A 57,671-nucleotide genomic window follows, 5' to 3' on the forward strand; every position below is an offset into this window, starting at 1 on the left:
ACAGCAAACTATAACACTACAATTGCAATGCCATCTTTCCCAACAAAAACAGGTTATACATTTATTGGTTGGTATAAAGATGCTGCAGGTCAAGTGGCGTGGAATTTTGCAACTGATAAAGTGACAGAAGATACAGTTTTATATGCGAAATGGAGCATAAATAAGTACTCTGTTAAATTTGATAGCCAAGGTGGCAGTACAGTAGCTGATCTTACAGCAAACTATAACACTACAATTGCAATGCCATCTTTCCCAACAAAAACAGGTTATACATTTATTGGTTGGTATAAAGATGCTGCAGGTCAAGTAGCTTGGAATTTTGCAACTGATAAAGTGACAGAAGATACAGTTTTATATGCGAAATGGAGCATAAATAAGTACTCTGTTAAATTTGATAGCCAAGGTGGTAGTACAGTAGCTGATCTTACAGCAAACTATAACACTACAATTGCAATGCCATCATTCCCAGCAAAAACAGGTTATACATTTATTGGTTGGTATAAAGATGCAGCAGGTCAAGTAGCATGGAATTTTGAAACAGATAAGGTGACAAGTAATGTAACACTTTACGCAAAATGGATACTAAATGCACCAGTTATTAATCTCATAGATGAAAATGATACAAAGATTACAGGAACGACGTTAGCAAATGCAACGATTACTGTAAAAATCAATGATGTTGTAATTGCAACTGGAAAAGCTGATTCTAAAGGAATATTTAGTATCAAAATTAAACAACAAAAAGTAGGTACAGAATTATCTGTCTATGCAAAGGATTCAACTGGAAATGAAAGTTCTGCAACAAAGGTTAAAGTTGTAAAGAAATAACAAGCAGTACAAATTACTCTCAAGCAAAAAAGTCAAAAAGGGTGCTTATGACATTACGAAGATTGATTAACACCCTTTATGAAAGTGCAACGATTAGATCGGTTTTTTTCAAATTAAAAACTTTCCCTTAGAAATAATAAAAGACAAGAATACAGAACTTCGTATTCTTGTCTCTTTTTTTATTCTTGAAAAAATCAAAAACTGGTACTCGAAATGAGAACCAGCGTATTTATCTGCAAATAATCATACTATTAAAATATATAAGTCCTAAGCATTTACGATTAATTGTGCAATCTCCATTGCTTGTTCATTTAAATTCATCTTTTTATAATAATTAAATAATTCCTTTTTAGAACGCTCCACTAAAAAAGTAAAACCATATTTAATAAACATTGGTAACGCTTTATTATTTAAATAATTATGGTACTCTTTTTCTTTGGCTTTTAATAAATAAAGTAAAAGTTTAAATAAATGGATATATAAAATATAATTATTCTTTTTCGCAATGAAAAGACCTTCTTCTGCTTCATGCACAAGCTCTTCTAAGTTAAAAAAACCACCATCAAAGGAACTACGAATATATCCTTCTAATGATATTAAATACGGTGTGCTTTCTGAATCTTTTAACATCATTGATTGTTTATAATATTTACTAGCTTCCTTATAATTTTTACCTCTATAAAATTCATAAGCTAGATTATGCAAAGCTTTTGCTTTTCGATCAGGAGCATTACACAACTCACAGCTTCTAATCAAATTTTTGAAACGATTAATAATTTCTTCTTCTAAAGTATCACCTTGAACTTGAATAATCATTAACATTTCAGCATCAATAACTCTGAGATAGTTATTAATTTGCTTAAAAAATTGATGAGATTTTTCAGCATAATAATAGGCTAACACAGGAGCATTTAAAGTATGGTAAGCCGATGCTAGATGGTAAAAATATTCAGGATTTTTATACACTGTATTATCAATCGACTTTAAAATCTGGATCACTTTACCGTAATCTTGCTTTGCTAAAGAATAAATTCCTAAAATATGCTTTAATAAATTTCTTTCATATGGTGCTAATTTATCTTCTTTCTTCTGAAGCTTTTTAATGATTTTAAAAGCTTCATTGCATTTACTATGTGCAAGAAAATATTTCGCTCTAAGCAACTGATACATATCATTATATTCAGAGATTTGGATTAGTTCTTCCATTTCAAATTCATAGTAGATCTGATCCATCTCTTTAAATAACTGCATAACAATAACGTCATGCCAGTGAAGTAAGCGTTGTTTAATATTCATAAAATTAGCTACTTCTAATTCCATATTAATTCCAAGTCTATTTGATAATAAATTAATAATTTCAGGGGCGTACTTTGTTTGTGCACATTCTATTTTACTGATATGGGTAACGGAGCAAATGTTTTTCCCTAATTGTTCTTGTGTTAGTTTGTATTTTTCTCTATAAAATTTGATAATTTTTCCTTCATACATAACTAAGTCCTCCTCCCATCCATGATTTTAGAAATAGTACCTAATACTAAAATTCTACATTTAACAACAAAATTAGTATATTTAGAAAACCCGTGTAGCATGTGAAGTAATACTTAAAGATATGTTAAGCAAAAGTAAAATTACGGTAAAATGTTAATAGTCGAAGAAGATTGAAATAATGCCAATTTATCAATATTTTACATATTTACCAAATGATTACATGTGAGGAAAGAACTTTATCTTTAATGAAAAGTATATTGCTTTTTTCTAAAAGATTTTTTAAATAATAAAAGTAATTTGTCGATTTTTTTTTATAGAGAAGGCTAAAAAACTGTAAGCAAATTCGCTTACAGTTTTTATGCGTAGTTTGGTTACTCTAAATTATTCTATCTTATTACCAATTCGAAATAGTAGGGATAGTTGTTTAGCAAGATACTGAGGGGTATAAGGCATATCATATCTTAACCAAGATACAATTGTACCAATCAGTGCTGATGACCCGTACCAGATAATAATATCCTTTTGAATATCTGTCTTAATGTGTAAAGAATCAACTTCTCTTCGTTTCGTTATTGTTTCAGTAATGATTTTTAATAATTGCTCAGTAAAGATTGGGGTTTTAGTAGAAGCAAGAACTACCTTATAAAACTTTGCATTCTCAGCTATATGTTCAAGCAAGTTTAAAAGCTTCACCGAGTCAGTTTCTTCTATAGACTTGTAAGGTGTTGAATCCCTCATAATTTGTCCAAGCTTCTCACCCATTTCCAAAGCCATGTTCTCCATCATATCTTGTATGTCACGATAATGTAGATAAAATGTTACTCGGTTAACTGTTGCGCGTTCAGCTATACGGTTAACCGTAATTTTATTTATGTCCATCTCCTGAAGCAAATCGATAAATGCGTCTTTAATTAATTGGCGCGTACGAATGATCCTAGGATCTACTTTTGTTTTATCCTTCAAATCAAATCACCTTTTCCATGAAATTTACATTTTTTTTAGATGTGTTTATTATTTTTAGTTTTAACGACAGAACTAAAAAGAGTGATAACTACAATACATTTCTTCTAATATTGTTGGTTGTAAGATTGGTCTATCTAACTATAATGTAATTTATATCATGTTTATTATTAAACACTTTGTAAATTATGTCCATGATAAAGAGAGAAAGGAATGATGGGGGATTGAGTAAAACTTCAGGAATTGACACAAATTTGATAAAAAAGGGACCTATTATGTTTATTTTGATTTTAGGTGCCTTTCTAGCAACATTAAATCAAACGCTTATGAGTGTTGCTATACCTGAGCTAATGGTTGATTTTCATATCAAGGCAGCAACAGCACAGTGGTTAACAACAGGCTATATGCTAGTAAATGGTGTATTAATTCCAATTACAGCCTATTTAATGCTACGTTTCACCACACGTCAACTATTTCAAGCTTCAATGATTATCTTTTTAGCAGGAACAATTGTATCGGCAATTGCGACCGATTTTCCTGTTCTGTTAACAGGTCGCTTGATTCAGGCAGCAGGGGCAGGAATTATTATGCCACTATTAACGAATGTTATTTTGACACTTTTTCCGCCAGAAAAGCGCGGAGGAGCGATGGGGATGGTTGGGCTAGCGATTATCTTTGCCCCAGCAATTGGTCCTACACTTGCAGGTTATATAATGGAGAATTACAAATGGGAAACGATGTTTTACGGAATGATTCCATTTGCTGTTCTTGTAATCGTGCTTGGTTACATTTATTTACGAAATGTATCGGATCGTATCAAAACAAAATTTGATTTTCTTAGCGTTACATTGTCTACAGTTGGTTTTGGTGCAATGCTTTATGGTTTCAGCCGAGCTGGAAGTTTAGGTTGGTCGAATTCAGAAGTAATTAGTACGATTGTTGTCGGGGTATTGGCCCTTGTACTATTCGCATGGAGACAAATGGTTTCGCAAGATCCTTTACTTGATTTGCGTGCATTCAAGTTTAGTATGTTCTCATTAACGACAGTTATTAATATCGCAGTAACGATGGTAATGTATGCAGATATGATGCTACTGCCACTTTACTTACAAAATATCCGTGGCTATACACCTGTCGAGTCAGGTCTTCTATTACTTCCTGGTGCATTGGTAATGGGTTTCCTTATGCCGGTTACAGGTAGATTATTCGATCGCGTTGGTGCAAAATGGCTAGCTATTTTCGGAATGATTATTACAATTGCAACAACACTTGGCTTCACAAACTTGACGGACTCGACGAGTTACACATACTTGATACTAATGTCCACTGGACGTCGAATCGGTATGGCATTAATGATGATGCCAATACAGACAGCTGGTTTAAATCAACTTCCAAAGCAATTAAATGCACACGGTACAGCTATTACGAATACAATTCGTCAAGTGGCTGGAGCAGTTGGTACATCGCTTCTAGTTACAGTTATGACAGATCGTACAAAAACACATATTACGGAATTAATTCCTACAGCAGCTACTAAAGGGTTAACAAAGGCCCAAATTATTAAAGAAGCTTCAATAAATGGAATTAACGATGCGTATCTAGTGATTGTTGGAATAGGGATCCTTGGATTACTACTTTCATTCTTTATCAAGAAAGTTAAACAAGCGGCATCTGAAGAGGCAACAGTTAAATTGAAAAAGGTAACAGTTAAAGCATAATACACCATAATTAATTGGAGGAATAAATCATGAGACTTCAAAACAAAGTAGCTGTAGTAACTGGTGCTGGTTCAGGAATGGGGAAAGCAATTGCTGTCCTTTATGCCAAGGAAGGTGCAAAAGTGGTAGTATCTGATATTAATGTAGATGCTGCAAATGTTACCGTTGAAGAAATAAAATCAAACGGTGGAGATGCAATAGCTGTTATGGCTAATGTTGCTCTCGAAAATGATATTCAAAACGTAATTGATTCTGCCGTTCATACTTTTGATACAGTAGATATTCTAGTTAATAATGCAGGAATTATGGATAACTTCGAACCTGCTGGTGATATTGAAGATGATAAGTGGGAAAGAGTTTTTGCTGTCAATACAACGAGTGTAATGCGCTCAACACGCAAAGTCTTGCCGATCTTTTTAGAAAAAGAGCAGGGGGTTATTATTAATGTAGCTTCTGCAGGTGGACTTCAAGGGGCTAGAGCAGGAGCGGCTTATACAGCGTCAAAGCATGCAGTTGTTGGATTCACGAAGAATACTGGATTTATGTACGCAACAAATGGCATCCGATGCAACGCAATTGCCCCAGGTGGGGTCGAAACAAATATCGGTTCTTCTATGACAAATATCAACCATTTTGGAATGGGACGTATACAAGCAGGATTAGGAGTTAATCCACGAGTAGGTAAACCAGAAGAAATTGCAGAAATAGCTTTATTCCTTGCATCAGATGAATCGAGCTTTGTAAACGGTACTGTAATTACTGGTGATGCTGGTTGGACTGCTTATTGAGGTAGGGAATTTTATATTGAAAGAAGAAAGACCGTCTGAAATTTTTCAGATGGTTTTTTAGTTTTTGACTTTGTAGAATGTTTAAGTCATACATATTTTGTATTGCAAATTGGTAATTATAGGGGATTTTATCTGTAGAAAAATCGTTTATATAAATTGAAATTCATATTCTTTGCTCAATACATAAAGAGCAAAATTTTGTAGAATGACAGGAAAAGATAGTAAAGGTGGGTGTTTCAGTGATAAAACAAGTCTATATGAATAAAAATCTAAATACCTTATTTACAATAGTGTTTTCAACAATTATCGTACTCATATTAATGAGAGCATTTTTGGGAGATCTACTTTCAAGGATTTTTCCATATGCTAATCTGACATTTGGATATAGTATATTTGTGCTCTTAGTCTTACTAGTTAATACTTTGATAAATATAGTTCAATCCTGTATAAAAGGTAGGGAAATGTATATTAGTAAATTAGGTTTTGGAGTATTTACACTATCGTACATAGTAGTAATCTATTCTATTCTATTTTCAAGAAACTCATTAGGAAACCATTACACAAGCAACTATCTTCCATTTAAGACTATATTGAGTTATTTAAAAAGTGAAGCTGATTATATCTATATCTTATCTAACTTAATAGGTAATATTGTTATTTTTATACCATTAGGATACATCGTTTACTTTTATTTTAATAGAAAAATAAAAGGTGCAAATTGTCTTTTATTGTCTTTAGTATTGATAATAATTTTAGAGTATCTTCAAAAAATCTTTGTAGTAGGCAGCCTCGATGTAGATGATTTAATATTAAATTTTATTGGTGTATTAATAGGGATTAGACTATTAGTAAAAATTATTTCCATTAAAACATCAATTAGCAGATAAAACTTGAAAAAACCATCATTCATTTCAGAATGATGGTTTTAATATATTATCCAACGTGATTCTTAACGTCCTTCTCATCAACCCAAGCCTCTAACTGATCACGACCTGGTAAGTTATCGATTTTATTAGCAGAGAATACTGGATCCAAACCTTGTTTCTTTTGAGAAACATAATCTTTTAATAAAGCTTTTACAACTTTAGCTAAACGCGTAATTGCGTAAAGATTAACTAATACCATTAATCCCATGAAAATATCTGCTAAAGACCAAATTAAATCAGCACTATATAATGCTCCGAATAATACCATTCCAATTACAGCAAAACGGTATAGGTAAATTGATTTTTTCGAATGCTTCATGAAGCTAATATTTGATTCACCGTAGTAATAGTTACCCATAATTGTACTTAATGCAAATAAGAATACTGAAATTGAAACGAATGTTGCAGCAAAATCACCTAGACTTACACGTAAAGATTCCTGTGTTAAAGGAATACCTGATAGTTCAGATGTTTTATAAACGCCTGAAACTAATACGATCATAGCTGTAGATGAACAGATGATAAATGTATCGACAATTACACCTAATGCTTGAATTAAACCTTGTTTTATAGGGTGAGTAACGTCAGCTGTTGCAGCTGCGTTTGGAGCTGAACCCATACCAGCTTCGTTTGAGAATAATCCACGACGAATTCCATGAAGAACTGCAGCACCCATGACACCGCCAAACATTTGTTTAAACGAAAAAATTCCTTCAGAGAAAATTGCACCAAATACATCTGGTAAAATATCGAAATTTGAAAACATTACCCATAAAGCTAGAATAATGTATACACCAGCCTTGATCGGCACTAAAACAGTTGAGAATTTTGCAACTGAATGGACACCACCAAAAATTATTAATGCCGTAATAATAGCAAGTACAATCGCAGTTGTTTTTGTATTTACGCCAAATTCATTATTAATAGAAGCAGCAATCGTGTTTGCTTGTACTGCGTTAAAAATAAGACCAAAAGATAAAGTAATTAAAATACTAAAAATAACACCAAGCTTTCGATTACCTAAGGCTTTTTCCATATAATAAGCAGGTCCACCACGCCATGAAGAACCATCTTTCACTTTATAAAGCTGAGCCAAAGTACTTTCTACAAATGCTGAAGCTGAACCAATTAATGCCATTAACCACATCCAAAAAACTGCACCTGGTCCACCTAATGCCACTGCTGTTGCAACACCGGCAATATTCCCGGTACCAATACGAGCAGCCATTCCGATCATAAATGCTTGTAATGAAGAAACAGTCTTTTTGTCTTTGTCTTTATCTCTGTTTCGTCCATCAACTAATAATCGAATCATTTCAGGTAAGAATTTAAACTGAATAAATCCTAAATAAACCGTTAAAAATAGGCCAATTGCAACTAATAAAATAACAATTAATTTAGCCCATAAATAGTCGTTGAGTACTGTAACCAAATCTGTCATGAATCCCTCTCCTTTGTAAGAATATTCGTAAAATTATTAGATAACTTTGACTTCAAAGTGTAATAATAAATTATTCTGTCGACGAAGGCAACGTTTTTTTTTAAATGTTTAATCAATTAAAAAAAAAGGCAACATTAAAAAAAGATTAAAAAAGTAAGTATTCACTTACTTTTTGTTGACTAATTCTATTTCGGTTAATATACTAGAAAAGTAAATAAACACTTACTTTTGGGCAGCAAGCTAAATACTAAGATTTAATGCCTTTTTAACAACGTTTTAAAGGAGGTAAAAAGTGAATAAGGGAGAAAGAACAAAGCATCACATCCTAGAGAAGTCGATCCAACTATTTGCGAAAAATGGTTATGATGGTACGACAATTAATCAAATTGCAAAGGAAAGTAAAATTTCCGAAGCGACGATTTATAAGTATTTTAAAAGCAAGCTTGATGTATTGATTACCTGTGTAAAACCAGATATTCAGGACGTTTGGATGGAAGAGGATTTTAGTAAATTTTCAATAGAAGAATTGCTAAGATTATATGTTGAGAAAAGGATTAAATGGGTAGAAAAGAATCGAAATCAAATTGAGATCTTGATCAGTGAAACTTTACGACACCCTGAGTTATCAGAAATTTTCTTTCAACAGATCTATCGGAAAACACCAATCGAAGAAGAAATAGAATCAAGAATGCTGGCAAAAGAAACCAATTTCCATTTAGAAATTCCTATACTAAGTTTAAGTATGATTACGACGATTATCTCGATTCTTAATCTACAAAAGAGTGTTCTGGATAAAGATCCAATGCATATTACAGATGACGCTATAAAAAAAATGGTGCAATTAATTTTATTTGGATTAATAGGAAATAAAATTCCTGAATAAACATGAAAATGAGTTTAACGGGAGAATGGTTTAGTATTACCTTTTATTTTTTTATTAAAGGGAGTATTAAACTATTTAAATGTAATAAATTGACCGAAATACACATTTGGTCAATTGGTCTAACAAGGGGAGTGAGAATGTGTTTAAACAAGAATGGAAAAATATTTTAAAGAAACCAATGACAATTGCAACAATCATTGCGATTGGTCTTGTACCAATGCTTTACTCATTAATTTTCTTATCTGCATATTGGAATCCTTATAATAAAACAGAGAAACTATCTGTCGCAATTGTTAACAATGACAAGGGTACTGAGTTTAATGATAAAAAGCTTAATGTTGGGAAAGATTTTGTAGAAGGTTTGAATGATAATAAGTCATTCAAATGGAAAGTTACAAATAAAAAACAGGCAATGGAAGGATTAAACGATGAAAAATATTATTTAGTCATCGAATTACCTTCTAACTTCTCCAAAAATGCAGCTACGTTATTAGACGAAAAACCGCAGAAAATGAAATTAAATTATTACACAAATGCGGGTAAAAACTATGTAGGCGCACAAATTGGTACAAATGCAATGAAAGAAGTAAATGCTACTATCTCAAAAGAAATTACAGAACAATATGCTAAAACAGTTTTTGATAATTTCAAGGATATTGGAAAAGGCATGACAAAAGCATCTGATGGTGCAGGTAAAATCAATGATGGTGCTGCAAAAATTACAGATGGAACAGATGTATTAAATAAAAATTTAAAAAAATTAAATGACAGCATGATCACATTTGAAAATGGTAGTACAAAACTGAAAAGTGGAGCGACACAATTATCAGATGGTATTAAACAATCAAATGATGGTGCTAATAAATTAAATTCTGGTTTAAATACTCTTCTAGAAGGTACGGGTACGTTAAAAGCTGGTTCTGGTGATTTAAATAATGGACTTTCGCAACTTGCTGAAGGCGGTAGTAAAATTGAAACTGGGTCTTCTAAGCTAGAAACAGGAAGTAACCAATTAAATGCTGGACTAAAACAATCTTATGCTGGCGCAACCCAATTGCAAAAAAATGAAGCAGGATTTAATCAGAATCTTGGTGCTACTAATGATGCTCTTAAATCAATCGTTAATGGATTGCAAGATGGTTCATTAAGTAAAGAAGATTTACAGAAATTAAAAACAATCTCAAACAGTTTAGATCAACTATCAAAAGGAAGTAATCAAATTAAAAATGGTGTTGATCAAATTGCTGCAGCACAAGGTCAATTATATGAAGGTTCAAATAATCTACTTGCTGGACAAAAAGAATTAAATACAAATTTAAGTTTATTTAATAGTAAATTGAAAGAAGCGTCTAATGGAGCAAATCAATTAGCTCAAGGAAGTAATGATTTATACAATGGTACAAAGGCATTAAGTGAAGGAAGTTCGTTACTTTCAATTGGCCTAGGTAAATTAAATACAGGTGGGGATCAATTAGTCCAAGGGATCAATCAGTTAAATGATGGTTCTAAACAACTATCTGATGGAACGAATCAGTTATATAGTGGGTCTGGAGACTTATTAAAAGGAGCAACTGATTTAACAAAAGGAACAACTGAACTTCATAAATCCCTAAAAGATGGTGGAGATGAAGTAAACAAAGTTAAAACAAGTGATGCAACTGATAAATTCTTTGCAGAACCAACAAAGCTAGTTTCTCATAAAATAAATAATGTAAAAGAATATGGTGTAGGATTAACACCGTATATATTATCTATTGGACTATTTGCTGGTGGATTAATGTTCACTTCAGTTTATCCAATGAGAAACAACTCTATTGCTCCGACTACTGGTTTAGCTTGGTTCTTTAGTAAATATAGCGTTCTTATTTTCGTGGGGATCATGCAATCAATCGTAGCAGATATGGTTTTAATTTATGGTATGGGTCTTGATGTGAAAAACGTGTGGTTATTCGTAGTGTTTACAATTATCACTAGCTTGACCTTCTATTCATTAATACAATTCTTAACTGTTACATTAGGAAATATAGGGCAATATTTAGTGTTTGTTATGATGTTATTACAAATTGGTGGAACTTCAGGTACTTTCCCAATTTCATTAACACCAACATTTTTCCAAACGATTCATCCATATTTACCTATGACATATGCAATTAAAGGATTCAGAGAATTAATCTCTAGTTCTGTTAGCAAAGGGTTTGTTTGGGATCAAGCCTACTATTTATGTGGATTTGCAGCGTTATTTATTATCCTAACAAACGTAACTTTTGCAGTTCGTGTTAAATTATCTAAGAAAAATCAATTAAGTGAAATCGAGGCTTAATACGTTAAAATAATAAAAAGGATTGAAGTCTAAAAAGATTTCAATCCTTTTTTACTATTAGTGAAATAAAAATCCAGTATCTTTAGGACAATCTTTTTTAAAAGATTAATTCTGAAGTTGAAAATGAGTGTTCTAAGTGTTAATAGAGGAGAAGGTTATTAAGTTAATTTGGTGTGTTATTTTTGGGTTTTATTTCTAATTTGAAATATGAATTCTCATTTATGACGCTGAGGATAGGGAATGTATGAATTAAACTATAAATATAACAAATGGGTTAATAAATAAAATGTTTTGTGGAGGTGTAAATGTATGTCACATACTGGATATCTAAATTCAAGCTTAACTATTTCTTTGTTTGAAAAACAGAAAGTTTATTTACCTTTTGCTTCCAGATCAATTTTTGCTAATCAAGGAAATGTTAAGAGTGCACCGGGATCTATAGAATCGAATGAATATGATAAACCAATAGTTTCAACCAATAGAAATAAAGACGGGGTTTCAGGTTACTTTACAATTAGTTGGCATCCAGATTCCAGGGCAATTATGCACCTAATTGCTATATTTAATGGAATTTACTATCAATATTTGTTTGTAGATGGAAATCAGAATAGTTGGAGTACAAAAGGTAAGGGGATCTATCCTAAAAAACAGCACTTTAAAAAAGAAGATATAGCTTTTCGAGCAGATGGCAGTGGCACGGATTTTGCTATTGATCCATTTTTATTGTATTCAAAATCAAGTAAGCTTTATGGCGGAAACGAAATTCAATCACTTGGTTTTGAAGATACTCAAAAGTATTTTGTTCGTATTTATTCTGTTAATACATATGGAGAAATTAATTTATTATCTAATGAATTGAAAATTACTTTGTAGGAACAAATGATTTTTATTTTTCAAGATGATTGAAAAATTATACAAGAAACCCCAAAAAGTAATATTAATTTTTAAGAAAAACGCAGGCATTGCTAAAGTTGTAACGATAATGATTGCGTTTTTTGTTTATAAAACATAATCCAATAATTTTAAATAATGTAAACATTAATTCGTTAGTTCTATCTTATTAGTATTAAAATCAGTCGATAATAATAGTGAACTCAAACATTATTAAAGGGTGGAAATTGATGTGATTCGCTAGGTAAAACGCTAACTAGTATCTAAAATGATTATATATATTTCAAAAATGAAATATTATATTTGCTGATAAATGAGTAAATTAAATAGATTCCAAATATATAAGTCTATTTTGTATAGAAGAAAATATGAGGGAGTATCGGAAAGTTTAATGCAATAATTCCCTAAAGTTTGTGATTTCTTAGTATTTCCCACTTGTTATAACAATTTGTTGAAATGGTAATGCTATCTTAAATATATATTTATAAAAGAACATTAGGTGATATTATGAACAGATTTAACGAACGCCATGCAGGTTTAATTTATTTTCTTTTTGAAAAAAATGATTGGTGTAGTTTAGCTGATTTATCCGAGAAGACAGGTTATTCTCGAAGTACGATTTGGCGAGACATTACTTTTTTAAATTCAGCTTTACCTAAAGGGTGGTTCATTGAAAAAAGTGAAACAGAGGGAGCACGTTTAATTAAATCTCCGAACGGTACCCTTGAGGGCATATGGTCTTATATAAAAAATGAGAATCCATATTTTCAAATCTTAGAGTATATTATTCTTAATAACGGTGTGACGATTAATGAAATTTCAAAAGCTTTTCATATAAGTAGATCAACTGTATATAGACAGTTGGATCAAATAAAAGAAGTTGTAGAGGAAGCAGGCATTACTCTTAATACTAGCCCTCTTAAATTAAGTGGTGACGAGAAAAAGGTACGTCGATTTATGATGCAATACTTGGAATATAAGGGGCTAGATTATCTAAACGATTTAAACAATATAGATCTCAAAAATTTTCGAGATGCAATCATCAACTATACTACTGATCTTTCGATTACTCTTCATCTCGGAGCTATTCAACGTTTATCTTTTATTTTAGAAATTATTAATATTAGAATTTCTATGGAGTGTTATGTTTCTTTTTCTAAAGATATTTATGATAAATATAAAAATACTCCATATTTCGATATTGCAAAGAAAATGTTTCCATTTATGGAAAAGTGCCCAACTAGAGAACAACAAACACAAGAAATTTTATACTTTTGTCTCTGTCTTTCAAGTGAAGTTATGCCAAATAATATGACAGAGGAGCTTTTTAAAATACGTATTAAAATGAAAGAGAATAAAGAAGGTTCTCGTGTACAGTTTTTAAATGCATTATCAGATTACTTGCACTTTGATTTAGCACAGGATGATGATTTCCTTTATAAATATTATTCAACAATTAAACGTACCAAGTATGATACTCAGTTTTATACGGATACTCGCATGAATACTGCGCTTCCATTCTTACCTTACGTGGAGGAACATCCATTATTTATTGGAATTGGAAATTTAGTAAAAAAGCATCTTGAGAATGAAACTATGTCATATGGAAAACTAGAAATTTTAGAATTGTATTTGTTAGTAGAAGCTTTTTTAATTCGCAAAAAGAATGGTATGAAGATCAATACTGTATTGATTTGTCGTACCTATATAGAAATGGGTTATCTTTATGAACTTCTTGATTATCACTTTGGAAAACACCTTGTTATAAAAATTTATGATTTATCAGATATAGATGTAATTAAGAGGCACAATCATTTAGATTTAGTGATATCAACATTAAAAGGCCAATTTTTGAAGGAACATTTACCAGTTTTAAAAATATCTACGTTTCCAACAGAAGCTGAATTAAATGGAATTAGAAAGTTTATTGATCAATACTTTACTAAACGACTATATTTACATGAAATATTGCCGGATTAATTCTTATGAAAAAACTCTTAGTCATTATTAGACCAAGAGTTTTTAATATTTTATCAGGTTGTCGTATGGAAAGTAACTTATTAATAATGGATAAACAAATGAAATACTTTTTTTAAAATTAAGATTGACTGAAAAATTCTATAGAATGTACTTAGTTAAAAGAAATACTTTAAATTTTTTAGATTCAAAATAGTATTATTTAAATAATGAAGAGGTTTATAAATACGAACAAAAAGCATCATCAAGAACGATGATGCTTTTGTTTATTTAACTAAATTTATTGAGAAATAAACATTTGTGTCCATGCATTAGAACGCGAGTCATAACCTACACCAATTTGATCTAATTTAGAGTTCAAAATATTTGCTCGGTGTCCTGCACTATTCATCCATGCTTTTACTACCTCTTCTGGAGTTTTTTGTCCTTTTGCAATATTTTCAGCTGCATGATTATAAGAAATTCCAAACTTTTTCATCATATCAAATGGTGAACCGTAAGTTGGACTATTATGATCAAAATAATTTTTAACAGTCATGTCTTTTGACTTAATACGAGAAACTTTAGATAATTCATTATTAGCTTTAAAAGGTTTTAAATCAGCTTTTGTTCTCTCTATATTTGTTAATTCTATAACTTTTGATTCATATGCAGATAAAGAAGCAGGCACTTCGATTTTAGAAGGATTTTCAGGTACTGGATCGATTGGTTTTGATGGAGTATTTGGTATTACTGGTGGAGCAGGATTTGATGGAACGTTTGGTATTACTGGCTTAGCAGGATTTGATGGAATGTTTGGTACTACTGGCTTAGCAGGATTTGATGGAATGTTTGGTACTACTGGCTTAGCAGGATTTGATGGAACGTTAGGTGTAACTGGTTGAACAGGTATTAGTGGAGTATTAGGTGTAATTGGTTGTGAAAGTTTAAATGGTATATTTGGTATTTCTATTGTTGTATTTTGTTGGTGATTATTGTTGTTACTCGTCTCTTTAAAACTTTTAATAGTTTGGCCAAGATTGCTTACTATATTAGATTTAAACAATTCACTAAGTTGTATGGAACTATCTGAAGGTAATTTATTAGAAAATGTATTCTCTATTGATAATTTAGGTAAGATAAAATATTGGTATAAAGTATTATTAAATAAATGATTGTGTTGAATAGATAGTTTTGTATCAGCATGTGTATGTGTATTAAAAATTAGAGATCCAATTAAAACAGTCAATGTAATTGTTTTTTTCATTTGAAAATCCTCCAATTAAAATTATTGTGTTGTGTTCCTACTGAGAAGAACAATTTAAGTCTAACAAATATCTATACAAAGAATCGTTTCATTATTGAATTGAGTAATTTCTTAAATAAAACGACGGAGTTTGGTAATTGTTTTTACTAACTTTTCAAAACATATTATTATTCTGATCAAATACAAAAAAGAGCCGTTCTTTCCGATTTAGTGAAAGAACGGCTCTTTTTCGTGTGAATTGGTGAATTTAGTCTTTAATACATACTATAGAAATTTTTTCTTTTCTCTTAAAATAACTGCTAAGAAAGTAAATACTATTGAGTAACAAAATATAATAAAACTTGGGATTTTTAATTGATAACTTCTTGAAATAGAATAAGATATCTTATAATAACCTTGCTTTATCATATAAATGGACATTAAAAAGTAAATTACAAAAATTATTAATAACAATTGCTTACTTAATAGTAGATAATCATATTTTCGGAATAAAAATATTAGTAAGGCTATATAAGAAATACCAATTAATATAAGCAAATAGATAACATAAGTTTGATCATCATATATAGTAATTATTTTAATTCACTCCTAAATTAAATCTTAAGTAAAATGTACTATACATTTTTGGTAGTAGGAGTTTCTAAAATGAAATAAACGGGTTCTAATATACAATTAGCAAGAGCTTACTTTAAAAAAGAATATATGCAGAAAATGTTTGATTTACTTTGCAATTGCACCGCGATTCAGTACTTGACTACAGTTTGTTCTAAAGTAAATTCTAACTTTTGTTGCTCCTTGCGGTATTGTTCCACCAATAGTAGTTAACCCTGCTGAGAATTTATTAACTGTAGAAGGAGTTATTTTATCTGAGGATACTCTAATAGTGGGATCGCCTATATCACAAGTAGCATCTGTTCCAATATACAATCTTAATTTCATCACCTGATTTTAAATTTAAGTCTCCAATAAGAAAAAAGGAGTAATTATTTTATCATAAAAAAGTAATTTTAACTTAGAATGTGAATTGTGTCACAAAATAGACAATTTATAGACACGATTTAGACAAATAAGATTAAGTCAAAACCCCTTTAGAAAAGTAAACTATAAGTAACATGAGTACCATTAAGTGGTTCTCTAAAAATTACTTAATGAATTATTTGTGAAAAAATGTTCAAAGTATGCTCAGGTTTATTGAAAATTTTTTTGAAATGATTTTTATCCTAAGGGGGATGTACTGTGAGTGTGTTAGAGCTTGCAAGAATACAATTTGGTTCCACTACAATTTTCCATTTTTTATTTGTACCACTTTCAATAGGTTTAGTATTTATGGTAGCAATCATGGAAACATTGTATGTTTTTCGAAATAAAGAAGAATATAAAAAGTTAACAAAATTTTTTGGGCACTTATTTTTAATTAATTTCGCAGTTGGTGTTGTGACAGGTATTATTCAAGAGTTTCAATTCGGTATGAACTGGTCTGAATATTCCCGTTTTGTTGGGGATGTTTTTGGAGCACCACTGGCAATTGAGGCACTTTTAGCATTTTTTATGGAGTCTACATTTTTAGGGATTTGGATATTTGGTTGGGAAAAACTTAATAAAAAAATTCATTTAATGTGTATTTGGTTAGTTGCTTTCGGAACGTTAATGTCTGCGTTTTGGATTTTAGCAGCCAATTCTTTCATGCAGGAGCCAGTAGGCTTTGCGATTAAAAATGGTCGTGCAGAAATGACCGACTTCTTAGCAATCATTACAAATCCACAACTTAAAGTTGAGTTTCCTCACACAATTGCTGGAGCATTAGCAACTGGAGCGTTATTTGTTGCGGGTGTAAGTGCGTATAAAATCTTAAAAAAACAGGAAACAGAATTATTTAAAAAAGCATTTAATCTTGCAATGGTGTTCGCGCTAATTGCAGGAATTGGTGTTGCATTTAGCGGACATTCTCAAGCGAAGCATTTAATGAAAACTCAGCCGATGAAAATGGCTGCAAGTGAAGGTTTATGGAAAGACAGCGGTGACCCTGCAAGCTGGATGGTCTTTGGTCTGATTGATTCGAAAAAGAAAGAAAATAAATACGAGGTAGAAGTACCATATTTATTAAGTTATCTAGCTTATGAGAAATTTGAAGGTAAAGTACCTGGTATGAATACTTTACAAAAACAATATGAGAAAATATATGGTCCTGGAAATTATATTCCACCAGTTAATACGACTTTTTGGAGCTTTAGAATTATGGCAGGAGCAGGAATGGTCATGATTTTAATGTCGATGCTAGGTTTATATTTTAGTTATCGTAAAAAATTAGAATCAAAAAATCTATTCTTAAAGGCATCAATTTTACTAATTTCTTTACCATTTATTGCAAATACAGCTGGATGGGTTATGACAGAAATAGGTCGCCAACCATGGACAGTATTCGGTTTAATGACTACTGCTGCATCTGTATCACCAAATGTTTCAAAAGGATCACTGATTTTTTCAATCACAACATTTACAACAATGTATGCAATTTTAGCAGCTGTTTTAGTTTACTTGTTTGTAAAAGAAATTAAAAAAGGAACACATCATGTTGAAACTGAAAAAGTTCCTACGGTCGATCCGTTTGAAAGGGAGGCGACAATTGTATGATTGCGTTAAATGAATTATGGTTTTTACTCGTAGCAGTATTATTTATAGGATTCTTCTTCTTAGAAGGCTTCGATTTTGGGGTAGGTATATCTACAAAGCTACTAGCCAAAAATAATACTGAAAGAAGAATCTTAATAAACACAATTGGACCGTTTTGGGATGCAAATGAAGTGTGGTTATTAACGGCAGGTGGAGCAATTTTTGCAGCATTCCCGAATTGGTATGCAACGATGTTTAGTGGATACTATATTCCGTTTGTATTTGTATTAATAGCATTAATCGGACGTGGTGTTGCTTTTGAATTTAGAGGCAAAGTTGAAAACTCTAAATGGACAAAGGCTTGGGATTGGGTCATATTCTTCGGAAGTTTATTACCACCATTTTTATTCGGTGTATTATTCTCAAGTATTCTAAGGGGAATGCCAATCGATCAAAATATGAATATCTCTGCTGGGTTTACAGATTACGTAAATTTATTCACAGTAGTCGGTGGTGTAACTGTGACATTACTATGCCTATTACATGGATTAATGTTTTTAACATTAAAAACGGTAGGAGAATTAAGAGACCGTGCACGTTCCCTAGCGCGTATGGTAATCATGCCAGTGTTCTTATTCTTAGTTGCCTTTACTGGTATGGCATATTTTGAAACGGATATGTTTAAAGTAAAAGCATATATAACAGTTCCACTTATTTTATTAATCGTAGTATCTTATATTCTTGCTACAATATTCATCTTAAAAAAACGCGATGGTTGGTCATTTGCTATGTCTGGACTTGGAATTATCCTAACAGTAGGAACACTATTTACTTCTCTGTTCCCAAGAGTCATGATTAGCTCGATCAAAACTACTTATGATTTAACTGTTTATAATGCTTCATCTGGTCCTTATTCATTAAAGGTAATGACAATAGTTGCATGTACATTATTACCATTCGTACTAGGTTACCAAATTTGGAGTTATTATGTATTTAGAAAAAGAGTGGATGAGAAGGATTTGACTTATTAATGGGAAAAGATCTTATTAAATATAAAGGGATTAATCGATTATTAATAATCCTATCTTTTTTAACAATTATACAAGTTACGGCAATTATTATTCAGGCATATATGCTTTCACAAGCTATTGTCAGATTGTTCAATGGAAAAAATAGTAGCGATATTTTATACGCTACTATTTTCTTCATTAGCGCATTTGTCTGTCGATATATTATTTCGACGATCAAACAAAAATGTTCAGAGCATTTTGCGGACATTGCTTCAACCGAAATGAAAATGAAAGTTTTGGAGAAGATTTTTAAACTTGGACCTAGATTTGCAAGAAAATCAGGAACAGGTAATATTGTAACGCTTATTATGGAAGGAACTACACAACTAAGAAATTACCTAGAAATCGTTCCATTGAAAATGATTAACTTAGCAATTGTCTCACCAGTAATCGTGATCTATATTTTCTTTGTTGATAAAGTTTCTGCAATTATACTAATCGTGACATTTCCAATCATTATTATTTTTATGATCTTACTCGGTTTGGCAGCTAAAAAGAAATCAAATAAACAATGGAAGGTTTACCGTATTTTATCGAACCATTTTACTGATTCATTACGAGGTCTGGAAACATTAAAATTTCTAGGATTAAGTAGAAAACATATTAAAAAGATCGAAAATGTAAGTGAAAGATACAGAGAAGCAACTATGGGCACATTAAAAGTAGCCTTTTTATCATCATTTGCTCTAGATTTATTCACAATGCTGTCAATCGCTACAGTTGCCGTCTTTTTAGGACTTCGTTTGATTGACGGTGTAATTTTATTAGGCCCAGCATTAACAATTTTAATTTTAGCTCCTGAATACTTTTTACCAGTTCGTGAAGTTGGAGCTGATTATCATGCAACTTTAAATGGTCAAGAAGCTGGGAAAGCAATGCAAGATATTTTAGATGAGCAAGAGTTCAAGTCTCAAGATATCACTCCGCTAACAGGTTGGAATCGTGCTAGTAAAATTAATTTAAAAGATGTATCGGTAAAACCCGAAAAAGATGGTCAAACGATTTTATCAAATATAAATTTGAATATAACAGGGTTTCAAAAAATTGGGATTGTTGGAGAAAGTGGTTCTGGTAAATCAACGCTTATTGATTTAATAGGTGGTTTTTTAGAGCCAGCAAACGGGACTATTCAAATTTCTGGTGAAGAGGTATCCCATCTGCAAATAGAAGATTGGCATAAACAGTTAATCTACATTCCACAAAGTCCTTATATTTTCTCAAAAACATTAAACGATAATATAAGCTTTTATAAACCTAACGCTACTAAAGAAGAAATTGAAAATGCAGCAGTTCAAGCTGGGTTAACTTCTTTAATAGAAGAATTACCAAAAGGATTAGAAGAAAAAATTGGTGAAGGTGGAAGAGCTTTAAGTGGCGGGCAAAGTCAACGAGTTGCGCTTGCTAGAGCTTATTTGGAAAATCGTCCGATTCTTTTGTTAGACGAACCTACTAGTCACCTTGATATTGAAACTGAGTTTGAATTAAAACAAACAATGCTTCAGTTATTCTCTGGTAAATTAGTGTTTTTGGCTACACATCGCTTACATTGGATGAAAGAAATGGATCAAATTATTGTGATGAATGAAGGTAGCATCATTGAAGTTGGTACCCATGATGAACTATTAATGAAAAAGGGTCATTATTATCGATTAATTCATAGTTAGAAGGTAGGTATATGTTAAATAAAAATGGATGGATTTTACCATATATAAAAGAAAATCGTCGTTTATTTATAGTTGTGATTTTCTTAAGTTCACTGACTATATTTGCAGCGGCTTCTCTTATGTATACTTCCGGCTATTTAATCTCTAAAGCAGCAACTAGACCTGAAAATATTTTAATGATTTATGTACCAATCGTTGCTGTACGTACTTTTGGTATTTTAAGGTCGGCTTCTAAGTATGTTGAAAGATTAGTCGGACACAATACAATTTTAAAAATCTTATCTAGAATGAGAACAAGATTATTTAGTAATCTAGAACCGTATGCACTTAATATTAATTCCAAGTTTAAAACAGGAGATATTTTAGGTCTTTTAGCAAATGACATTGAATATTTACAAGATATTTATTTAAAAACTATTTTCCCTGGAATTGCCGCATTGTTTATCTATTTTATATCGGTAGTAGCACTTGGATTCTTCTCCGTACCATTTGCAATATTAACAGCAGTCATTTCCTTTGTTTTAGTAGGTGTCCTACCGTATTTTTCATTATTAGTTGAAAAAGCGCGAACTTACCGAATAAAAAAGGAAAAAAGCCATTTATATGAAAATTTAACTGATGCAGTTATGGGTATTAGTGATTGGTTATTTAGTGGTAAACAAAATAGCTTTATTAAAAATTATAGAGAAATGGATGAATCGTTAAGAAACATCCAAAACAAGGAAAAAAGATTTAGAAGACGTCGCGATCTGGTTGCTCAATGTATTGTAGCAGTCTTAGTTTTGATGATGCTATATTGGGCTGGGAATGAAAGTTTAGCTGGAGAAATTCCAAGAACTTTTATCGCCGCATTTGTTTTAGTTTTATTTCCTTTAACAGAAGCTTTTATTCCACTATCAAATTCTCTTGGAAGTGTCCCTTTATATACAGATTCAATCAATCGCCTAGAAGGGATTAAAGAAGTGAGTCGTGATCAGGAATCACCCAGTATTGAAGGGAATATTGAAGATTATCGAAAAATCGAGTTTAAAGATGTAGCCTTTCATTACGCGGAAAACGAAACTATCTTAAATAATGTTTCTTTTACAATTGAGGAAAACAAAAAAACTGCATTATTAGGTCCGAGTGGTTCAGGAAAATCAACTATTCTTAAACTAATTGAAGGAGTAGAGAACCCTACTGAAGGAAGCGTTAAAATAAATGAGGTCGAAAGTATAGCTTTAGAAGACCAAATTTCGAAAGTTGTGTCTGTACTTAATCAAAAGCCATATTTATTTGATACTACCGTTATAAATAATATTCGATTAGGAAATCCAACAGCAAGTGACGAAGAGGTAATCGAAGTCACTAAAATGGTTGAACTACATGATTATATATCAACCCTTCCAGAAGGCTATAATACCCCTATGCAAGAAACCGGTGTAAGATTCTCTGGTGGAGAACGACAAAGAATTGCCTTGGCCAGAATACTTCTTCAAAATACACCAATTGTTATTTTAGATGAACCAACTGTTGGATTAGATTCAATAACAGAACGAAAACTACTTCAAACGATCTTTAAAGTATTAGAAGGAAAGACAGTACTATGGATCACACACCATTTAATCGGTGCAGAAATGGCTGATCATATTCTTTTCTTAGATAAAGGTAAAATTGCAATGAAAGGCTCACATGAAGAACTTTTCAAAACCGAGGACCGATATCGCAAACTTTTTGAATTAGATCGACCATTTAGAGTAATTGAATAGATGTTAATCTGAAGACTCTGGCAAATTTGCTGGAGTCTTTTTTATATGTAAAATACAGTTTGACGGAAAATGATTTACATGATATATTTATCTCGAATTCGAGATATATTGAATTCAAAATAAAATTTTTACTAACTCTTTACTAATTTTTAGTATTCTTCAGCAATAGAATCACAAAATAAAAAAGCTAATATATAAATAACTATTTTAAATGGAGGAATTCGTATGAACGGTTTAAAAGGGATCCATCATGTAACAGCAATAACTAGCAGTGCAGAAAAAAACTATGAATTTTTTACTTATGTTTTAGGAATGCGTTTAGTAAAGAAAACGGTCAATCAAGATGATATTCAAACGTACCATTTATTCTTTGCAGACGATAAGGGAAGTGCTGGAACGGACATGACATTTTTTGATTTCCCTGGTATTCAAAAAGGAGTACATGGAACAAATGAAATTTCAAAAACATCCTTCCGAGTACCAACTGATGCAGCATTAGATTATTGGGTGAAGCGTTTTGACCGATTAGAAGTAAAACACTCAGGAATAAAAACACTGTTCGGTAAGAAAACATTATCTTTTGTTGATTTCGACGACCAACAATATCAATTAATCTCAGATGAACATAATAAAGGAATTGCTTCAGGCACACCATGGCAAAAAGGACCAATCCCATTAGAATACGCAATTACAGGACTAGGACCAATATTTATTCGTGTAGCTAATTTCGAATTCTTTAAAGAAGTAATTGAAAAAGTACTTTTATTTAAAGAAATTGATAAAGAAGGTTCATTCCATTTATTCGAAGTCGGTGAAGGTGGAAATGGAGCACAAATTATTGCGGAGCATAATGAAATATTACCACAAGCTTACCAAGGATTTGGTACAGTTCATCATGTTGCTTTCCGTGTAGAAGATTCTAGTGTATTAAAAGAATGGATTAAACGTTTAGATTCATTTAGATTACCAAACTCTGGCTACGTAGATCGTCATTTCTTTGAATCTTTATATGCAAGAGTTGCTCCACAAATTTTATTTGAGTTTGCAACAGATGGCCCTGGATTTATGGGGGATGAACCTTACGAGACACTTGGTGAAAAGTTGTCTTTACCACCTTTCTTAGAACCAAAACGTGAAGAAATTGAAGGAATGGTTCGTCAGATTGATACTGTAAGAAGTACGAAGGAATTTGTGAAAGAATGACGTCAGAAAGCACTCACTTTTGAAAGTGAGTGCTTTTATTAGTTTCTCCTAACTAATTGTTAAAAATTACCTAAAAAATTAATGCATAAATCGGTTTGTTATTCTAATGAAATATTTCACTGAATAAAAATCTTATGAACTAAAATAATTTTTTAGGAGAGGGAACATGAATAGTACATCTGGTAGGCGTTTATCGAAGGATGAAATGGTTACTTTAATACAAAATGGACTAGAGCGGACAACTAATCCGAAAAAGATTGTTATAGTAGGAGCGGGAATTTCTGGTTTAGTAGCAGCTTCTTTATTAAAGGAAGCAGGACATGAGGTGACAATTTTAGAAGCAAATGGTCGAGTAGGTGGTCGGATTTATACGAAAAGAGCACCTTTTATTAATGATCAATACTTAGAATTGGGTGCAATGCGTATTGCTTCTGATCACAAACTTGTACTTGAATATATAAATAAATTTAACTTAAAAGTAAATGAATTTATAAATGGGAAGTCAGAGGATATTATCTTCGTTAACGGGGTCAAAACAACTCAGAAGCAATATGAACAAAATCCTGATATTTTAGGTTATCGTGTAGCGACCAATGAAAAAGGGATAAATGTTGATCAGTTTATTGAAAGATCACTAAAATCGGTAATGGATTTTATTCATCAAAACCCTGATGAGAATTGGAAAAACATTATTGAAAATTATGACCATCATTCAATGGAATCTTTTTTAAGATATAACCCAATCGGAACGCCTTTATCGCCTGGTGCTTTAGAAAAAGTAAAAGTACTTCAAGGGATGGAAGGATTTCCAGAACTTGCCTTTACTGCTATTTTAAGAGAGTTCATTGTGTTATTTTCAAAGGAAATTAAGTTTTATGAGATTTCGGGTGGAAATGATCAACTACCTAAAAAGTTTTTAATACAATTGAAGGATAATCTATTCTTTGGACAAAAAATGAATAAAATCGTGCAAGAAAATAATCAAGTAACGATTCACTCAGAGCATTATACAAGCCATCTGCCTTATCAAACTACTGCTGACTATACCATTATTACTATCCCCTTTTCGTTATTAAACTTCATCGAAGTGGTTCCAAGAAATTCATTTTCTTATGATAAATGGAAGGCAATACGAGAATTACACTATGTTCCGTCTACTAAAATTGGCCTTCAATTTAAAAGTAGATTTTGGGAGAAAGATGGGACATTAGGTGGGAAATTAACGACAGATTTACCAATCCGTTTTGCATATTATCCAAGTAATCATAATGGTAAAAATGGATCGGGAATTGTTTTAGCTAGTTATACTTGGGAAGATGATGCACTGATTTGGGATAGTATGTCTGAAAATGATCGGATAATGAATGCTTTAAGTAATTTGGCCACTATCCATGGTAATCAAGTTTATACAGAATTTATTACCGGTTACACTCATAGTTGGGCTCTATATCCATACTCTGGAGGAGCGTTTTCTATGTTCAAGCCAGAGCAAAATAGAGAGCTGACACCTTATATTTCAACTCCTGAGGGGCGAGTACATTTTGCTGGTGAACATACATCTTCTGCGCCTGCGTGGATTGAAGGTGCAGTTGAATCTGGCATTCGTTCTGCTTTTGAAGTAAATAATAGGTCTATTTATGAATGATAAAATTCATTTTTTATATTCGCTTCGAATATAGTGACATTAGTGGATGTCTTTTTATTTGAGGGAGTGATCAGTATGAACGAAAATAATCAAGGACTTCAATTTACCCCTGTGAAATCTTGGAATGTTTTTCATGGCCCAAATGACCCTTGCCCACCAATTGGTACAAAATATTATTCTACACCTCCACACTTATATTTAGGATTTCAGCCACCAGGACTAGAGCAATTTTCTTATAAAGAAGCATTAAAAAAAGGTACGTTATGGAAAGTGTTTTATGACTACTACGAAAATCCATATAAAGCTAGGAGGGATTAAATATGACTGAGCAACTTCCTCCAGAGTATTATCAGGATTTAGAGGAACTGCAAGCTGTTGATTTCGTACTTGTAGAATTAACTTTATATTTAGATACTCACCCAGATGATCAAAATACAATTAACCAATTTAATCAATATGTTCAATACAAAAAACAAATTGAAGCTAATTTCGAGTCAAAATATGGACCATTATATCAATTTGGTGGCAGTTATTCAGATCAAAACTGGAACTGGCATAAAGGCCCATGGCCATGGCAGGTTTAGAAGGAGGGAGTATTCATGTGGGTTTATCAAAAAAAATTACAATATCCAGTTAAAGTAAGCACTTGTAACCCGATGCTTGCCAAATTTTTAGTTGAACAATATGGTGGAGCAGACGGAGAGTTAGCTGCTGCCTTAAGATACTTAAACCAGCGATATTCTATTCCAGACAAAGTTATTGGACTTTTAACAGATATCGGAACAGAGGAATTTGCTCATTTAGAAATGATTGCTACGATGATTTATAAGTTAACAAAAGACGCAACACCAGACCAAATGAAAGCTGCTGGATTAGATACGCATTATGCATCTCATGATAGCGCATTATTCTACCATAATTCAGATGGTGTACCGTTCACTACTGCTTATATTCAAGCAAAAGGTGATCCAATTGCAGATTTATATGAAGATATTGCAGCTGAAGAAAAGGCTAGGGCAACGTATCAATGGATCATTGATCTTTCTGATGACCCTGATTTAAATGATAGTTTAAGATTTTTAAGAGAACGTGAAATTGTTCATTCACAGAGATTTAGAGAAGCTGTGGAAATATTGAAGGATGATCGACAACAGCGGAAGATTTTTTAGTTAAATGATAGTATTTTGAACCTGTTCCTTGGATTTTATAGGGAACAGGTTTTATTTTTTTGCATGTTTGGAATGATTAGGCTCTTTCATCAGTCAGTTTAAAGGACAAAGAGGAGAGGTATTTAAACAATGCCTCTTATTTTAGGCTGATAAAATTGCTCTTTTTTAAAGAGAATTAGCCGATTTTTTTCAAGATTTTATTCTTTAAAGCATATTTGCTAGTTTTCCATTTGAAATGAACTTCTTTTGTAGTGTATTCAAGGTCATAATACCTCTACTAGTATAGGTAATTATTAAGTTTATTTGCGATTCTCTGAAGTTTAATTGAAGTTCTGCCAAATTTATTTGCGATTCTCTAAATTTAATTGCTGTTACGTCAATTTTAATTGCGATTTTCAGATTTTAATTGCAGAACACTGTTTAATTGCAGCATATCTTCACTTATTTGCTATTCTAACAGACTTAATTGCAGCTGAGCCTCAACTCACAACGTCATTCCCATAAAAAAATGAGGGGTCTCCAAGACTCCCTCATTTTATCTTATTTCTTCCTAAGAATCGCAACCAATAAAGCAATCACCGAAAGAACAGCCGCCACAATCGACATAACCAAAGAAGTATTACTTGAACTTGATTTCTCTGTATCCTTCTTAACAGTTGTATCTTCCGTTGCTTTAACAGTTTCACCTTTTACAGTTGTGTCTTTTACGATATTTGTAATCGAGTGTGGTGCTTCTGATTTTTCGTCACCAGTCCACTCAACAATACTGCCGTCTTTATAATATTGATATGCATCCCAAGCTCCATTTACTTCAGCGTCTGGATTTTTGGCCATAAATACGAATTGTTGAAATTGTCCCGCTTGAATACCATCATTTTCTGCACTCCAAGTAACAGATGTAACAACACCGTTTGCGTCTTTTGTTTCGGTAAATTTCCACCCTGGGACAGGTTGATATGAAACAAATTCAAATTTTGAAGGAATTTTAAGTGTAACTTTTGTTGTAGCAATTTCTTTTTCAGATGGTACTTTCATTGTGTATGTTTCCCAAGCACCAGGGGTTGAAATTTTAGGATTAACTACAACATGCGCGCTAGCAATCCCAGTAAAGATCATTGTCATCGCAAATGCTGAAGCAATAATTTTAGACGTTTTTAAAATAAATTTTTTCATTTTTTGTTAGTCTCCTTTTAATGTAATAATCATTTACTACCTACGATATATTTAAAATCTACATCTACAGAATCGAGAGAGTTCGTTAAAATGTGGACTTTTACATTCCAATGTCCTGCCATATCTGTATAAAATCCTTTTGTTTCATAAACACCTGCCGAAGTTTTCTTAACTTGAGTAGTGTTATTTCCCATATTCATGTTAGTGTTTTTAAAGGTAAGCGTAACTTGTTGAATAGTAGACAACGGCTTATTATTTTTATCTCGTATATTAATTTTAAATTCGTTTTTACCGACTATGTTCGGAGTAGCGTGTAATGTAACTGAATAACCATTATTTTGCTTTGTGTTATTAAAAGGACCAGGTGATTCCATTGCAGTTGGCAGGTTTGTTAATAAGGATGATAGGATTAGAACGATTACTCCTATACTTATTTCAAACCAAACAGACTTTCCTAATTTGTTTTTTCTGCGTTTTCCTTTGATAAAATGAATCAATCCTAAAAGTAGCATGACTAGAAATAAGATAACTTTTCCGCATAAAACCTTACCATAGGTTGTATGTAATAATGAGTAAAAGTTAGGAATATACTTTAAGCTTGCGTAAATACCCGTTGCCATTAGTAAAACGACCGATAATGTTGCCCAACTAGAATATCGTTGGATCGTTTTCCAGTAAACGTCATTTGCGTCATGTTTCTTATGCGTTTTAGGAAGTATATAGCTTATGCCTATTAATCCTCCTAGCCAAATTGAAACAGAAAGTAAATGAATAAAATCAAAGAAAACTGGTAAAAATTCATTTTGCATAGAAGCATGCCCAATAAAAGCTTTTGAGATTAGTAAGAAAATGCCGATTAATAAAGCACTTAACCACCAATAGAAAGAACTTTTTTGATTACTTCTCCAAGCCATATACAGTGAATTAGCTAGAACAATAAGTAGAAGAATTTGGATTACCCATACACTTCCGAATTTAGTACTGTTTATTGTTTCCAATAGCAAATCTTTGTGAAAAATACTTTGCCATGAACCATTTGTATAGTTTTTTGTTTCAACTAAAAGGCTTAAAAGAACACTAAATAAAATTCCAAAATAGAAGATTAACAATAAAGCTTTAGAATTTTTAAAAGCAATCGTTCGATTTTTCTGATCGCTTTTGTAAATAAATAAACAAAAAAATAAAAGTCCAACAAATAAAAGTAAACTCATATATTCAATCCAGTAGGTTCCCATTACGTCTGTGTTGGGTAAGGATTGGCTTGCTTTATTTGAGATTGTTGATGGCCCATCAACTTTTCCTACTCTGAATGGAATGACACCATTTACTGAATGACCATCACTAGAAATTACCTTCCAAACAATATGATAATTTCCATCTGGTAAATTAGGTTTTAAGCTTCCTTCTAAAATTGATTGATTTTGCTTATTTATACTGCCATTTCGCAAATCAACTCGATTGCCTAGCTCATCTAAAACTTGTAAAGAATGAAATGCAGACTGTACTGATTCATCAAATTGTATTTGAATATGTTGAGGAGATTTTAGAAAAACTTCATTCTCATTAGGTGTAGATTTGATGATATAAGCATGTGCTGAAGCTAAGGACGGAAAAAAAGCGGCAGCAATCAATAATATTAAGAAAGAAAACCCCATAATTCGGATTTTCATTTTTTTTTACGTCACCTCATATCTATTTGAGTAAATAAGAAAATAAAACAACTTCTAAATTCTAAAGTAAAATTGTGATAGAAATGTGATAAACTTTAAAATTTTATTAGGATTATGGATTAGATAGTAAGATTATTCAATGGTGCATGACTCTTTATACAAAAATAATCCACAAGTAAAACCAATTACTTGTGGATTTCAGTGTGTAAACATAGTTCAAAAATTTATTTAACAAGCAACTTACCAACAGATTTAGATGGCTCCAAAGAGATATTATATTCTCCTTTTAATGGATTATTTAATAAGAGAATATTTTTTCCAGTTTTTAATGGAATGTTAATACCTAAGTCAGTAGAGGCCAATCTTGCATTGCCCCCGGCATCTGGATCAACATCAACAATTATTTTAGTCATTGTTGCAGGTTTGAATACTGTATTTTTTGGACTAAAACCTGATGGTGTTACGTGTATTGTTGCGTATTAAGGTCATTTTGATCGCCTTGTTTTGCAGCTTGCTTTTGTGGTTGCCCAATGACACAACTTTTACTTTATCCATATTAACGGTAAATATGATGACGAATATAACTAGGATGGAAGTTAATATGACAGTACTGTTTGATGTTTTGGCATGATTTCTCTTATTCTTATTTTTTTGATTTGAATTTGAAACTAGCTTCGATCAACGAAAAATAACAATAAAAAAATAAAAATAATAAACAGAATATCCACAATAACGACGCTTATGCTTGAAATAAATGTCATATATGCGATGACAGTCCCTACATATGCACCGAGCAAGGACGCTAACATTCCAGTAATGCCATTATTAAATAGTTTCTTCGATAAAACCAAAAATAATATGACTAGTAATAGATTGAAAATGATCGATAATAGTACATTATAATTTGTAGTTAACATGATTAAGAAACTAATTGTAGCTGAGGATACACCGACCAATAAAGAGAATGTTAATTTAAAAGTACTATTACATCACTTGCGTTTCTCGGTAAAAGCAGCACCCTCAATTGAACTTGCATTATATCAAGTTAGACGACGATCTACAGGGTACTCATGACAAGTTCACCAATTGTTTTCATGACAAGAAATTGTAACATATTCCACAAATCACCAAGTTGTTAATAGTATTTCCAAAGTTTATATGATAATATGAAACTATAAATCACGCAAGCGTGATTAATACATGATAAGGAGTGTTAATAGCATATGGCAATTTCTTTACAAAAAGGTCAAAAAGTCGACCTTACAAAAGGAAGAGCGGGACTTTCCTCTTTAATTGTAGGTTTAGGTTGGGATCCGGTGAAAAAAAGTGGTGGTTTCTTCGGATTTGGTAAACAAGAAAACATTGACTGTGACGCTTCTGTTTTAATGTTAGATGAGAATGACAAGTTAAGAAGTGCAAGTGATGTAATCTATTTTGGAAACAAAAAAAGCTTATGCGGTAGCGTAGTTCATTCTGGAGATAATCTAACAGGTGATGGCAACGGTGACGATGAGCAAGTATTTGTTAATTTAAATAAGGTTCCATCTTATGTACATAAACTTGTATTTGTTGTAAATATCTATGCTTGTGTACAACGTAAGCAAGATTTCGGTATGATTAAAAACGCATTTATTCGAGTAGTAGACAAGTCAGCAAACGCTGAGTTAGTACACTACAATATTACTGATAATTATTCAGGTTTAACTGCGTTGTTCCCTGGTGAGATTTATCGCCATAATGGAGAGTGGAAGTTCTCTGCAGTAGGAGAGGGAACAAAGGATATAGCGATCGATAAAATTGTTCAACGTTTTCAATAAATAAAAAACATAATTGAAAAGGAGTGCATTTAAAATGACAGTAAATTTATTAAAAGGACAAAAGGTAGATTTAACGAAAACAAATCCTGGTTTAACGAACATTGTTGTTGGATTAGGTTGGGACACTAATAAGTACAGTGGCGGCAATGACTTTGACTTAGACTCATCAGTATTTTTATTAAATGGTGCAAGCAAATGTGCATCTGAAAAAGACTTTGTATTTTACAACAATACAGTAGGTGGAAATGGATCAGTTGAACATCATGGCGATAACAGAACTGGCGCTGGTGATGGTGACGATGAGCAAGTTACAGTTAATCTAACAAACGTTCCTGCTTCAGTGGAAAAGATCGCATTTGCGATTACGATTCATGAAGCTGATGCACGTAACCAAAATTTTGGACAAGTAAGCAACTCTTATGTTCGTATTTTAAATGAAACGAATGGTGAAGAATTAATTCGTTATGATCTAGGTGAAGATTTCTCAATTGAAACTTCAGTAGTAGTTGGAGAATTATATCGTCATAACGGCGAATGGAAATTCAATGCGATTGGTAGCGGCTACCAAGGCGGTTTAATTTCACTAGTTAGAGATTACGGCTTAGACGCTTAAGTTTACCTAGCAAAAAAAGTATTTTGATAGTAAAAAGGGGAAAGTGTGTTTATTTCCCCTTTATTATCGTTTAGTACATCTTTAGAAAATGATTTCTAAAGATGTACTAGATTGTAATTTAAGTTTAAAATGTTTTCCTAATGTAATGTTGCATTATTTGGAAGTTCGGGGTGGGATTTTGAATAAACAAAGTAATACGATAAATTTAAATGATCCAAGTTTACTTAGTTCACGTCAAGCGTGTCAAGAATGGGGGATCAATGACTCAACATTACGGAAACGAATAAATGATTTTCCAGACGGTACGATACGTAAATTTGGTTCCTCTTGGGTAGTAACTCGTGAAGGTATGTTAGCAGTTTTCGGACAACCAAAAATGAAATAATGACATCGGAAAGGAGTATCTATATGTCTGCGATTAACCCAAAAGCAATGGATATTAATCAACATGAGTGGTTGAGTATCTTGAAACAACCTTCAACATTAAGACAATCTTATCAAGTAGAAGGTGAAACCATACAGTTTAATCAAATTGCATGGCGAATTTTAGGAACAAACATTGATGAAGATGAGTATTTTGAAAATTTATATGAACTAGTACATGACGAGTCTTTAAATGTCATTCTATTAAGCGAAGAATTAAACAAGACTATTTCGAATGAAATGTTACAAGCAGTTCAAAGAATAGTAACAATAAACAGTGCTGAAAATGGATTGTCAGTGAACAGACTAATTGCATTCCTTGAAGGTGAGCGATTAATTCCGAAGCACGAAAATGAGAACATACATAGACATATTCGAGAGCAAATTAAATCTGTATTATCTAGCTTTAAAGATTCACATAAAAATGGATTCCTTGATAGTAATTTTAGAAGGATCATAGTTGATCTCATAAAATGGTTACATAACCATGTAAGTAAATGGATTGAGAGTTTTCCTGCTAGTTCTCCACTGATCTTATGGTATGGTGATACAACGCTAAGTGAATGTTATTTCCTTTACTTGCTAATCCTTTTAGGTTTTGATGTTGCTATATTTCATCCTGAAGGAAAAGATTCATTATCTCATTTATTAGGTACCAAGAACGAAGGAATTAAAATACTACCTTCAACGACATCTTTCGTACCTTTTCCTAAAGAAAAGCCAGTTAGGAAGAGTACAGTTGCCCATAGAGCAACAAAGGAAATTGAGAAATTATTGCATACTGAGGATTCTTTATTATATAAACCATGGCAATTTAGAAACTATGCTCCAAGATCAATTACGTTAAAAACAACATTTGATGAACTATTCATTTTACATAAAGAAAGAGCAATGTTACGTCCTAATTTTCAAGTAAAAGACAATAGTGTTGAAATACCGGTTTTCTTTATGAAGATTTTAGGTGTGACGAAAAACCATCGTGAATATTGGGAAAAGATTGGCCAACTAACTGAATCTAATTTAGCACTTAAAATAGATAAATTTCCATTTACCCAATTAGTTAAAGGAAACCAACAATATCATTACCAAAATGCTTTAGGGCGTGACGGGATGCTTGACCCCGAAAAGATGTTGGCTAGTAACTGGTGGAGATATAAAGAACTTCCGAGCGGATTACAGTTTGGTCTAGCTTCTGCTATATCCAGATATGTTGACAGAGCAAATATAAAGTCACTACCAAATGAAACAAAGGCTCAGACACAACTATTTTTATTTAGCCAATCTATGAATATACCAAATGAAATATTAAGATTACTGCAACAGTTTGATTATACACAACAAGTTCCAAAATTAATTATTTACAATACAGAAAGAGATGGTGAACTAAATAGAAACGACGCAGCACTACTTCTATTATTAAATGAGTTTGGAGTGGATCTAGTTTTACTTAATCCGACGGGTCAGAATGATATCGAACTATTCGTAGATGACAAATTATTCGATTCCCATTGGCTAGATGAAGTTACTTTTGATACTGAATTTCAAGTGTTGCGAGAATCAGGACATTCACTAATTAAAAATCTATTTAGAAAAATAGTTAAATAAAAGGGGAACTTAAAATGTCTATAAATACACTTACTAGTTTAGAAAAGCAAGAAGAAATTTTACAAACGAATGCAAATGATATGAAATTGCAATTAAGAAATGAACCTGAAGTACACCGTCTAGCAAGTTCAATAGACCATAAAAATCAAATAGCTTTATTGGAGTACGGGAAAGAACCAGCAACTGAAATTTCAACCTTCTCAGGTAAAATATTAAATACAATTAAGGCTTCAAGTATGGAAGAATCTAGTGTTCTATTAAAACAATTAGGAAAAATTATGGACCGCTTTGATGCGAAAGATTTTGCAGAAGAAAAAGGGTTTCTTTCAAAAATTTTTAATCGTGGTCAAAAGTTAATTGATAAATTATTTGATAAATATCAATCAATGGGTACTGAAATTGATAAAGTCTATGTAGAAATTACAAAGTATGAACACGAAATGAAAACATCCACAAATACATTAGAACAACTTTATGAGCAAAACGTTGCATATTATATGGATTTAGAAAAATATATTGTAGCTGCAGAAATGAAAGCAGAAGAGTTAAAAACACAGCTTCCTGCTTTAACTGAACGAGCTGGATCAGGTAATCAGCTTGCTATGATGGAGTTAGATTCCTTGAAAAATGCGATCGAGTTACTTGAACAACGTACTTATGATTTAGAAATGGCAAAACAAGTTGCTTATCAATCAGCTCCGCAAATTCGTTTATTACAACGAGGTAATACTAAACTGATTGGTAAAATTAACTCAGCCTTTGTAACAACAATTCCAATTTTTAAAACTGCATTAATTAATGCAATAGCAGCTAAGAGACAAAATTTAGTAGCTCAATCAATGAATGAATTAGATAAGAGAACAAACGAATTATTATTGCGTAATGCCAATACAATTTCACAGCAAAGCGTGGATATTGCTAGATTATCAGGATCTCCTAGCATTAAGATTGAGACGATGGAAGAAACTTGGAATATCATTATGAAGGGTATGCAAGAAACGAAAGCGATTGAAGAAGAAAATAAAATTCAACGTGAACAAGGTAAATTGCGTTTAGAGCAACTGCAAGAAAACTTCATTAAACTTAAGCAAGGAAAGTAATGATCTTAAGGGTTATTCAATCGTTTTTAAAAAGTCAGTGGCCGACAAGCTACTGACTTTTGCTTTTTATTGTACTTAACGCTTCTTAACGATCTAGTAATACTAAATTATATAATGCTTCTGATTTAGATTATCGGGGAGCCTTTTTAGCAATTATTCATTCTTTTATTTTAAAAAAATGTTATTATAATATAATGAGATGAAATGAAAAGTTAATGCTAAAGTACATAGTGTTGTAAATAAATGGAAGATTAGAATAGTGACTCTTAATTAAATGATTAAAGTTGATAAGTGAATAATTCTGAAAGTTCTGTAACAATAATGGAAATATATTGACAATAAAAGCCTCTTTAGTATAATTAATGATTGAAAATGATTATCAACTTCAATGTTAATTAAGGAGAGAACGAAATGATTAGCAATATCAAAATGCCCAAATTAATTGGGATTATCATGTCTTTATTTTTATTGATTGGTCTAGTTGGCTGTTCATCAGATTCAAGTAAAAAGTCAGATAAAAAGTCTTCAAATGAATCCGGTGTCACTGTTGATACAAAATTCGGTAAAGTGGAAATCAAAGGGCATCCGAAACGTGTTGTTGCTCTAGGTTGGGGAGATGCAGAGACGGCATTAAGTCTTGGAGTTGAACCTATTGGTGCAAGTGACTGGCTTGCTTTTGGTGGTGACGGTGTAGGACCTTGGTTAAAAGGTGCATATAAAAAATCACCAACTATTCTTGGAACAATGGAACTTGATTATGAGAAAATTGCTTCTCTTAAACCAGATTTAATTCTTGATGTAAAATCTTCGGGTGATGAAGAACGATACAAACGCCTTTCAGAGATCGCTCCAACGGTTGGGGTTCCTAAGGGTGGAGATAATTATTTAACGACTACTACAGACCAGGTGCGAATGATTGCACAAGCCCTTGGTAAAGTAGATAAAGGTGAAGAACTACTTAAGAATGTAGATGTGGCATTTGATAAAGCGGCTAAAGCAAATCCTGAATTTGCAGGTAAAACGGTTGCAGTTGGTGCTTACGATTCTTCAGGTTTTGGTGCATACGTAAAAGGCGATTCTCGTGTTGATTTTGTAACGCGACTTGGATTCAAAAACAAAGAAGAGATTGAAAAATTAGCTAAAGGTAATTTCTTTATTAAAGTGGCTGACGAAAAGTTAGATCTATTAAATGCTGATCTTACGATTGTTTTACCTATTTTTGTTGATCCAAAAGAGATCACAAATAATAAACTTTATCAAAAGATCCCTTCTGTAGCTGATGGAAGATCAATTATTCTTGATACAAATTCTTCAAACGCATTTTCAACAGGAACGGTTCCTGCATTATTATGGGCAATCGATAATTTACCACAACAGTTTAAAAAAGCATTAGAAGGCGGGGAGTAAAACAGTGACAGCGATGAAGCAACCAAAAAACAAAACGACTCAAGTAGTTGGGGAAAATAAAAAGACAATTACTTCAATGCGGTTGCAACGATTTTTGGGCTTCATCGTAGCACTATTACTTTTGGTAGGCGTAGTGTTCTTGAGTTTAATGTTCGGTGCTAAATCAATTCCTTTTGGGGTAGTATGGGATGCATTGTTTTCACCAAACAATAGCTATGACCACACGATCATTCATAATACTAGGATACCAAGAACAGTTATTGCACTGATCGTAGGTCCCGCATTTGGACTAGCTGGAGCATTAATCCAGGTGCTGACTAGAAATCCTCTAGCAGACCCTGGTATTCTTGGTGTAAATGCTGGGGCGGCTTTCGCAGTAGCGATAGGGATTGGTGTTTTTTCTGTTACATCGATGTCTGCCTATATGTGGTTTGCACTTGCCGGTGCATTAATAGCGACAATTGCTGTGTATGTTATAAGTGGAGGAGCTGGTAAAAAAGCTCCTACACCTGTACAAATTACACTTGCTGGGGTCGCACTTGGTGCCACTTTGAGTGGGATTACTACATCATTAACATTAATAAATAGTAAAGCATTTGCACGAATGTTGAACTGGAGTGTTGGAACATTAGCTAGGAGAAGTCTTGATGACCTTTGGCTTGTTCTACCCATTTTAATCGTTGGTGCATTATTAGCTTTTGTCATTACGCCTTCCTTAAACGCAATTGCATTCGGAGATGATCGTGCATCATCTTTAGGAGTAAATGTTGGTGTGACTCGTGCAATCGGTTTGATTGCAATTACACTATTAGCTGGCGGGGCGACTGCGATAGCTGGACCAATTGGTTTTATAGGATTAATGGTGCCACATTGTGTACGATGGTTTGTCGGTCCAGACCAATTCTGGATTTTTCTATACTCAATAGTAGCAGCACCGATCATACTTATCCTTTCAGATATTATTGGTAGAGTTGTATTGTTACCTTCAGAAGTTCCAGTAGGTATCATTACGGGACTAGTTGGTGCACCGATTCTATTGATTCTTGTTCGTAGACGTAAAGCGAGTGGATTATAAAATGAAGTTGATTTGTGGCAAAGGTTTGAATGTAAGAAGGAGTGAATATTATGCGCCCCATTAATTATGGCAGGCACTATCTACAACTGAAATGGCCTGTAAAGGCGCGAATTGATGTGAGGAGCATGATTGTTACGGCAATCCTTCTTATAGCCACGATTGCAATTGCAATGTTTGCATTAATGGTAGGCACACTGAAATTGAGTGTTCACGAAGTTTTTTCTGCTTTAATTGGCCAAGCGACAGGGATGACGAGAACTGTTGTGGTCGAATGGCGTTTACCACGGGTGGTGGCTGCGATTGTTTTTGGAGCAGGTTTAGCAATAAGTGGCATGATTTTTCAATCAATCACTCGGAATCCTTTAGGGTCTCCTGATATCATTGGTTTTACCTCAGGCTCTTATACTGGAGCACTTATTGTGCTTCTTGTCTCTAAGTCGACTTCTAACATTAGTGTAGCTTGTGGGGCTTTGATTGGTGGATTCGCAACGGCTCTCCTTATCTATTTGCTTGCTTTTCGAAAAGGAACGCAGAACTTTCGTCTTATTATCGTCGGAATTGCAGTTTCGGCAATCCTAGGAAGTATCAATTCGATGCTCCTTATTAAAAGTGATGCAGAGGTTGCGTTAACTGCAGCGGCTTGGGGAGTTGGATCGTTAAATGGGATTGATTGGAAACAAGTAGTTCCTCCAGCAATTGCGGTTATTATTCTCATTATTTATGCAGGGATTATGAACAGACCATTGCGTGAAATGGAGTTCGGCATGGATGCTGCGAAATCTCATGGTGTTCGAATTGAACGATCCCAACTATTACTGATTCTTATTGCAGTTGCATTGACGGCTGCTCCAACAGCGGTTATTGGACCAGTTAGTTTTGTGGCACTTGTTGCACCACAAATCGCTAAACGTATCACCAAATCAGAGGAGAGTATTTTACCAGCAGCAATGATGGGAGCGTTTCTTTTACTTGGTGCGGATGTTCTCGCGCAAAGAGTAATTCCAGGAACAATTTTTCCGGTAGGTGTGGTAACTTTATCATTAGGTGGAATATACTTAGTTTGGCTGTTATTTCGTCAAGCACGATCAGCTTAAACGAAATAAAAATGTACAAGGTTTAGTAGGTCCTTTCTCGCACAGGGTTTCATGTATTACGATATTCTGATTGAAAGAAGTTGAAAATGAATTATGAAGTTAACAGCGGCAGAAATTCAAAGCCAAAAGACGATTCAAACAGAGTCTAGGCTTTGGACAGAAAACATTACAATCAAATACGATAATCGGGTAATATCCAGAAACCTTTCAGTAGAAATTCCAGACGGATCATTTACAGTAATTGTTGGTCCGAATGGATGTGGGAAATCAACCTTACTTCGAACACTTTCAAATTTGTTAAAGCCATCTGAAGGGCAAATTTTATTAGATGGAAAAGCTATTACATCTTATAAGTCAAAAGAAGTAGCCCGTAAACTAGGTCTATTACCTCAATCTTCAACTGCTCCAGATGGAATAACGGTAGCAAATTTGATCGCTCATGGCCGATATCCATATCAGAGTCTTATAAGACAATGGACTGATGAAGACGAAGCAGCAGTAATGTCTGCGATGGAGCTAACAAATACGAGCGATTTGTCACATCGATACGTAGACGAGCTATCCGGAGGACAAAGACAAAGAGTTTGGGTCGCGATGGTACTTGCCCAACGAACACCAATGCTCCTACTTGATGAACCAACGACTTACCTTGATATTGCTCATCAAATTGAGTTGTTAGAGTTATTTAAAGATCTAAATCAACAAGGGAATACATTAGTTGCTGTTTTACATGATTTGAACCATGCTGCGAGATATGCAGATAATATTATCGCTATGAAGGATGGCCAGGTGATTGCACAAGGAGATCCTCGGGAGATTATCACAGCAAAACTAGTCGAAGAAGTCTTCGGTTTAAAGTGCTTAATAATAGATGATCCAGTTGCCAATACACCACTAGTCGTTCCATTAGGTAAAGATAGTTAACTTGTGATTTAGTTTAATATCACTAATAAAAAAATAAGTGAAAATAAATACATTACACTTATTTTTTTATTAGTGATTTTTTGTTAAGTTAATTTTTATAGCTAACTTACTCCTATTTAAAAATCAATTTATCGTCATTAGTTCAACTATTTTTTTATCCTGTTTTTTATTAAGAAATTTTAATTTGAACTAATTGTATTTGTTTGAAATAATCATAGTGGGATAAAAAAGTATTTAATACAATTGTTCTAGTAAATGACAAAGCGGAGAATTCATATGAATAAAGAAATGGAAGTAGTCGATCATCTTGAGGAACTGCGTAAAAGAATTATCATTACAGCAGTTACTTTTATTGTTCTATTTATAATTGGGCTCGTGTATGTAGAACCAATTTATAAATTCTTAACCAAGGATTTAACATATAAACTAGTCGTTTTAAGTCCTGGGGATATATTATGGGTCTATTTTTCGATATCTGCAGTTTTTGCGGCCGTTTTTACGATACCGGTTGCAACTTGGCAAACTTGGTTATTTGTTAAACCGGGTTTACATCCTTCTGAACAAAAAGGGATCGGATTTTATATACCCGCACTATTTTTTCTGTTTGTTTTTGGATTAGTTATTGGCTTTTATTTTGTTTTTCCTAATATCCTTAGATTCCTAACGATAATGGGACAAGGTATGCTTGAACAAAACTACACTGTTGATAAGTATTTCTCTTTTCTTTTTAATCTAGTCGTTCCATTTGCTGCATTTTTTGATATGCCAGTCGTGATTATGTTCTTAACAAAAATCGGCATTGTGAAGCCTAGTTATTTACAGAAAGTAAGAAAATATGCATATTTTATCTTAGTAATCGTGGCGTGTTGTATATCACCACCAGACTTTATTTCACATATTTCCGTCTCGATTCCATTAATATTATTATATGAACTAAGTATATTAACATCTAAATCGGTATATAGAAAAAAAGAGGTAAATGAGTAAAAGCTCATTTACCTCTTTTTGTTTCAAAGCATTTTTATTAGATTTATTAAAAAGTCTATACTCTCATAATCTTTTTATTAGTAAAATTTTAAACTTTGAACAAGTTGACTAATCATAAATTCTTCATAGGTTATAAAAAGCTAGGCAAATAACTTTTTGTCGGAAAAAGGATGAAGTAAGGAGCATAAACTATGCATTATTCAATTTGGATTACTGTTTTATTTCTTGCCTTTTCATCTAGTATTGATAATTTTGGAGTAGGAATAACTTATGGAATTCGAGGTATAAAGGTTGGATTATTAGCGAATTTAATTATTTCAATCATAGCGTTTATTTTCAGTGAAGCAGGTATTGTTTCAGGTCAGTATATTTCAAAAGTGTTTCCAGGGACACTTTCGAATGTAATCGGTGCATTTTTTTTACTGGTAATTGGACTTAGAATTGTTCTACTTACTTTTCCAAGAAAAGATAAACAGACCATAATAAATAATGATGACGAATCAGTTTCAAATATCGTTACAAATTATTTAAGTTCACCGGAGAAAGCCGATGTTGACCATTCAGGGGACATAAGTAGTTTTGAAGCAATCATACTAGGGACTGCTGTTTCAATGAATGCACTTACGAACGGCCTAGGTGTTGGGTTAATTGGACTTTCACCATTTGCAATATCGATAGCGGCTAGTATTTTTAGCTTTTTGGCAATTTGGTTAGGCGTCCTTTTAGGAAAAAAAGTTGCGAATGTGAAAATTGGTGGTTGGTCGCTTGGACAATTTAGTTCCATTATAAGTGGAATTATATTGGTGTTGATTGCGATACACAATCTTGTTTAATAATAGATAAAAGAAAAGAGCCGATGATCGTATTTGAACATCAGCTCTTTTCTTTGTTAGTTACTATGCGATTGTAGATTGGGAGATATCCTCTTGTTCAGTTTGTACATCCTTCTTTGAAAAAGAAAGATATCCAACTAGAATAATGATGATAATCGATAATACTAGGGTAACTGGCCCACCACCAAATCCAAGTCCACCATGCTTTTGAGATACAGAGCTCCAATCAGAAAATGATGCTCCAACTGGTCTCGTCATAATGTAAGCAAACCAAAATGAGAAAATTTCATTTAGCTTGAAGAACTTTCTTCCAATAACCGGTATTGCTAATAAAACTGTGAACAGTATACCTGATGAAAAATAGCCTAAATGCATTGTTGATGCAGTCATGTCACCAGCAGCAGTTCCTAAAGCGAAAGTTCCCATAACAACTGACCAATACAAGACTTCACGTCGTCGTGTGTAAATGCTGTGTATGGAAAGAGTTTTCTCCATCTTATACCAAATCATAAAAATAATTGCCAACGAGACTGCAAAAAACACCGTTGATATCGCATATGGAACACCAAGACCAACGTGTACAACGTCTGCGGCTACGGTACCAAATACACTAATCATTACAACAACTAACCAATAAATACTAGGTACATATTTACGGACTTTAAACTGTAAAATTAAAGACAGAATTAGGACAATTAATGCGACTGCAACACCAATTACTGGTGTTAAAGTTTTTACGATATAATCGGAAAACACTTCACCCATACCAGTTGTTAATAACTTAGTAATCCAGAAAAATATTGTTACCTCTGGAACTTTTTTTAACATATTTTCTATTGGTGGATTTATTTTCTTATTTATATGCTTTTGTTCAATTGATTCCATTTCATAATCCTCCTTACTGGATTTAAATATAATGTAAACAAGTTTTATGAAAGGAAAATGAAAATCGTATGTAATTTAGTAAAATTCCATAATTTAGAAATTATTGTTGTATATCCAAGCGTATTCTATTAGAATCAATAAAAAGAAAATGGGTGATAAATTGATTAAATATCCAGTTTTAAAAAGTGGTGCAAAGATCGGGATAACCGCACCATCATCAGGCTTAAAAGTGCAGTTCCACGAAATGATAAAGCAGTCCATTAACCGCATGGAAAGAGACGGATATAAAGTGGAGTGTGGAGAGGTTGTTTGGACGCAGGACAAAGCAAAATCTGCGAATGCTAACAAACGTGCTAATGAATTAAATTTAATGATGAATGATGAGAAAATAGATTTCATTTTTCCGCCATGGGGTGGAGAGCTTGCAATCGAGATTCTTGATCAATTGGCATTTGAAAACTACAAAGAAAAATGGATTTTAGGATATTCTGATACGAGTATTATTTTATTAGCATTTACTTTAACAACAGGGATTGCTACTGCACATGGAACGAATTTAATCGATTTAAGAGGAGAGTATTCCGATGAAACAACAGCTATGTGGCAGAAGGTGTTAGCAACTAAATCCGGTGACTCGATCACTCAAACTTCATCCAAATTGTTCCAAGCAAAATGGCAGCATGAAAATCCAACACCATATGTATTTCATTTGTCCGAAAAAACAATGTGGAAAACTACATCGAATAAAGATGAGAAAATCAAAGGAAGATTGCTTGGTGGATGTATTGATGTGATTAGACATCTTGTCGGAACTCCTTATGGAGATGTACGTTCATTCAGAAGTAAATACATTGAAGAGGAACCAATCATTTGGTATTTCGAGAATTGTGAAATGAATACAACAGATTTAAGAAGATCCTTAGTACAAATGAAACTTGCAGGATGGTTTGAAAATTGCGCTGGGATATTATTTGTACGTAGTGCGGCAAATCAAGCTGTCGATAACTATACAATAGAAGATGTATATAATGAATTAAATGAAGAATTAGCAATTCCGATCATTTACGATATCGATTGCGGGCATGTACCGCCTCAAATTACATTAATTAATGGAGCATTCGCAGAAGTAGATGTGTGGGGTGGAAAAGGTAAGATTGTACAGACTTTTATATAATGAAAAGTACACAAAGCTTTTTTTATAGAAGAACGCTTATTTTTTATTAAAATTTAAAATAGTAGAGGTGGCAAAATGAAAAAGGTCAATGTGGTCTATACGCTTATCTATGATGAAATAAATAAAAGTATTTTAATGGTACAAAATGAAAATGAAGTATGGACTTTACCTGGTGGTGCTGCCTTAAGAAAATGAAACACTAAAACAAGCAGCAGTACGAGAGGCGTTTGAGGAAACTGGATTAGAAGTGGAAGTTGGAAATATTGTTGCAATTAATGAGGCTTTTTTTCCTGAAAGAGGACATCATGCAATTTTGATTACATTTAGTGCAAAAATAATCGGTGGAGATCTAGGCATTTCTCATAAAGAGGTAATTCTACAACTTAAATGGATGGATCTCCAAACGGCAAATCAATTAATGCCCTATCATAAGGCGGGAATTGAAAAATTAGTAGAGTCATCTGTTCCCTATACCTTTCAAGGTTAAATAAATTAGATAATTTTTAGAGACTTTGGAGATTACTAAGTGCTTTAATCTCTTAAAATCGTTCTTGTCTCCTAAACTCCTAGCTTTAATCCTGCCTTTTTTGTCTTGTATAAGTGCTTAAAAGACTATAACATAGTAATATTATGGCATAATATAAGAAAGTCAAATTATTAAATAGAATCAGGAGCAGTAAAATGATTATCAATAATGAACAAGAATTAGAAGCTTTAAGAAAGATCGGTCGTATCGTAGCGTTAGCGAGAGAAGAAATGAAGGCAAGAGCTGTCGTTGGAATGACAACAAAAGAATTAGATGAAATCGGTAGACAAGTTTTAGAGGAGCATGGTGCAACTTCAGCTCCACAAAAAGAGTATGATTTTCCTGGTACAACATGTATTAGTGTTAATGAAGAAGTAGCTCATGGAATTCCGGGAGACAGAGTACTTCAAGATGGCGATTTAGTTAATGTCGATGTGTCAGCAGCATTAGATGGATACTATGCAGACACTGGAATCTCTTTTGTAGTTGGGAAAGGTGACTTACTAAAAGAGAAGCTTTGTAAAGTTGCAGAAGATGCATTTTGGGCTGCAATGAAAAAAACAAAAGCAGGTTCAAAGCAAAACCAAATTGGAAGAGCAGTATATAATGAAGCAAGTAAAAATGGTTTAAATGTAATTGAAAATCTAACAGGCCACGGAATTGGAAAAAGTCTTCACGAAAGCCCGCAACATATTTTAAGTTATTTCGATCCAATGGATAAAGCCTTATTAAAAGACGGACTTGTATTAGCAGTAGAACCATTTATCTCTGCAAATGCAGACCACATTATCGAGTCAGGAGATGGCTGGACATTTGTGACTCCGGATAAGAGCTTAGTTGCCCAATGTGAACATACAATTGTTGTGACGAAAGGTGAACCTATCATTTTAACGCAATTGTAATAAGAAAAGAAAAAGAGGTTGTGCCAAAAAACTTATGAATAGTATTTTGGCACATTTTTTATTTTTTGATTAACATCTAAAATGATTTATTCTTCACAAACTTCATTTGCCATACTAATTAAAGATTTTTTTACGTTATATTGACCGATTGGCTTTGGCATTATATCTATATTGTAGAAGATTCCGTCTTTGTTAAAATAGATTGAACTCCCTTGAATAGATCCTTTTATTCCTTTTTTTAATTTTACTTGTTCTAATTCATTGGAAAAGCTGGTTTTTTGATTTGTAACTAAAATAGAAATATATTGAGGATTGTTGGTTTCGATTGACCAAGAGTCAAACATTATTCTCACAATTTTTCCATCGTGCATGACATCTTGAATTAAGGAAACCTTGAAAGGTTTAGACGGAAAAGGTAGTTTTTTTGGTAATGAAACTTGAAAGGGAAGTGCATTCAAAGCTACTTTTAGAGAAGGTGCCTTATAATCTATCGGTATTCCCACTGTTTTTGTTTCTTTTTTTGTGCTTATTTGAATTAAATTTGTTAAATCCAACTTATTATCCTGTTTGTTACATCCAGTTATTATCGAAAATAAAAGTATTATCCCTGCCAGTTTTTTTTTCACCATTATACTCCTCAAAGATTCATATTCATTCATAGATATGAGAACGATTTTATATGTGAAGTAAAATAATTTATACAAAATCATGCTCCTTTTACTAAATATTAATTTTTTTTATTTTTTTTAAGTTAAATTTATTTTTGAATTTCTTTTGCGTAGTCTAATGAATTTAATATATCTGTGAGTTCTTCAATTGTAAATTTCCCTCCATCCTTTTTTTGAGCAACTAAACTATAGAATAAGTTTGATGTAGGATCATTAAATGATAAAGTTTGAATATGATCGTCATCTGAATATGTAGCTTCCACTCCGCTTGATAACGTAATTTTCTTTTTGATTGCCACACCATCAAGATCTACAACAGTTGGTCTAGTGATTACATTAAATAAAATATGTTGTTGTTTATTATCGCTTTGATAACTGTGTTGGTAATTTTTGGTTCCGGTTGGCAAGGTTTGTAGAGAAGTTTGAAATATATCTTTTACCTTGTTTTTTTCAAGTTTGCTACTTTTTTCTTGGAAATGAACCTTTTTAGGAAATTTGATATTAGTAGATACTTGTTTATATAACTCTTTATTTGTAGTAAGTACAGTATCCTCTTTAATATCTTGATTTGCTAATGCTTTTTTTGAGTGACTATTATTTGTTATAATACCTCCAATCAGTCCAGCAGTTATTGAAAAAACTATAATCTTTGTATTTTTCTTCACAAAAATACCTCCTTTTAATATTTAAAAATGGACACATAACGATATTGCTTTCCTTGGTCACCGCCAGCCCCAGTTGCATCAGTCATTATATAGCAAGTAGAGGACATGATATTACCAATAGGTGAAGAAGGGGTCCAGTTTACAGATTTATTAGTTCGTAACATTTTATCCTTAAAACTATAGCGCACTGCACTACCTTTTTTTCCTTCTGCATACAATGATACATAATATGGATTCCCAGCAGAAACTGAAGTAGTAATCTTTACATTAGAAAGTTTTTTAGCGCCATAAGAATCAACAATAATTGTATCTTTTTTTGATAAATTACCTGATCCTCCTCCTCCTGAAAAAGTTTTTGTATTATTATATGTTCCACCATATGTGCCTACATTAAATTGCTTATATACGTCAACATAACTACCATAGTCAACAGCATTAGCAACTCCAAATGAAGTAACCCCTAAACCAATAGTCAAAGCAGAAGTTAAAAGTGTAGATTGCACTCTTTTATAAATTTTCATTCTATCAATCTCCTATTTTAGTAAAATTTTAGTAATGTTTATTCTTATATCGGTATTTAATTTTTTTAGTTAAGTAATTTTATCTACCATATTTAAAATTTTGATGACAATCTAAGAAATTGAGTAAAAATTTAAGGGATTGATTTTTTCTCCCCACAAAAGTTAAATGTAAAATAAAAAACTGCCTCATAAAATTGTCATTCTACGACAATTCGAGACAGCTACTTTTTGTTTATTTATCTTTACCTAAATCCTATAAACCATAATACTTATCCTTGCTTAGAATAATTTAACTCCCAAGTAAATCCATTTTTATCTTTTACAACAGCAAATCTAGAATTCCAAAATGTATCTTGAAGCTCCATATGAATTTCTCCGTCTTTTGATAACTTTTCATAAATTGTATTAATTTCATCTTCAGAACTCATTTCTAGCGTAGTCCAAACATTGTCGCCTTTTACTAATGGTCTAAAAACATCTGCAAAATAAATTACACAATTTTCATTGATATGTAATTCTGCGTGTATGTACTTTCCTTCGTGCCCTTTAAACATTTCCATACCATCACCGGTTTGTGTGTTTTTAATTTCTCCACCAAAGATTTGTTTGTAGTACTCTAGTTCTTCTTTACAGTTTTCAACGTAAATATGAGGTAAAATATTTTTCATTTTTTTCTCCTCTTTCTTTTGAATATTTATGTATGAATTGCGAACAATAAGTCACAGTTTTAAGTATAGCCAAATAGAATAGGTATTGTGCTAAAAGTTAAAATATTTTATAATTTAAATAAATTTAAGTTCGAAAAGGAGGTGTAGAAAAGATGTTACGTTTTCAAATGGTTTGCGCACAAATGATAGAATTTTTATATTATTGTCGTGCAAAATTTGCGTTTTTAGTTGTTAACGGGATAGGTCTGTCAATTTCTAATAATTTAACAACTCAAATAAAACGAAAACGTACTCTTTCCTACGACTTCAATTGATAAAATAATTGTGTGATCACACACTTCTATTTAAATCATTATTTTAGCCATGGATGGGTTCATTAATCTATGGCTTTTTTCTATGGATTGGTACGGAAATAGAAGGAGAATTAACTCATGATTGCATGTAGTATAGATAAAATTTCAAAAATGTTTGGTGGAAATTCACTTTTTACGGAATTATCATTTCAAATACATCAAGATAGCTGTGTAGGGTTAGTTGGAGCAAATGGAAGTGGTAAAACTAGTATTTTTAAACTTTTAACGGATATAGAATCACCTGATACTGGTTCAATCCATTTTAAAAAAGGATTAAAAACAGGATATTTAGCTCAAATTCCTGTTTTTCCAGATGAGATGACTAGTAGGGATGTTTTATTAACTGTTTTTGAAGAATTACGAAAAATAGAAAATGAAATGAAGCAATTAGAAATAAAAATGTCTAATACAGAAGATGAACGTACTTTAGAACAATTGCTTGTCAGTTATGGATCATTACAAGAGAAGTTTAGTAATAACGGTGGTTATGAGATGGAAGCCTCACTTGCGAAAATTGCTAATGGATTAGGAATCACTGACTTACTTACTAAACAATTTGCCTCTTTAAGTGGTGGAGAAAAAACAAAAATTGGATTAGGAATCGTCCTTTTACAACAACCTGATTTACTATTACTTGATGAACCAACGAATCACTTAGATTTATCCGCTATTGAGTGGTTAGGTTCATACTTAAAGGAGTATGACGGAACGATTATTGTCATCTCGCATGATCGCTATTTTTTAGATGAGGTAGTTAATCATATTTTAGAATTAGAAGATGGTGAAATTAACGATTACCATACAAATTATTCACAATATGTTATTCAAAAAGAAGAAAGATTACTAAAAGAATTCCAGGCTTACGAAGAGCAGCAAAAGAAAATACAAAAAATGAAAGAAACGATTAAACGCTTAAGAGAATGGGCTAATCAAGCAAATCCACCGAATGCTGGTTTGCACAGAAGAGCTAGAAGTATGGAAAAAGCGCTAGAACGAATTGAGAGATTAAAACGCCCGGTCTTACAAAAAAAGAAAATGGCATTTCAGTTAGAGGAATCTGGCCGAAGTGGAAAAGATGTAATTGTTGCAGAAAATCTTTCAAAATCCTTTGCGGAAAAAGTTTTATTTAATCAGCTTAACTTTTCATTATACTATGGCGAAAGAGCAGTTATAGTAGGAGATAACGGGACAGGTAAATCAACTTTATTGAAGATGATTTTAGGTCAGTCATCAATCGAGGAAGGAAAAATTAAACTGGGTAGTAATGTAAAAATCGGTTATTTATCACAACATTACGAACCAATCCATTCGGATCACACCGTACTTCAGGAATTCAGAGAGGAAGTACATGTTACAGAAGGTGAAGCACGTAATATATTAGCTGGATTTTTATTCTATGGCTATATGGTCTATCGCAAAGTAAGTCAACTTAGTGGTGGAGAGAGAATGAGATTAAGGTTGGCTCAACTTATGTATCAAGATATTAATTTATTAATCGTAGATGAGCCTACTAACCATTTAGATATTGAATCTAGAGAAGTTTTAGAAGACGCTCTTGAAAAATTCAAAGGAACGATTCTTTCTGTCTCGCATGACCGTTATTTCATTAATAAGCTATTTTCAAAAATTTATTGGCTAGACAATGGTAGGCTTTTTGAATTTATTGATGAATACCAAATTGCAAAAGAAAAAATGACGACCTATCGAAATAATAGAGAAAAAGAAAAAGTAATTAAAATAAATTCGTCTTCGAAACCGATTAAAATAAAAACAAAAATGCGAACGATCGAAGATATTGAAAATGAAATCTATTCTTTAGAAGAAGCAGTCAGTGAAATTAATAAACAAATGTTATTAGAAAATGATCTAACCATTTTACAGAATTATCAACGAGAACTTGAAGAATTAGACATAAAAAGTATGGTTTTATATAAAGAACTTGAAGAATGTATTGAGTAAGAAATTATCGTAAGTATTTTTAATATAGGATAAACTCATAGGCGAAAACATCAATTAAATAAATAAAGTTAGTTAAATGTCGTAGTACTTGCTCATGCCATGATCAGAATTAATAAGTTATAGAGATATGATTCTAATTAGGTGGTGAGTGCATGGTTTTTGATGAACTATATAGTCGATATCCTGGACCGGGATATACTCAGCCAGGACATGGACCAGGTCAAGGTCAAGAGCATGGACCAGGTCAAGGACAGGGACATGGGCCAGGATACGGACCAGGTCAAGGACAGGGACATGGGCCAGGATACGGACCAGGTCAAGGACAGGGACATGGGCCAGGGTATGGACCAGGTCAAGGACATGGACATGGACATGGACCAGGGTATGGACCAGGATATGGACATGGACCAGGATATGGACAGGGACATGGGTTTCCTGGACCAGGAGGTTATTGGCACGGAGGATATTATATCCTGAATGGTAGAAGATGGTACTTTGTGCCAGGGGTTGGATGGGTTGTTGTATATTAAAAAATAATAAAGCTGATTAATCTTTTTAATCAGCTTCTACATAAGTAATCTATACCTGAAATGGGTTATTTTTCCTATTTTATTGATAACCAAGGTTTACTTTTTGGACTTTCATAAGAGATCACTAACGATTTATAAGCAATAAGAAAAAATACCAGTATCCAACTGATCGGATAACTGGTATTTTAATTATTTTCACTAGAAAGTATAAATTGGCAGCGCAGAAGAAAACTCGACGTTAGTTGCCAATTTTAGGGATTAATTATAAGTACAACTACACCTCTGTCTTCACCTAAGGATCGCCAATCGGCTAGTTTTCTTTATTTTTCAACTCCAAAAACAATTCCGCCTTGCTTTCTCGCAGATTCAGTTACTGTTAATACTAACTTGCTAAGCTCTTTTAATTTTTCATATTCAGTTATATTTGATTCTTTTATAATGCTAGTAATATTTTGGATTTCATATAGCATATCATTTGGTACTTGGCTAACTTCCAATGATTCTCGTTGCTTAGATTTATGGTTAATCAAAGTAATTTTTGAAATTGGAGATGGTTTATCAAGAACTAAAGTTCCAATTTCACCAGTAATTTCACTTTCAATATATGATTGAGAGACTTTAGAGCATTGGATGCTACAAGTGAAGTTTTCATAATTCAATACTAATGTTCCACTACCATCTATACCGGTACGCAATTTAACAGGTGTATAATTTACTGAGGCTGGTTTTCCGAATAAACCAATCACTACATAAATTGGATAAACACCTAAATCTACTAATGCCCCACCAGAAAATTCGGGAGAGAAAACATTTGGATTCTCACCTCTAAGGAATGCATCATATTTAGAAGAATATTGTAAATAATGCAGATTAGCACTTCTAATTTGGCCGATTTTTTCTAAACCTTCTTTTAAAGCTGTAAAGTTTGGTGAGTGGAAGTTACGAATTGCTTCGAATAAATAAACTCCATTTTCTTCTGCAACTTTAAAGGCATGATCTAACTCTTTAATTGTTGAGAAAATTGGTTTTTCACATATGACATGTTTTTTATTCTTTAATAATAAAATGCTTTGTTCATAGTGTAATGAGTTCGGAGATGCTATGTATACTACGTCGATATCAGGGCTTGTTGCTAACTCTTCAATATTCGTAAAAAACCTAGGAACGTTGTGCTTTGTAGCAAATGCTCTTGCAGTTTCTTCATTTCTAGAATAGATCGCAGTTAAATTAAGCAATTTACTATCCTTTGAAGCTTCGATAAAACTTTCTGTAATCCAGCTTGTTCCAATGGTACCTAAATTCATTTTTTCAACTCCTAAAAAATAATTAGTTAACTTTATCTTTACAATCCTAATCGAAAGATATGTTAAAATAAAGTAAAATACATCGAAGGAAGTGACATTTTATGAAGAAAATTTGTGTTTATGCTGGTTCAAATCTTGGGAATAGAGAGTCATTTAGTCTTCAAGCAAAAAAACTAGGTGCCTTATTTGCTAGTAATAATATAGATTTAATATATGGTGGATCAAGACTAGGGATTATGGCAGAAATTGCAAATGAAGTATTAAAACAAGGTGGAAATGTCATTGGCATTATGCCTGGTGGATTATTTCGTGGTGAGGTTGCCCATAAAGGGCTAACGCAATTCATTGAGACAGAATCAATGCATGAGCGTAAAGCTTTGATGAACGAGATGTCCGATGGGTTTATTGCACTGCCGGGCGGAATTGGTACTTTCGATGAATTATTTGAAATTATTTGTTGGGCACAAATTGGAATCCACAATAAGCCAATCGGTTTATTAAATGTTGATAACTTCTTTAGCCCTTTGTTAGATTTACTTAAACATGCTATAAAAGAAGGATTTATGAACGAGAATACACTTTCATTATTTGTTGTTGCAGAAAATGCAGACGACCTATTAAAACTAATGCAAAACTATGAGCCACCTGTTATGCAAAATAAATGGAAGCAATTAGAAGGCAAATAAATTTTTCAGAACGCCCGCCAAACGCTCGCTTTCTTCGTTGCTTCGCCTGCCTGCGCGGTGCTCATTACCGTTTAAGGTAACTCCGCTCCTCACCAGACTTTGCGCCTCGAAAGACAAGCGCTTGCAATCAGTCTGAAAGTCATGTTTGTCTACCCACAATTTTGTGGGTTTTTTGCGTAATATTATGAGTTTTAATGAAATTCTTGCAGATTTAGAGGGTTTCTAGATCAACGAAGTTCACAACTTATCAACAATGTTCGATATAAATTCGTACTTTTCAGTCTGAATTCACTAGTTATCAACATACCAAATACACCTGAATTTGAATCCTATGACTTTATGAAAAAAATTACAACTTTATAAACATTGTTCACAACTTTATCAACAAAGTTAGCATTATGTTGCATTCTATCCACAACCAATATTTTGCATAAAAAAAAGGGCTCTTTATGAGAGCGTCCCTTTATCCATCAATTTTCTTGCTTTCTTCTATTTTTAAACCATTTTGCTGGGCTCAATTTTTTACGATACTTCGTCATAACATCTTTACCTACAAATACTCCACCAATCCAAAACATTCCTTCTCCAAGAATAACTAATAGAGCGATCAGACCAGCTTTTAAGCTCCCAGAAACAGGTAAAAAAGGTAAAGCAAAGATTAATAAATATGGGATAAATGAGCCAAATACTAAGTAATATGGTACTCTTTTCATAAAGTTCTCCTTTCAATTCCTTCCATGAGGATAGCATTAATTATTGAGAAAAGGAAGGGGAAAACTTTACAGTTAGTAAGAGATTATTGCACATATAGGAGGCCTCAAGATGAATCGAGATATTGTTCTTGAGCTAAAAAGCGTAAATAAGACGATTAGCAATCAAAAGATTATTAAAGATATTAGTTTTGAATTATATAAAGGTGAAGTTTTGGGTTTACTTGGGCCAAATGGTTCAGGAAAAACGACGACAATGCGAATGATCGTTGGACTTATGAGTATCACGAGTGGTGAGATTTATATCCAAGGCAATTCGATTAAGAACAACTTTAAAGAATCGATCAAACAGATCGGAGCAATGATTGAAACTCCTGCATTTTACCCTTTTTATAGTGGGTATAAAAATCTAATGTATTTTGCTCGAATGTTAGAAGGTGTTTCAAAGGAAAGAGTTCTTGAGGTTATTGATTTACTTGGACTTTCGAATGCCATACATAAAAAGTTTTCAACTTATTCCTTAGGGATGAAGCAAAGATTAGGAATTGCTCAAGCGTTATTACATAATCCTTCAATTTTAATATTAGATGAGCCAACTAATGGATTGGATCCAGCTGGAGTAAGAGAAATCCGTGACTATTTAAAACGTATCGCTGAGGTCGAACAAACAGCAATCCTACTTTCTAGTCATCTATTATCTGAAATCGAATTGATTTGTGACCGCTCAATTATTATTCAAAATGGTCAATTTGTTGAATCAATTGATCTGAATGATAAAAGTGGTGAGAAGCTATTTATTGAAATAGTTGTAAAAAGCACGAAAGTTTTTGAAAGTAGTTTTACAAATAAAGATAACAAGTACAAATTTGACGTTATTAATGATCGATCAATTATGTTTGAAATTGATGAAGAAGAGATTCCTTCATTAATGAAAGAGTTGGTACTGGCAGGGATAGAGGTTTATTATGTAACTCGCAAAAAAGAAAGGCTAGAAGATTTGTTCATTCAATTGACAGGAGGAAATGTCATTGAGTAATTTTATTCGATTAATTGAGAACGAATTACGTAAAATATTTGTTCAAAAATCATTTATCATAACGTTAATTTTACTATTTATCCCGATTATTGTTCTAGGAAGATGGGATTATGTAGAAAAGGAAACCGGAGCAGCAAAAGCTGAAAACTGGAGAACAGAATTAAAAATAGAAAATAAAAAGATAGAAGAAGTATTAGCAGGGCAAAACTCTTCAGATTTACCAGCATTTGCTAAAGAACAAAAAGAGACATATGAGATCAATAAGTATCGACTTGCACATAATATTTCACCAATTCAACAACACACTGTGTTGGACTTTATGAAAAAAGGTGCGATCGTAACGAACTTTATAGGAATCCTTCTTATTTATTTTGCAAGTAATATGATGTCAAAAGAGCATCAATGGAAAACGATTAATTTCCTGCTCGTTAAACCATCAACAAGACGAATGATCTATTATGCAAAATTTTTAAGTTTGGTGGTATTATATTTCATCTTTTCTTTTGCAATCATCATCTACTCATTTATTATAGGTAGTGCTTTAAACGGCTTAAATTTTAGTACACAACCGGTTTTACAATATGTGAATAACCATGTAGTAGAGCAAGGTATTTTACCAAGTTTACTAAACGATTACTTAATTAATCTACTACCATACTTGTTCTTTGTCGCAGTTGCTTATTTCTTATCAACTGTTTTAAGGACAAGCAGTATTTCTTTATTAATAAGCATAATCCTATTAGCAACTTCAGATGTGATCGCAACATTATTAAGAACAAAAAGCTGGTCTAAGTTCTTACCATTTATGCACACTGATTTAACGGTTTACACAAAGGGGATCAATATAGAAAACGGCATGAAAATTGAATTTTCTATAGCAGTATTGGTCGTTTATATTTTGTTATTTCTTGTTACTGCTGGAGAACTCTTTAAGAAGAGGGATGTTGCTGGGCAATAGAAAAAAGGATAAGGTAAAACGCTTTATCCTTTTACTCTATTCTTATCTCTCCTTCAGCATTGATCCGTATGGAATGGTGTTAGTAGTAGATGTTTTGTAAACCGAGCAAACGTTGACTTGTGCAGATTTGTTATACTCCCATTTTAGACATGCGTTTTGGTTGTATTCGACAGATGAATCTGTTGTGAAAAAAATAACAGCTAGACTAAAAATAGTAAATCCACCAATTAGGCCTCGTTTAATTTCATCGTAATTTTCTTTAAGCCATAGAATAGATTTGCGCATATACTCCTCCAAGAGTTTAAAATAAATATAAGTAATTCATTCTATGAACAAAAAGGGTAAGATAATACAAATCTATGGATAAGTTTACCTAGAAGATTATTCCAAATAAAAAGGCATCTTTGTCCAAGGATGCCTTTACTATAACTATTCTATTTTAGTCCTCTTGTTTCAGTAATCCATATAAGAATATATTCATAATTTCATCTACTACTTCTTTTTGTTGAATATATTGTGAGGTTGTTTGGTCCATATTTAAAAAGGCTTGGCTCAAGACTTGGATATAGATTAGTAATGTTTTGTTTTGAACCTCATTTCGAACTAAACCTAGTGAACGTCCTTCATCGATTAGGGAAATCAGCAATTTGAATGATTTGTTCATTGTAAAATCTAAAACTAATTCTTGTAGTTCAGGGTCTTTTTTCATTAATGCTGTAAACATTTCAAGATTAATTATATCAAGACCGTTTTTCTTACGAATAAATAATTCTTTAATTTTTTCTTTAAATGGAATATCACTTGAAAGCATTTGTTTTGTTTCTTCGTATTGTTGATCCATTAATCGAATAATTGTAGCTTTTAGTAGGGCTTCTTTACTACCATAATAATTGTAAATTGATACTTGTGATACATTCGCTAACTTTGCAATATCTGCTATTTTTATATCATTTAAAGGTAATGACAATAATTTAGTTGTACTTTTTTCAATGCTCTCCATCTTCTGCAGAGTTCGTTTTTTATATCCATCCAATAATATCGATACCTCCGTCATGATCTATAAAATAGTATATCATGTTTTGAAATATTTTATTAAAATTATTTCAAAACATATTCTCATTTTTAGAATTGAGGTATATACTAGTTTTGTAATAATCACAACGGAATATTTCAAAACAAAGCGGGAGGTTCATTTATGTACGCGATTGAAATTAATAATTTAACGAAGACCTATGGCAATTCAAGGGGTATCACAGATATAAGCTTCAATATAGAAGAGGGAGAAATATTCGGATTTATCGGTCCAAACGGTGCAGGTAAATCAACTACAATTCGAACTTTACTCTCGTTAATTTACCCAACGAGTGGTAGTGCAAAAATATTTGGAAAGGACTGTGTACAGTTTGCTCCAGAAATAAAAAAAGAAATCGGTTATTTGCCATCTGAAGTTTTTTATTATGACAATATGAAAGTGATGGATTTGTTAAAATACTCAGCTAGTTTTTATAAAAAAGATTGCACGAAACGAATAAAAGAATTAGCTGAAGTAATGGACCTCGATTTAACGAAGAAAATTGATGATTTATCTTTAGGGAATAAAAAGAAGGTAGGGATTGTCCAAGGATTACTTCATGAACCGAAGTTAATCATATTGGATGAACCGACAAGTGGTCTTGATCCTTTAATGCAACAAAGATTTTTTGACTTATTAGAGGAGGAAAACAAAAAAGGAGCAACGATTTTATTTTCATCTCACATTTTAAGTGAAGTCCAGCGTTTATGTGATCGAGTTGCAATTATTAAAGAAGGTAAGATTGTGACAGTAGAAAAAATAAGCACATTACAAGAAAACAATTACAAACGATTTAAAATAGATAGTCAAAACGGTGTAGATTCAAATTTCTTCAATATACCAGGTGTAAATAATATTGAAATCAAAGGTAAAACGATTAGCTTTATTTTTAAAGGTAATATAAATAAAGTTTTAAAGAAAATAGCGGAAATCGAAATTGAAAACTTATGGATTGAAGAGCCTGACCTGGAGGAAATTTTCTTACATTATTATGAAAAGGAGGCCTAATAAGCAATGAATATTTTTTTACATGAATTAAAAGCTTATCGGAAATCCACCTTTATTTGGACAGCTTCTTTAATGGCAATCGTCGTTTTTTTCTTATCTTTATTTCCAGCTATAGCAAAGGATTATGTACAATTCTCAAAAGTGTTAGAGGGTTATCCTGAGGGTGTAAGAAAAGCACTTGGACTTGAAATTGAGAGCTTTGGAAATGTTTTAGGATTTTATTCTTACGTATTCATTTATATTTCACTTTGTGGAGCAATTCAAGCCATGATTTTAGGTACTTCAATTATTTCAAAGGAAGTACGTGAAAAAACAGCCGATTTTCTTCTAACAAAACCAGTAACTAGAATAAAAGTTATAACTTCAAAGATTTTTGCAGGTGTTGTTTCTTTAGCGATTACAAATGTATTCTATTTAGTCGCAACGATTATGATGGCTCAGCATGTAAAAACAGCGGAATATAGTAGTAAGTCAATTATTTTACTTTCTGTATCATTATATATAACACAATTACTATTTTTTGGAATAGGCATTTTAGTATCAGTTGTATTCCCAAAAATCAAAGCGGTACTATCAATTTCTCTTGCGATTGTTTTTGGATTTTTCGTAGTTGGTATGGTAGTAGCAACAGATGAAAGTAATGCCAAACGTTTTCTATCACCTTTTAAATATTTTGAACCGAAATATATCATTGCTCATTCAAAATTTGAATCAAACTTTTTATTCGCGTCGATTGGAATTATTCTCGTT

The 57,671-nt window shown here is 32.5% G+C and carries 59 protein-coding genes (1 of these 59 running past the window's edge); 42 read left to right on the forward strand and 17 right to left on the reverse strand.

Annotation, left to right across the window (positions count from 1 at the left end):
• The coding region (locus ACFVRR_RS06115) for an InlB B-repeat-containing protein (RefSeq protein WP_387325854.1) at positions 1 to 828 on the forward strand (828 nt) is incomplete at its 5' end.
• A 267-nt stretch (positions 829 to 1,095) separates the two neighbouring features.
• Here ACFVRR_RS06115 and ACFVRR_RS06120 read toward each other — a convergent pair.
• Together ACFVRR_RS06120 and ACFVRR_RS06125 are read right to left on the reverse strand one after the other, a co-directional pair.
• Positions 1,096 to 2,316: a helix-turn-helix domain-containing protein gene (locus ACFVRR_RS06120; protein WP_387325856.1), complete on the reverse strand. Its 1,221-nt coding sequence runs from the start codon at positions 2,314 to 2,316 to the stop codon at positions 1,096 to 1,098.
• Positions 2,317 to 2,697: 381 nt separating this feature from the next.
• Complete coding sequence (locus ACFVRR_RS06125; RefSeq protein WP_387325858.1) at positions 2,698 to 3,279, reverse strand: TetR/AcrR family transcriptional regulator; 582 nt, start codon at positions 3,277 to 3,279, stop codon at positions 2,698 to 2,700.
• Between the two features lie 272 nt (positions 3,280 to 3,551).
• On the opposite strand from ACFVRR_RS06125, the gene ACFVRR_RS06130 reads away from it, so the two are divergent.
• The 3 genes from ACFVRR_RS06130 (at position 3,552) to ACFVRR_RS06140 (ending at position 6,669) form a co-directional block, all read left to right on the forward strand.
• Entirely contained in the window at positions 3,552 to 4,994 is a 1,443-nt protein-coding gene (locus tag ACFVRR_RS06130) for a DHA2 family efflux MFS transporter permease subunit (RefSeq protein ID WP_387326063.1), read from the forward strand.
• Positions 4,995 to 5,023: 29 nt separating this feature from the next.
• A complete protein-coding gene (locus ACFVRR_RS06135; RefSeq protein ID WP_387325860.1) occupies positions 5,024 to 5,782 on the forward strand; it encodes an SDR family oxidoreductase in 759 nt (252 codons plus the stop codon).
• Positions 5,783 to 6,021: 239 nt separating this feature from the next.
• Positions 6,022 to 6,669, forward strand: a complete 648-nt coding sequence (locus ACFVRR_RS06140) for a VanZ family protein (RefSeq protein WP_387325862.1) — start codon at positions 6,022 to 6,024, stop codon at positions 6,667 to 6,669.
• 46 nt (positions 6,670 to 6,715) lie between these two features.
• Here the strand turns inward: ACFVRR_RS06140 and ACFVRR_RS06145 are convergent, their stop codons facing one another.
• A complete protein-coding gene (locus ACFVRR_RS06145) occupies positions 6,716 to 8,149 on the reverse strand; it encodes an alanine/glycine:cation symporter family protein (RefSeq protein WP_387325864.1) in 1,434 nt (477 codons plus the stop codon).
• A 292-nt stretch (positions 8,150 to 8,441) separates the two neighbouring features.
• Here ACFVRR_RS06145 and ACFVRR_RS06150 point away from each other — a divergent pair, with 292 nt between their 5' ends.
• From ACFVRR_RS06150 to ACFVRR_RS06165, 4 genes are all read left to right on the forward strand, one after another.
• Positions 8,442 to 9,032: a TetR/AcrR family transcriptional regulator gene (locus ACFVRR_RS06150; RefSeq protein WP_387325867.1), complete on the forward strand. Its 591-nt coding sequence runs from the start codon at positions 8,442 to 8,444 to the stop codon at positions 9,030 to 9,032.
• 139 nt (positions 9,033 to 9,171) lie between these two features.
• On the forward strand, positions 9,172 to 11,352 hold the full coding sequence (locus tag ACFVRR_RS06155; protein WP_387325870.1) for a YhgE/Pip family protein: 2,181 nt from the start codon (positions 9,172 to 9,174) through the stop codon (positions 11,350 to 11,352).
• Between the two features lie 309 nt (positions 11,353 to 11,661).
• On the forward strand, positions 11,662 to 12,225 hold the full coding sequence (locus tag ACFVRR_RS06160; protein WP_387325872.1) for a hypothetical protein: 564 nt from the start codon (positions 11,662 to 11,664) through the stop codon (positions 12,223 to 12,225).
• A 525-nt stretch (positions 12,226 to 12,750) separates the two neighbouring features.
• Positions 12,751 to 14,223 (forward strand): BglG family transcription antiterminator, encoded by a 1,473-nt coding sequence (locus ACFVRR_RS06165; RefSeq protein WP_387325874.1) that lies wholly within the window; start codon positions 12,751 to 12,753, stop codon positions 14,221 to 14,223.
• A 277-nt stretch (positions 14,224 to 14,500) separates the two neighbouring features.
• On the opposite strand, the gene ACFVRR_RS06170 is transcribed toward ACFVRR_RS06165, so the two are convergent.
• Together ACFVRR_RS06170 and ACFVRR_RS06175 are read right to left on the reverse strand one after the other, a co-directional pair.
• Entirely contained in the window at positions 14,501 to 15,466 is a 966-nt protein-coding gene (locus ACFVRR_RS06170) for a CAP domain-containing protein (RefSeq protein ID WP_387325876.1), read from the reverse strand.
• Positions 15,467 to 16,186: 720 nt separating this feature from the next.
• Positions 16,187 to 16,405: a hypothetical protein gene (locus ACFVRR_RS06175; RefSeq protein ID WP_387325879.1), complete on the reverse strand. Its 219-nt coding sequence runs from the start codon at positions 16,403 to 16,405 to the stop codon at positions 16,187 to 16,189.
• 297 nt (positions 16,406 to 16,702) lie between these two features.
• Between ACFVRR_RS06175 and ACFVRR_RS06180 the strand changes: the two genes are divergently transcribed.
• The 9 genes from ACFVRR_RS06180 to ACFVRR_RS06220 all read left to right on the forward strand — a co-directional run bounded on the left by ACFVRR_RS06180 (position 16,703) and on the right by ACFVRR_RS06220 (position 26,575).
• A complete protein-coding gene (locus ACFVRR_RS06180; protein WP_387325882.1) occupies positions 16,703 to 18,097 on the forward strand; it encodes a cytochrome ubiquinol oxidase subunit I in 1,395 nt (464 codons plus the stop codon).
• On the forward strand, positions 18,094 to 19,107 hold the full coding sequence (gene cydB, locus ACFVRR_RS06185) for a cytochrome d ubiquinol oxidase subunit II (protein ID WP_387325884.1): 1,014 nt from the start codon (positions 18,094 to 18,096) through the stop codon (positions 19,105 to 19,107). Before ACFVRR_RS06180 ends, cydB begins: the two co-directional genes overlap by 4 nt.
• Positions 19,107 to 20,810, forward strand: a complete 1,704-nt coding sequence (gene cydD / locus ACFVRR_RS06190) for a thiol reductant ABC exporter subunit CydD (RefSeq protein ID WP_387325887.1) — start codon at positions 19,107 to 19,109, stop codon at positions 20,808 to 20,810. The genes cydB and cydD overlap by 1 nt, the downstream gene beginning before the upstream one ends.
• Before the next feature lie 11 nt (positions 20,811 to 20,821).
• Positions 20,822 to 22,558 carry a thiol reductant ABC exporter subunit CydC gene (cydC, locus tag ACFVRR_RS06195; RefSeq protein WP_387325890.1) on the forward strand — a complete coding sequence of 579 codons (1,737 nt, stop codon included), beginning with the start codon at positions 20,822 to 20,824 and terminating at the stop codon, positions 22,556 to 22,558.
• 225 nt (positions 22,559 to 22,783) lie between these two features.
• Positions 22,784 to 23,761, forward strand: coding sequence for a ring-cleaving dioxygenase (locus ACFVRR_RS06200; RefSeq protein ID WP_387325892.1), 978 nt, complete (start codon positions 22,784 to 22,786; stop codon positions 23,759 to 23,761).
• Between the two features lie 166 nt (positions 23,762 to 23,927).
• Complete coding sequence (locus tag ACFVRR_RS06205) at positions 23,928 to 25,406, forward strand: flavin monoamine oxidase family protein (RefSeq protein WP_387325894.1); 1,479 nt, start codon at positions 23,928 to 23,930, stop codon at positions 25,404 to 25,406.
• Positions 25,407 to 25,481: 75 nt separating this feature from the next.
• Positions 25,482 to 25,724: a spore coat associated protein CotJA gene (locus tag ACFVRR_RS06210; protein ID WP_248267203.1), complete on the forward strand. Its 243-nt coding sequence runs from the start codon at positions 25,482 to 25,484 to the stop codon at positions 25,722 to 25,724.
• A 2-nt stretch (positions 25,725 to 25,726) separates the two neighbouring features.
• Complete coding sequence (locus ACFVRR_RS06215; protein ID WP_387325898.1) at positions 25,727 to 25,990, forward strand: spore coat protein CotJB; 264 nt, start codon at positions 25,727 to 25,729, stop codon at positions 25,988 to 25,990.
• A 15-nt stretch (positions 25,991 to 26,005) separates the two neighbouring features.
• Positions 26,006 to 26,575, forward strand: coding sequence for a manganese catalase family protein (locus tag ACFVRR_RS06220; RefSeq protein ID WP_025569244.1), 570 nt, complete (start codon positions 26,006 to 26,008; stop codon positions 26,573 to 26,575).
• A gap of 540 nt (positions 26,576 to 27,115) precedes the next feature.
• On the opposite strand, the gene ACFVRR_RS06225 is transcribed toward ACFVRR_RS06220, so the two are convergent.
• Both ACFVRR_RS06225 and ACFVRR_RS06230 read right to left on the reverse strand, forming a co-directional pair.
• Entirely contained in the window at positions 27,116 to 27,748 is a 633-nt protein-coding gene (locus ACFVRR_RS06225; protein WP_387325901.1) for a YcnI family copper-binding membrane protein, read from the reverse strand.
• Positions 27,749 to 27,777: 29 nt separating this feature from the next.
• Complete coding sequence (locus ACFVRR_RS06230; protein ID WP_387325904.1) at positions 27,778 to 29,418, reverse strand: copper resistance protein CopC; 1,641 nt, start codon at positions 29,416 to 29,418, stop codon at positions 27,778 to 27,780.
• A gap of 201 nt (positions 29,419 to 29,619) precedes the next feature.
• Here ACFVRR_RS06230 and ACFVRR_RS06235 point away from each other — a divergent pair, with 201 nt between their 5' ends.
• Complete coding sequence (locus ACFVRR_RS06235; protein WP_387325907.1) at positions 29,620 to 29,901, forward strand: hypothetical protein; 282 nt, start codon at positions 29,620 to 29,622, stop codon at positions 29,899 to 29,901.
• Positions 29,902 to 30,086: 185 nt separating this feature from the next.
• Here the strand turns inward: ACFVRR_RS06235 and ACFVRR_RS06240 are convergent, their stop codons facing one another.
• Entirely contained in the window at positions 30,087 to 30,335 is a 249-nt protein-coding gene (locus tag ACFVRR_RS06240; protein ID WP_387325910.1) for a hypothetical protein, read from the reverse strand.
• Between ACFVRR_RS06240 and ACFVRR_RS06245 the strand changes: the two genes are divergently transcribed.
• The 12 genes from ACFVRR_RS06245 to ytaF all read left to right on the forward strand — a co-directional run bounded on the left by ACFVRR_RS06245 (position 30,334) and on the right by ytaF (position 41,296).
• Positions 30,334 to 30,492, forward strand: coding sequence for a hypothetical protein (locus tag ACFVRR_RS06245; protein WP_387325913.1), 159 nt, complete (start codon positions 30,334 to 30,336; stop codon positions 30,490 to 30,492). The genes ACFVRR_RS06240 and ACFVRR_RS06245 overlap by 2 nt on opposite strands.
• A gap of 149 nt (positions 30,493 to 30,641) precedes the next feature.
• Positions 30,642 to 31,235, forward strand: a complete 594-nt coding sequence (locus ACFVRR_RS06250) for a TerD family protein (protein WP_387325915.1) — start codon at positions 30,642 to 30,644, stop codon at positions 31,233 to 31,235.
• Positions 31,236 to 31,269: 34 nt separating this feature from the next.
• Positions 31,270 to 31,848 carry a TerD family protein gene (locus ACFVRR_RS06255; RefSeq protein ID WP_387325917.1) on the forward strand — a complete coding sequence of 193 codons (579 nt, stop codon included), beginning with the start codon at positions 31,270 to 31,272 and terminating at the stop codon, positions 31,846 to 31,848.
• A gap of 178 nt (positions 31,849 to 32,026) precedes the next feature.
• Positions 32,027 to 32,233: a helix-turn-helix domain-containing protein gene (locus tag ACFVRR_RS06260; RefSeq protein ID WP_025671239.1), complete on the forward strand. Its 207-nt coding sequence runs from the start codon at positions 32,027 to 32,029 to the stop codon at positions 32,231 to 32,233.
• A gap of 23 nt (positions 32,234 to 32,256) precedes the next feature.
• Entirely contained in the window at positions 32,257 to 33,876 is a 1,620-nt protein-coding gene (locus ACFVRR_RS06265) for a YceG family protein (RefSeq protein WP_387325919.1), read from the forward strand.
• A gap of 14 nt (positions 33,877 to 33,890) precedes the next feature.
• On the forward strand, positions 33,891 to 34,976 hold the full coding sequence (locus ACFVRR_RS06270; protein ID WP_387325921.1) for a toxic anion resistance protein: 1,086 nt from the start codon (positions 33,891 to 33,893) through the stop codon (positions 34,974 to 34,976).
• A 411-nt stretch (positions 34,977 to 35,387) separates the two neighbouring features.
• Positions 35,388 to 36,383 (forward strand): iron-siderophore ABC transporter substrate-binding protein, encoded by a 996-nt coding sequence (locus ACFVRR_RS06275; RefSeq protein ID WP_387325924.1) that lies wholly within the window; start codon positions 35,388 to 35,390, stop codon positions 36,381 to 36,383.
• A 13-nt stretch (positions 36,384 to 36,396) separates the two neighbouring features.
• Positions 36,397 to 37,458 (forward strand): FecCD family ABC transporter permease, encoded by a 1,062-nt coding sequence (locus ACFVRR_RS06280; RefSeq protein WP_387326066.1) that lies wholly within the window; start codon positions 36,397 to 36,399, stop codon positions 37,456 to 37,458.
• A 50-nt stretch (positions 37,459 to 37,508) separates the two neighbouring features.
• Positions 37,509 to 38,552, forward strand: a complete 1,044-nt coding sequence (locus ACFVRR_RS06285; protein ID WP_387325929.1) for a FecCD family ABC transporter permease — start codon at positions 37,509 to 37,511, stop codon at positions 38,550 to 38,552.
• A 93-nt stretch (positions 38,553 to 38,645) separates the two neighbouring features.
• Complete coding sequence (locus ACFVRR_RS06290; RefSeq protein ID WP_387325931.1) at positions 38,646 to 39,476, forward strand: ABC transporter ATP-binding protein; 831 nt, start codon at positions 38,646 to 38,648, stop codon at positions 39,474 to 39,476.
• Positions 39,477 to 39,752: 276 nt separating this feature from the next.
• The gene (gene tatC, locus ACFVRR_RS06295) at positions 39,753 to 40,463 is read left to right on the forward strand and encodes a twin-arginine translocase subunit TatC (RefSeq protein ID WP_387325934.1); all 711 of its coding nucleotides are present in this window, start codon (positions 39,753 to 39,755) and stop codon (positions 40,461 to 40,463) included.
• Between the two features lie 191 nt (positions 40,464 to 40,654).
• A complete protein-coding gene (gene ytaF, locus ACFVRR_RS06300) occupies positions 40,655 to 41,296 on the forward strand; it encodes a sporulation membrane protein YtaF (protein ID WP_098861099.1) in 642 nt (213 codons plus the stop codon).
• 63 nt (positions 41,297 to 41,359) lie between these two features.
• On the opposite strand, the gene ACFVRR_RS06305 is transcribed toward ytaF, so the two are convergent.
• Positions 41,360 to 42,181, reverse strand: a complete 822-nt coding sequence (locus tag ACFVRR_RS06305; protein WP_387325938.1) for a COG4705 family protein — start codon at positions 42,179 to 42,181, stop codon at positions 41,360 to 41,362.
• Between the two features lie 160 nt (positions 42,182 to 42,341).
• On the opposite strand from ACFVRR_RS06305, the gene ACFVRR_RS06310 reads away from it, so the two are divergent.
• The 4 genes from ACFVRR_RS06310 (at position 42,342) to map (ending at position 44,783) form a co-directional block, all read left to right on the forward strand.
• Positions 42,342 to 43,355, forward strand: coding sequence for a S66 family peptidase (locus ACFVRR_RS06310; protein WP_387325941.1), 1,014 nt, complete (start codon positions 42,342 to 42,344; stop codon positions 43,353 to 43,355).
• Between the two features lie 75 nt (positions 43,356 to 43,430).
• Positions 43,431 to 43,550, forward strand: a complete 120-nt coding sequence (locus tag ACFVRR_RS06315; RefSeq protein WP_387325944.1) for an NUDIX hydrolase — start codon at positions 43,431 to 43,433, stop codon at positions 43,548 to 43,550.
• A gap of 52 nt (positions 43,551 to 43,602) precedes the next feature.
• Positions 43,603 to 43,842: a hypothetical protein gene (locus ACFVRR_RS06320; RefSeq protein ID WP_387325947.1), complete on the forward strand. Its 240-nt coding sequence runs from the start codon at positions 43,603 to 43,605 to the stop codon at positions 43,840 to 43,842.
• A 194-nt stretch (positions 43,843 to 44,036) separates the two neighbouring features.
• A complete protein-coding gene (map, locus tag ACFVRR_RS06325; RefSeq protein ID WP_387325951.1) occupies positions 44,037 to 44,783 on the forward strand; it encodes a type I methionyl aminopeptidase in 747 nt (248 codons plus the stop codon).
• Positions 44,784 to 44,869: 86 nt separating this feature from the next.
• Here the strand turns inward: map and ACFVRR_RS06330 are convergent, their stop codons facing one another.
• From ACFVRR_RS06330 to ACFVRR_RS06345, 4 genes are all read right to left on the reverse strand, one after another.
• The gene (locus tag ACFVRR_RS06330) at positions 44,870 to 45,412 is read right to left on the reverse strand and encodes a hypothetical protein (protein ID WP_387325954.1); all 543 of its coding nucleotides are present in this window, start codon (positions 45,410 to 45,412) and stop codon (positions 44,870 to 44,872) included.
• Between the two features lie 128 nt (positions 45,413 to 45,540).
• Positions 45,541 to 46,116, reverse strand: coding sequence for a hypothetical protein (locus tag ACFVRR_RS06335; RefSeq protein ID WP_387325957.1), 576 nt, complete (start codon positions 46,114 to 46,116; stop codon positions 45,541 to 45,543).
• A 14-nt stretch (positions 46,117 to 46,130) separates the two neighbouring features.
• Positions 46,131 to 46,637 (reverse strand): hypothetical protein, encoded by a 507-nt coding sequence (locus ACFVRR_RS06340; RefSeq protein ID WP_387325960.1) that lies wholly within the window; start codon positions 46,635 to 46,637, stop codon positions 46,131 to 46,133.
• 269 nt (positions 46,638 to 46,906) lie between these two features.
• Complete coding sequence (locus tag ACFVRR_RS06345; RefSeq protein WP_387325962.1) at positions 46,907 to 47,305, reverse strand: VOC family protein; 399 nt, start codon at positions 47,303 to 47,305, stop codon at positions 46,907 to 46,909.
• A gap of 182 nt (positions 47,306 to 47,487) precedes the next feature.
• Between ACFVRR_RS06345 and ACFVRR_RS06350 the strand changes: the two genes are divergently transcribed.
• From ACFVRR_RS06350 to ACFVRR_RS06360, 3 genes are all read left to right on the forward strand, one after another.
• Complete coding sequence (locus tag ACFVRR_RS06350; protein WP_387326068.1) at positions 47,488 to 47,619, forward strand: RAxF-45 family protein; 132 nt, start codon at positions 47,488 to 47,490, stop codon at positions 47,617 to 47,619.
• 117 nt (positions 47,620 to 47,736) lie between these two features.
• Entirely contained in the window at positions 47,737 to 49,617 is a 1,881-nt protein-coding gene (abc-f, locus tag ACFVRR_RS06355; protein ID WP_387325966.1) for a ribosomal protection-like ABC-F family protein, read from the forward strand.
• Positions 49,618 to 49,769: 152 nt separating this feature from the next.
• The gene (locus tag ACFVRR_RS06360) at positions 49,770 to 50,147 is read left to right on the forward strand and encodes a hypothetical protein (protein ID WP_387325969.1); all 378 of its coding nucleotides are present in this window, start codon (positions 49,770 to 49,772) and stop codon (positions 50,145 to 50,147) included.
• 320 nt (positions 50,148 to 50,467) lie between these two features.
• Here the strand turns inward: ACFVRR_RS06360 and ACFVRR_RS06365 are convergent, their stop codons facing one another.
• Positions 50,468 to 51,451 carry a Gfo/Idh/MocA family protein gene (locus ACFVRR_RS06365; protein WP_387325972.1) on the reverse strand — a complete coding sequence of 328 codons (984 nt, stop codon included), beginning with the start codon at positions 51,449 to 51,451 and terminating at the stop codon, positions 50,468 to 50,470.
• A gap of 101 nt (positions 51,452 to 51,552) precedes the next feature.
• Between ACFVRR_RS06365 and ACFVRR_RS06370 the strand changes: the two genes are divergently transcribed.
• Positions 51,553 to 52,137 (forward strand): LOG family protein, encoded by a 585-nt coding sequence (locus tag ACFVRR_RS06370; RefSeq protein ID WP_387325975.1) that lies wholly within the window; start codon positions 51,553 to 51,555, stop codon positions 52,135 to 52,137.
• 470 nt (positions 52,138 to 52,607) lie between these two features.
• Here ACFVRR_RS06370 and ACFVRR_RS06375 read toward each other — a convergent pair whose 3' ends face one another.
• Positions 52,608 to 52,850, reverse strand: a complete 243-nt coding sequence (locus ACFVRR_RS06375) for a transporter suffix domain-containing protein (RefSeq protein ID WP_387325978.1) — start codon at positions 52,848 to 52,850, stop codon at positions 52,608 to 52,610.
• Positions 52,851 to 52,959: 109 nt separating this feature from the next.
• Here ACFVRR_RS06375 and ACFVRR_RS06380 point away from each other — a divergent pair, with 109 nt between their 5' ends.
• Positions 52,960 to 53,883, forward strand: a complete 924-nt coding sequence (locus ACFVRR_RS06380; RefSeq protein ID WP_387325981.1) for an ABC transporter ATP-binding protein — start codon at positions 52,960 to 52,962, stop codon at positions 53,881 to 53,883.
• Positions 53,876 to 54,841 carry an ABC transporter permease gene (locus ACFVRR_RS06385; protein ID WP_387325984.1) on the forward strand — a complete coding sequence of 322 codons (966 nt, stop codon included), beginning with the start codon at positions 53,876 to 53,878 and terminating at the stop codon, positions 54,839 to 54,841. The genes ACFVRR_RS06380 and ACFVRR_RS06385 overlap by 8 nt, the downstream gene beginning before the upstream one ends.
• Positions 54,842 to 54,883: 42 nt before the next feature.
• On the opposite strand, the gene ACFVRR_RS06390 is transcribed toward ACFVRR_RS06385, so the two are convergent.
• On the reverse strand, positions 54,884 to 55,126 hold the full coding sequence (locus ACFVRR_RS06390; protein WP_387325986.1) for a hypothetical protein: 243 nt from the start codon (positions 55,124 to 55,126) through the stop codon (positions 54,884 to 54,886).
• Between the two features lie 154 nt (positions 55,127 to 55,280).
• Positions 55,281 to 55,874, reverse strand: a complete 594-nt coding sequence (locus ACFVRR_RS06395) for a TetR/AcrR family transcriptional regulator (protein WP_097976269.1) — start codon at positions 55,872 to 55,874, stop codon at positions 55,281 to 55,283.
• 162 nt (positions 55,875 to 56,036) lie between these two features.
• Between ACFVRR_RS06395 and ACFVRR_RS06400 the strand changes: the two genes are divergently transcribed.
• Positions 56,037 to 56,921 carry an ABC transporter ATP-binding protein gene (locus ACFVRR_RS06400; protein ID WP_387325989.1) on the forward strand — a complete coding sequence of 295 codons (885 nt, stop codon included), beginning with the start codon at positions 56,037 to 56,039 and terminating at the stop codon, positions 56,919 to 56,921.
• A gap of 6 nt (positions 56,922 to 56,927) precedes the next feature.
• Positions 56,928 to 57,671, forward strand: the 5' portion of a protein-coding gene (locus ACFVRR_RS06405) for an ABC transporter permease subunit (protein ID WP_387325991.1). 54 nt of this gene lie beyond the right edge of the window; the window shows 744 of its 798 coding nt (coding positions 1-744); the start codon lies at positions 56,928 to 56,930; the stop codon falls past the right edge of the window.

It is taken from the genome of Gottfriedia sp. NPDC057948, from assembly GCF_042887255.1.
Lineage (GTDB): Bacteria > Bacillota > Bacilli > Bacillales > Bacillaceae_G > Gottfriedia.

Coding starts and splice junctions, on each gene's coding strand:
- ACFVRR_RS06120 (WP_387325856.1), bottom strand. CDS start 2,316: ATGTATGAAGGAAAAATTATCAAATTTTATAGAGAAAAATACAAACTA.
- ACFVRR_RS06130 (WP_387326063.1), top strand. CDS start 3,552: ATGTTTATTTTGATTTTAGGTGCCTTTCTAGCAACATTAAATCAAACG.
- ACFVRR_RS06135 (WP_387325860.1), top strand. CDS start 5,024: ATGAGACTTCAAAACAAAGTAGCTGTAGTAACTGGTGCTGGTTCAGGA.
- ACFVRR_RS06145 (WP_387325864.1), bottom strand. CDS start 8,149: ATGACAGATTTGGTTACAGTACTCAACGACTATTTATGGGCTAAATTA.
- ACFVRR_RS06160 (WP_387325872.1), top strand. CDS start 11,662: ATGTCACATACTGGATATCTAAATTCAAGCTTAACTATTTCTTTGTTT.
- ACFVRR_RS06165 (WP_387325874.1), top strand. CDS start 12,751: ATGAACAGATTTAACGAACGCCATGCAGGTTTAATTTATTTTCTTTTT.
- ACFVRR_RS06170 (WP_387325876.1), bottom strand. CDS start 15,466: ATGAAAAAAACAATTACATTGACTGTTTTAATTGGATCTCTAATTTTT.
- ACFVRR_RS06175 (WP_387325879.1), bottom strand. CDS start 16,405: ATGAAATTAAGATTGTATATTGGAACAGATGCTACTTGTGATATAGGC.
- cydB (WP_387325884.1), top strand. CDS start 18,094: ATGATTGCGTTAAATGAATTATGGTTTTTACTCGTAGCAGTATTATTT.
- cydD (WP_387325887.1), top strand. CDS start 19,107: ATGGGAAAAGATCTTATTAAATATAAAGGGATTAATCGATTATTAATA.
- cydC (WP_387325890.1), top strand. CDS start 20,822: ATGTTAAATAAAAATGGATGGATTTTACCATATATAAAAGAAAATCGT.
- ACFVRR_RS06200 (WP_387325892.1), top strand. CDS start 22,784: ATGAACGGTTTAAAAGGGATCCATCATGTAACAGCAATAACTAGCAGT.
- ACFVRR_RS06205 (WP_387325894.1), top strand. CDS start 23,928: ATGAATAGTACATCTGGTAGGCGTTTATCGAAGGATGAAATGGTTACT.
- ACFVRR_RS06210 (WP_248267203.1), top strand. CDS start 25,482: ATGAACGAAAATAATCAAGGACTTCAATTTACCCCTGTGAAATCTTGG.
- ACFVRR_RS06215 (WP_387325898.1), top strand. CDS start 25,727: ATGACTGAGCAACTTCCTCCAGAGTATTATCAGGATTTAGAGGAACTG.
- ACFVRR_RS06220 (WP_025569244.1), top strand. CDS start 26,006: ATGTGGGTTTATCAAAAAAAATTACAATATCCAGTTAAAGTAAGCACT.
- ACFVRR_RS06225 (WP_387325901.1), bottom strand. CDS start 27,748: ATGAAAAAATTTATTTTAAAAACGTCTAAAATTATTGCTTCAGCATTT.
- ACFVRR_RS06230 (WP_387325904.1), bottom strand. CDS start 29,418: ATGAAAATCCGAATTATGGGGTTTTCTTTCTTAATATTATTGATTGCT.
- ACFVRR_RS06245 (WP_387325913.1), top strand. CDS start 30,334: ATGATTAAGAAACTAATTGTAGCTGAGGATACACCGACCAATAAAGAG.
- ACFVRR_RS06240 (WP_387325910.1), bottom strand. CDS start 30,335: ATGTTAACTACAAATTATAATGTACTATTATCGATCATTTTCAATCTA.
- ACFVRR_RS06250 (WP_387325915.1), top strand. CDS start 30,642: ATGGCAATTTCTTTACAAAAAGGTCAAAAAGTCGACCTTACAAAAGGA.
- ACFVRR_RS06255 (WP_387325917.1), top strand. CDS start 31,270: ATGACAGTAAATTTATTAAAAGGACAAAAGGTAGATTTAACGAAAACA.
- ACFVRR_RS06265 (WP_387325919.1), top strand. CDS start 32,257: ATGTCTGCGATTAACCCAAAAGCAATGGATATTAATCAACATGAGTGG.
- ACFVRR_RS06270 (WP_387325921.1), top strand. CDS start 33,891: ATGTCTATAAATACACTTACTAGTTTAGAAAAGCAAGAAGAAATTTTA.
- ACFVRR_RS06275 (WP_387325924.1), top strand. CDS start 35,388: ATGATTAGCAATATCAAAATGCCCAAATTAATTGGGATTATCATGTCT.
- ACFVRR_RS06280 (WP_387326066.1), top strand. CDS start 36,397: ATGAAGCAACCAAAAAACAAAACGACTCAAGTAGTTGGGGAAAATAAA.
- ACFVRR_RS06285 (WP_387325929.1), top strand. CDS start 37,509: ATGCGCCCCATTAATTATGGCAGGCACTATCTACAACTGAAATGGCCT.
- ACFVRR_RS06290 (WP_387325931.1), top strand. CDS start 38,646: ATGAAGTTAACAGCGGCAGAAATTCAAAGCCAAAAGACGATTCAAACA.
- tatC (WP_387325934.1), top strand. CDS start 39,753: ATGAATAAAGAAATGGAAGTAGTCGATCATCTTGAGGAACTGCGTAAA.
- ytaF (WP_098861099.1), top strand. CDS start 40,655: ATGCATTATTCAATTTGGATTACTGTTTTATTTCTTGCCTTTTCATCT.
- ACFVRR_RS06305 (WP_387325938.1), bottom strand. CDS start 42,181: ATGGAATCAATTGAACAAAAGCATATAAATAAGAAAATAAATCCACCA.
- ACFVRR_RS06315 (WP_387325944.1), top strand. CDS start 43,431: ATGAAAAAGGTCAATGTGGTCTATACGCTTATCTATGATGAAATAAAT.
- map (WP_387325951.1), top strand. CDS start 44,037: ATGATTATCAATAATGAACAAGAATTAGAAGCTTTAAGAAAGATCGGT.
- ACFVRR_RS06330 (WP_387325954.1), bottom strand. CDS start 45,412: ATGGTGAAAAAAAAACTGGCAGGGATAATACTTTTATTTTCGATAATA.
- ACFVRR_RS06340 (WP_387325960.1), bottom strand. CDS start 46,637: ATGAAAATTTATAAAAGAGTGCAATCTACACTTTTAACTTCTGCTTTG.
- ACFVRR_RS06345 (WP_387325962.1), bottom strand. CDS start 47,305: ATGAAAAATATTTTACCTCATATTTACGTTGAAAACTGTAAAGAAGAA.
- ACFVRR_RS06350 (WP_387326068.1), top strand. CDS start 47,488: ATGATAGAATTTTTATATTATTGTCGTGCAAAATTTGCGTTTTTAGTT.
- abc-f (WP_387325966.1), top strand. CDS start 47,737: ATGATTGCATGTAGTATAGATAAAATTTCAAAAATGTTTGGTGGAAAT.
- ACFVRR_RS06360 (WP_387325969.1), top strand. CDS start 49,770: ATGGTTTTTGATGAACTATATAGTCGATATCCTGGACCGGGATATACT.
- ACFVRR_RS06365 (WP_387325972.1), bottom strand. CDS start 51,451: ATGAATTTAGGTACCATTGGAACAAGCTGGATTACAGAAAGTTTTATC.
- ACFVRR_RS06370 (WP_387325975.1), top strand. CDS start 51,553: ATGAAGAAAATTTGTGTTTATGCTGGTTCAAATCTTGGGAATAGAGAG.
- ACFVRR_RS06375 (WP_387325978.1), bottom strand. CDS start 52,850: ATGAAAAGAGTACCATATTACTTAGTATTTGGCTCATTTATCCCATAT.
- ACFVRR_RS06380 (WP_387325981.1), top strand. CDS start 52,960: ATGAATCGAGATATTGTTCTTGAGCTAAAAAGCGTAAATAAGACGATT.
- ACFVRR_RS06390 (WP_387325986.1), bottom strand. CDS start 55,126: ATGCGCAAATCTATTCTATGGCTTAAAGAAAATTACGATGAAATTAAA.
- ACFVRR_RS06400 (WP_387325989.1), top strand. CDS start 56,037: ATGTACGCGATTGAAATTAATAATTTAACGAAGACCTATGGCAATTCA.